Origin of the sequence: Devosia naphthalenivorans (genome assembly GCF_003056355.1) — a bacterium.
Lineage (GTDB): Bacteria > Pseudomonadota > Alphaproteobacteria > Rhizobiales > Devosiaceae > Devosia > Devosia naphthalenivorans.
Map to the genome: position 1 here is coordinate 1 of NZ_PYVW01000006.1, position 57,671 is coordinate 57,671.

The following is a 57,671-nucleotide window of genomic DNA, read 5'->3' on the forward strand; positions in this document are numbered from 1 at the left end:
TAGATGGACTCGGGGCTGATGATCGTGCAACCGTGCTGGCGCGCCAGCCGGCCGGCGATGATCTCGGGCGACCATCCCATCGCAAGGTAATCCCTGACCGTTATGGCCAGCGCCGGCTGGCGCGCCAACTTGTGGCGGGCATCCCAGCGCCGGCGCCGCGCCGCCAGACCATCCGCCCGCTCGCCATCATAGCTCCCGCGCCAATGCCTGGTGGGCCTGCCATTGCGCCCCAACTCACGGCTGATGGTTGAGGCCGAACGCCCCAGCATCTGGCCGATCGCCTGCATCGAGAGCCCCTTGCGCCGCCCAATGTCGATCTCAACCCCCTCCCGCAGGCTCAACTGCTCATACAAAGTTCCCATCGCACCAACACCATAGCAGGTGTTGCACTTGTGGCGTGAGTCGAGGGAATCCCACTTCACTTCAGCGCAAAAGTGAGTTTCCCGCTTTCGCGGGAATGACATCGTGGGTGGGAGATATTTGGCCGGGTCCCCTCTACTCTAAACCGGCTCGCTCGCCTTGTCGCGCGTGCGCCACGCCCCGTCCCGCCATTCCCGCACGGTGATGGTGATCCGCTCGGACGTAATGTCGATGATATTGAACGCGTTGGTCTCGCCACGCAGTCGCGTCGAGATTGCCGAAGATGCCTGCGCCACAAGGATGGGCGCCACCACCGACTTACTGACGCCGATCGGCTCGCCTTCGCGCGCCGCCTCGAGGCTCTCGTGCTTGCGCACATAGGACAGGTGGAAATGCCCTGACAACACCAGCCGCACACCAAGCTCGGCGAACCTGGCCAGCGCCTCGTCGGCCCGCTTGACGCGCTTGGTCTGCTGCATCATCGGCTCGGTCGGAAACAGCAGCGGATGGTGCGCCACGATCACGCGGACGGCACTCGGCGGAGCCTTGGCAAAGCGTTCGTCGAGGTCTTCCAATTGCCCGCGCGAGATCGTGCCGTGTCCCCAGTTCCACTCCAGCCGCGCCCGCCGCGCGGTCCGCATGCCCACCAGCACGACCCCATCGGCTTCGAGATAGGGCTCGAGGTCCTCGGCGATATATTTCTTGTAGAGCCCGTAGGGATCAAGGAAGCGCCGAAAGATGTTGACGGCCGGCACATCGTGATTGCCCGGCACGGCGAACACCGGCGCCGTCAATGTATCGAGGAACGCTCGCGCCTGTTCGAATTCCAGCTTGGTCCCAATCTGGGTGAAATCCCCGCTCGCGACGATCAGGTCCGGCGCTAGTGCATTGATATCAGCGGCGAAGCCTTCGGCAAGTTGCGGATCATGGTGCCCGAAATGCAGGTCCGAAATATGCACTATCTTCACGCTACTTGCTCTCCTGCCTTGGCTTGATCGATCGCTGGCGGCACCAGCACAGTAAGCGCCAACGGCCGAATGGCAAAACGCAGCGGCGTCTGCAGGGTTATCACCTCACCGTCAAACATCACCTTCACCGATGGCTTGCGGGTTTCGATGGTGACGGCCTTGATGGTCTCCACCTGGAGCGCCTCGTCATCCTGCCAGCGTCCCATCAGCATGCCGGTGGTCAGGCGGAGGAAATCGCCCAGCGTGAAATGGCTCAGCACGTAAAGCGTAAGCGTTCCGCGGTCCAGATTATGACGGGAAAAGAACTGCCCCATGCCCTCGTCATAGGCATTGCTTGCCACCGCCAGTGCCTGGACGCGTTCGACGCGGCGTGCACCTGCGTCGGTCTCGATGGCCACCGCCATGCGTTTGGCCCGCGCCAGCCGTCGGAAGAAATAGCGCAAGAAGCCAATCTTGGCCGCAGCATCATAGCGGCCCCGGATCTTCTCGCGCCCCGCCGCAACGCCGGGGATCAAGCCAATGACCACCTTGTGGAGGAAGATGCGGCCGTTGACCTCACCGACGTCGATGCGCCTTACCTCGCCGGTTTGCAGCGCCGCGACTGCGCTGGGCAGGTCCAGCGGCACATGCAAATCCTTGGCGAGCGCATTGACCGTTCCCAGCGGCAGGATCGCCAATTGCCGGTCCGTTCCGACCAGCGCCGCCGCCAGTGCCATGATGGTGCCGTCCCCGCCTGCAGCCACGATGGTCTGGGCCCCGCTATCCAGCGCCCGCTTGATGCGCGCATCCATGCCGGCCTCCGCATCGGCATCCACGATTGCCGTCATGCCATGGGTTTCGAACAGAGCCTGGAGTGACTCCGCGGTGATACCGGTTGCGTTGGCAGTGCCGGCATTGGCATTCAATATGACAAAGTAAGACGCATGGCTCATGCTGTTCGCATCCTGATCTACACCCCTGCTCTAGCGGAACGTGCACTGGCGTGAGACGTTGCGTGTCAAAGATGAGAATGGAAACGATGTTTGATCGCCTGCTGGCCAACAAGCACTACCGCCGCGTCCAGAGCTTTGTTTCTGGTGAAATCTGGCTCCTGGGGGCCATAGCAGGCGCAAGTGGGCTGCTCCTCGCTTTCCTCAGCATTGCCGACGAGGTGCTGGAGGGGGAGACGGAGGCCTTCGATAAAGCCATCCTGATGCTGTTTCGTGACCCTGCCAATGTGGACCGAGTCATCGGGCCCGAATGGGTACATGAAATGATCCGCGACATCACCGCGCTTGGCAGCTTCTCACTGCTCGGCCTCATCGTGATCGGGGTTTGCGCCTACCTCGTTATGGTACGCCTGAAGTCCGCCGCGCTGCTGCTGGTTATATCGGTCATCGGCGGCACGCTGCTCAGCACGTTCCTCAAAATGGGCTACAACCGCCCCCGCCCTGACCTGACGGCGATGTCCCAGCAGTTCACCGCAAGCTTCCCCAGCGGTCATGCCATGCTCTCGGCAGTCACCTTCCTGACCATCGGTGCGGTGCTTGCCCGTCTGGCCCCTACGCGCAACCTCAAGATTTTCAGCATCGGCAGCGCGGTGTTCCTCACCCTGATCGTGGGCTTCAGCCGGCTTTATATGGGCGTCCACTTTCCCAGCGACATCCTCGCCGGTTGGTGCCTCGGCGCCGCCTGGGCCATGCTATGCAGCGCCATAGCCTTCAAACTGCAAAAGACCGGCGCTGTGGAGGAGCCTGCCGAGCAGACAACTCAAGGCGAGTCGGTCGAGGCAAAATAACTCCCACCCACCGCGCTTCCCTCGGACTTGATCCGAGGGCCTTTGCCCACTTGTGCCGCGCTGAGAGTGACCCCCGGATCAAGTCCGGGGGAAGCGCAGTGGGTGGGTGAGATAATGGATATTCGAGCCGGACGCTCAGTCCTCCGGCGGCGCCTCGACCATGCCGAGCGCCGACATGTAAAGCTCAAGCAGGGCTTCCTGCTCCATGCGCTCATTGGCATCCTGCTTGCGGATGGCAACGATCTTGCGCAGGATCTTGGTGTCGAAGCCATTGCCCTTGGCTTCGGCATAGATTTCCTTGATATCTGCGGCGATGGCGGCCTTTTCTTCTTCCATGCGCTCGATGCGCTCGATGAATGCCCGCAACTGATCCTGGGCTACGCTGTCGTCGGCCATGGAATAAACGTCCTTCTTAAATCAAGCGCTGCTTGAACAGCACTAAAGGCTCCGGTTCAACCCCTTTGTGGGTCAATCCACATCCAGGTGTGATTGGGGTCCCCCATTTCCAACAAAATGCCCGTTTTGCCATTGACCTATGCGGCACCATGGGCTCAAACAGGCACGTTTTTTCCAATGATCTCCGGCATCCTTTTGCAAGCAATCCGCTTCGGACTGACCCTGATTTGTGCAGTCGGCGCCAGCGTCGTCTTTTTTGCCACGCCTGCGCGGGCTGATCTGCGCATCTGCAATGAAACGGCCAATCTGGTTTCGGTCTCGATGGGCTATCGCGCCGAGCGCGGCTGGATGAGCGAAGGCTGGTGGCAGGCCCCTCCCGGCGATTGCCGCGTGCTCTATCAGGGCGACCTGCAGCGGCGCTTTTATTACATCTATGCCGTAGACGATATCGGGGGCGGCGCCTGGGAAGGTTCGGTGTTCATGTGCACACGTGACGAAACCTTCACGATATTCGGGGTTGAGGATTGCCTCGCCCGGGGCTATGAGCGCACCGGCTTCTTTGAAATCGATACCCAGAACCGCACGGACTGGACACTGCAGCTGACCGAGGACAATGCCGGCCCTGCCGTGGTTGGTCCTGATGCCGGCGAGGATCTCGAAGATCCCACATTCCTTGTCGATCCAGACGACGTTTCATCCGATGCGCCGCAGGACGACATAACGACCCAAGGAACGGACACGCAATGAGACGCATGAGACGCGCCAAGATCCTCGCGACCCTCGGGCCCGCCAGCCACGAAGAAAAGATGATCGAGGAACTGGCCAAGGCTGGTGCGGACGTGTTCCGCATCAATATGAGCCATGCCAGCCACGAAGTGCTGCACCAGACCGTTGCGCGCATTCGGGCTGTGGAAAAGCGTCTCAATCATCCCCTGGGCATCCTGGTCGACCTGCAGGGCCCCAAGCTCCGCGTCTGGAAATTCGCCGGCGGTTCGGTGAACCTTGTTGCCGGGCAGAAATTCACGCTCGACAGCCAGAAGGACGACAACGGCAATGCCGAACGCGTCTATCTGCCCCATCCCGAGATCATCGAAAGCGTTTCGGTCGGTGATCGCCTGCTGCTTGACGATGGCAAGATCGCGCTCAAGGCCACCAAGGTGGGCAATGGCGCCATCGAGACCGAAGTCATCTATGGCGGCAAGCTGAGCGACAAGAAGGGTGTTTCCCTGCCCGATACGCTGCTGCCCACCGGCGCGCTGACCGAAAAAGACCATGCCGACCTGCTCGAAGGCCTCAAGGCCGAAGCGGACTGGATCGCCCTTTCGTTCGTGCAGCGTCCCGAGGACATCATCGACGTGCGCAAGATCGTCCAGGGTCGCGCCGGTGTCATGGCCAAGATCGAAAAGCCCCAGGCCATCGACCGGCTCGATGAAATCGTCAAGCTCAGCGACGCCATCATGGTGGCGCGTGGCGATCTTGGCGTAGAATTGCCGCTCGAAACCGTTCCGGGCCTGCAGAAGCGCATGATCCGCATGTGCCGCCGCTATGGCAAGCCGGTTGTCGTTGCAACGCAGATGCTGGAATCGATGATCACCTCGCCGGTCCCGACCCGCGCCGAAGTGTCGGACGTTTCCATCGCCGTCTTCGAGGGCGCTGACGCCATCATGCTCTCGGCCGAATCCGCATCGGGCCAGTACCCGGTCGAAGCCGTTGCCACCATGAACAAGGTTGCCATCGCCGTTGAAAGCGACGCCAACTATCGCAACATCATTCGCGCTGCCCAGACCGAACCCGAGGCAACCGCCGCCGACGCCATTTCGGCTGCCACACGCCAGGTTGCCGAAACGCTCGATCTGGCCGCCATCGTGACCTACACGGCCTCTGGCTCCACCGGCATCCGCGCTGCCCGCGAGCGGCCATCCAAGCCCATCATTGTGCTGTCCCCCAACATGCGCACCATCCGCCGCATGTCGGTGGTCTGGGGCGTTCACTGCGTGCAGACCGAAGACGCCGTCTCGCTCGAAGACATGGTCGATCGCGCCTGCGTCATCGCCTACCAGGAAGGCTTCGCCCGCCCTGGTGACCGCGTCGCCATCACCGCAGGCATCCCGCTGGGCACCCCCGGCGCCACCAATATGCTGCGCATCGCTTTCGTCCGCCAGGACGGCGCCGGCTCAAGCTGACGCGCCTCGCAAACCGCCAAAGAAAAGACCCGCTTCGGCGGGTCTTTTTGTATCTTCACCCGCGCGCTTCCAGCACGCTCTTGAGCGCCAGAAAGTCGGTGGTGATCCATTCCACCGCCGAGGCGAACTGCGCCTCATCCATGCCTTCGCGTGCGAAATAGGTGAACATCAGCTCCGTGCCTTGCTGGTTAGGCACCACGCGCAAGGGCGTGAACAGCAGTTCACCCCCCGGAATGAATATCGCATGGTCCAGCACGCCGTAGGGATTGGGTGGCGTGAAGCGAACATGCCGGTAGCCAAAGGACATCTCCCCTTCCCAATCGCCATTGGGCAGCGGCTTGAAGCTGCCCGGCTCCACGGCAGCCCATTGGGCATAGTTCCGGGGCTGCGCGAGGAAGGCATAGACCTCATCGCATGGCCGCTCGATGGAGACACTGATGATGTGGGATGGCCGCATGGAAGGTTCCCCGTCTCGCTGGGCATGGCGCAAAAGCAGAAAGCCCGCTTGCGCGGGCTTTCCAATGCATATCGATGGAAGCGGAGCTTAGCCCTGGCGGGCCTTGAAGCGCTTGTCGACCTTGTTGATGATGTATACCCGGCCGCGACGGCGGACGAGCTTGTTCGCGCGGTGGCGAGTCATCAGCGCCTTCAGCGAGTTGCGGATCTTCATCGGTGTTATCCTCAGGTCAAATAAAAGGGGCGCCTAGGCGCCCGAAACTTGAGCGCATACATAGGGAAATTGGCCGGGGCTGTCAACGCAGCAGAATAGAGGTTTTTACCACTTTTCCGCAGGCTTGCACCCGGGCAAATGGCAGCAAACCCGAAGCACGCTTTCAGGCGCCCAGCACAGCCTCTTCCGGCACTTCGATCTCCCGCCAGCGATGACACGCCACCAGCCTATTGTCCTCGATCGTCTCGAGCGGCGGCCGGTGTTCGGCGCAATAAGGCTTGGCAAACCGGCAGCGCGTACGGAATGTGCACCCCGAAGGCGGATTGATCGGCGAGGGTATTTCGCCCTTCAGCGCATCGATATTGCGTTGCCGAGCCAGCCGCGGATCGGGAATCGGCACCGCCGTCAGCAGCGCCCGCGTATAGGGATGGCGGGGCTTTTCGTAGATCTCGTCGCCCGTCGCCAGCTCCACGATACGGCCCAGATACAGCACCAGAATGCGGTCCGAAACGTGCCGCACGACGCTCAGATTGTGCGAAATGAAAATCAGCGTCAGCCCGAACTCGTCCTTGAGTTCGCTCAAAAGGTTCAGGATCTGCGCCTGGATCGACACGTCGAGCGCCGACACTGGCTCGTCGCAGACAATCAGCTTGGGTTCGGTAATCAGCGCCCGGGCAATCCCGATGCGCTGCGCCTGCCCGCCCGAAAACTCATGCGGATAGCGGTTGATCATTTCCGGCAGCAAACCCACCGCTTCCATGATCTTGAGCACGCGGGCCCGCCGCTCCTGCTTGTTGAGCTCGGGGCGCAAGGTGCGTAGCGGGTCGGCAATGATCTCGCCGACCGTCATGCGCGGATTGAGGGACGCCAGCGGGTCCTGGAAAATGATCTGCAGATCCGCGCGGCGCTGGCGCATTTCTTCGGCCGGCAGCTTGGTCAGATCCTGCCCCAGCCACAGCACCTGCCCCTCGTCCGGGGCGAGCAATTGCAGGATGCAGCGGCCGAGCGTGGATTTTCCACACCCGCTCTCGCCCACGATGCCAAGGGTTTCACCCTTGCGGATGGAGAAATTGATATTCTCCAGGGCCGTCAGCGTCAGCGGCCGGCTGAACAGGCCCGAGGATACCGAGAACGTTTTCTTGAGGTCGCGGATTTCAAGCAGGTTGATCGGGGTCTGGTCCATCATGCGACCTTTCCATAGGCCATGGGACCCTCATAGTGGCAGGCCTTCTCGCGGCCATTCCCCGTCGGTGCCAGCGGCGGACGTTCCACCAGGCAACGGTCGAACGCAAAGGCGCAGCGCGGGTTGAACGAACAGCCCTTGGGCAGGTGCTCAAGGCTTGGCGGCAGGCCCTGGATCGGGTCGAGCCGTTCGGCGCGCTTGGCGATATGGGGCGTCGAATGCAACAGTCCCAGCGTATAGGGATGTCGCGGATCGTAGAACAGATCGTCAGTCGTTCCCTTCTCCACCGCGCGCCCGCCATACATCACCATCATACGGTCGGCGACGCCCGCCACCACGCCCAGATCGTGGGTAATCAGCACCAGCGCCGTGCCAAAATCCTCGGTCAGCGTCTTGAACAGGTCCAGCATCTGCGCCTGCACCGTCACATCGAGCGCCGTGGTCGGCTCGTCCGCTATCAGGATCTTGGGCTGGCACAGCAGCGCCATGGCGATCATCACACGCTGCCGCATGCCGCCTGATAGTTCGTGCGGATAGGCATTGGCGCGCTTGGCGGGTTCGGGGATACCGACACGCTCCAGCATTTCGGTGGCTGATTTGACCGCCTGGCTCTGCTCGAAGCCGCGATGCTTGACCAGCACTTCGCTCAGCTGCGTCTTGATCTTGAGCGTGGGATTGAGGCTCGTCATCGGGTCCTGAAAAATCATCGCGATATCCTTGCCGCGATGCTTGTCCAGCTGCTTGGGTTCCATGCCGATGAGGTTGATGTCGCCCATCATGGCGCGCCCCTCGGCCCGGCCATTCTTGGCCAGAAGGCCCATGATGGCGAGAAACGCCTGGCTTTTACCCGAACCGGATTCCCCCACTACGGCGAGCGTCTCGCCCTGGGCCAGGGAAAAATTCATCTCCCGCACGGCATGCACCTCGCTCTGGTGCAATTCGAACGTGACGGACATGTCTTCCACTTGAAGGACTTGTTTCATTGTCAGCGATCCTTGGGGTCGAGAGCATCGCGCAGGCCGTCGCCGATATAGGTGAGGCAGAGCAGCAGGCTCACCAGCACGACCGCGGGTCCGATCAGCATCCAGGGCAGGGTTTCCGCCACTGGCGAGCCGAACGAGATCAGCGTGCCCAGCGATGTCTGCGGTTCCTGCACTCCCAGCCCCAGATAGGAAAGAAAACTCTCCGTGAGGATGATCTCGGGGACAGTGAGCGTGGCATAGATCACCACCGGCCCGGTCAGGTTCGGCACGATGTGGCGGATGATGATGGTCCAGGGCTTGGCGCCGCCGGCCTTGGCTGCCTCGACGAATTCGCGCTCCTTGATCGACAGCGTCTGCCCGCGCACGATTCGCGCCATGGTCAGCCATTCCAGGCACCCGATGCCGACAAACAGCAGCACCGGATTGCGCCCGAAGATCACCACCAGAATGATCACGAACAGGATATAGGGCAGCGCATACATGATATCGACGAAGCGCATCATGACCGCATCCACCTTGCCGCCGAAATAGCCGGCAACGGCGCCATAGATCACCCCGATGATCACCGAGACCAGCGTGGCGACGCCCGCCACGATCAGGCTCATCTGCGTGCCCTGCATGATGCGCGCCAGCATGTCGCGGCCATTCTGGTCGGTACCCACGAAATGGCCAGCGTCGAAATCGGGGCCCTTTCGAATATTGCTCCAGTCGATCTTGTCATAGGTCCAGGGCAGCAGATATGGCCCGATGAACGCGAAGAGGATGATGAAGCTGACCACGAACACCGACAGCACGGCCGCCTTGTTGCGCACGAGGCGCCGCACGGCGTCCTGCGTCAGCGAACGGCCCTTGGGAGCGTCCAGCGTTTCGAGCCTGTTGGCATACTCTGTGAGCAGCGCGTCCTTGCCAGTTATGCCGGCCATCAGCTGTACCTCACCTTGGGATCGAGCCAGGCATAGAGGATGTCGACCAGAAGGTTCACGGCCAGGATGATAAACATGTACAAAATCGTCGTTCCCAGCACGAGGCCGTAGTCGCGGTTGAGCGCCGCGCTGATGAAATATTTGCCGATCCCCGGCAGGGCAAACACCTGTTCCACCACCAGCGAGCCGGTCAAAAGGTACGACAGCCCCGGACCCAGATAACTCACCACCGGCAAAAGCGCGGGCTTGATGGCATGCCGCGCCAGGATCAATCGCTGGCCCAGCCCCTTGGATTTGGCGGTGCGCACGTAGTTGGTGCCCAGCACCTCGATCATCGAGCCGCGCATCAGGCGCGCCGTGCGTCCGGCATGGGGCAGCACGAGAACGGTGATCGGCAGCACCAGATGTGGAATGGACCCAGCCTGCCAGCCGCCGGCGGGAAACCAGTCTAGATAAACCCCGAACACCAGCTGCATGATGGCCGCCATCAGGAAGTTCGGCACCACCAGCCCGATCATCACCAGGAATACCAGCATATAGTCCGGCCATTTGTTCTGGTTGACCGCGCTGAGCGCTCCGGCGACCAGGCCGACGATCGTGCCGATGATGAAGGCGGAAAAGCCCAGCATCAGCGTGAACGGCAAGCCGATCCACAGCATCTCGGCCACGGTGAAGTCATTATAGACCATGGATGGTCCGAAATCGCCCTGCAGCAGCCGGCCTACATAGATGAAGTATTGCTGGATCAATGGCAGGTCGAGATTGTAGTGCGCACGCAGATTGGCGAGCGTCGTCGGCGGCAGCGCGCGTTCACCATCGAAGGGACCGCCGGGCGCCAGCCGCAGAATGAAAAAACAGGCAGTGACGGCAATCAGCGCTATCGGGATGGCCGAAAGCACGCGCCGCGTCACATATCCAACCATGGAATAGGACCTTTCACATCCACCGCGCCGCGCGTTCGCTGGCGTCTGGCGGATAAAATAGCGGCGCCGCCCCTCCCTGGGGCGACGCCGCGGGATTTAGATAGAACCTACTCGGACTTGGTCAGCCAACGGGTACGGTGAATGTCCGACGCGTTGCTGACGAAGCCGGTGATCTTTGGCGAAACCACGTTCTGGGCGATGTACCAGTAGATCGGGAAGGCGGCGGTTTCGTCCATGGCGATCTTTTCAGCCTGGCCGAGCAGCGCCGCACGGGCGGCGAGGTCCAGTTCGGTCGTGGCCTGGTCCATCAGGCCATCGAACTCTTCGTTCGAATAGCGGCCGTAATTATTGCCCCAGTTCATCGCGCCATCCTGCTCGATGCCAGTCCGCAGCAGGTCGAGGGTGTTGGATGGATCCGAATAATCGAGCAGCCAGCCGGCACGGCCGATGTCGAAGTCGCCGGCCCGCAGCGAGTCGTAGTGCACGGCGGTTTCGGAGTTGAACAACTCGGTCCTGACGCCGATCTGCTCCCACATCGAGGAGATCGCAACGGCAACACGTTGGTGGTTGTCGTTGGTATTGTACTTCAGCTGCACGGCGAGCGGGGATGACGAGGTGTAGCCCAGGCCCTCCATGATCGCCTTGGCTTCCGCTACGCGCTCTTCATAGGACAGGCCGATCCACTCGGGCTGGTAAGGCTCGACGCCTTCATAGTTTGCCGTACCTTCCGGCACCCAGCCATAGGCCGGCAATTCGCCCGTGCCCAGCACGTCGGGGCCGATCACGTCGCGATTGATCGCCATTGACAGCGCCTTGCGAAGCTCTGGATTGTCGAAGGGCTCTTTTTCCTGGTTGATCACGTAGTAGTAGATGCCCAGGAACGGAGCGAAATAATCCTGCCCCGGCAGGTTGGTCCTGATCCACTCGGCTTGGTCGGCCGGAATGTCGACGAGAATGTCGTATTCACCGGCGCGATAGCGCGACAGGGCGGCGGCCAGATCGTCCTGGACGAAGTAGTTCACTTCGTCGATCTGCACGTTCGCGGCGTCCCAATAAGTCTCGGACTTGACCGATTTGATGTAGCTGCCGGGCGTCCATTCGGTGGGCGTATAGGGGCCGTTCGAGACGATGTTCTCGATCTTGGTCCAGTCATTGCCCACCTCGTCGATCACGTGCTTTGGCACGGGATAGGCGGTGTAATGGGTCAGCGCCTGCAGGAAGAACGGGGTAGGACCTTCGAGGGTAATTTCAACCGTCTTGTCGTCGATCGCCTTGACACCGAGTTCGTTGAAGTCGGTCACGGTACCGTCAGCAATTTCCGAGCCGTTCTTTATCGGGAACTGCAGGTAGGCATAGTCGGATGCGGTCTTTGGATCAAACAGGCGCTGGAAGGCGAAGACGAAGTCTTCTGCCGTTACCGGCTCGCCATCGGACCACTGGACGCCCTCACGCAGCTTGAAGGTATAGATCAGGCCATCGTCGGAGATGGTGTAGCTTTCGGCCTGTCCCGGAATGGCTTCGGCATTGGCGTCTTCGGTCATCAGACCTTCGATATAATCGCCGATGATGCGGTTTTCCCAGTCGCCCGACGCCTGGTGCGGGTCAATCGAGCCGGGCTCCGAGCCGTTCATCATGTTGAGCGTCACGGCGGAAGCCGCGCTGCTCATCAGCAGCGCCATCGCGCCAGCGGTCGCTACCGCAGTCAGGGTTTGCGTGAATTTCATGCTCGTCCCATCTCCTTGTGGAAATCCTGAAGTCGTTTATCCCGCAATCATGCTGCTGCGGTGCTCAATGCCCTTGTGGCCCGCGAGTTTTAGGCCCGCCGGTCAAGATCGATGGACGGTATTACGGCTTTCCGTCCACTGACAAGCAAAACATTGACCTAAACGTCAAGCTGCGCGCAGTTGTTAACACGCCGGTAACCAGCACGGACCGCGAAGCAGACCTCATGGTGAGCCTGTCGAACCATGGGGCCGTGGCAGCATGACTCCACCCGCCCACCTCGTCCTCCGACAAGCTCAGGATGAGGTCTCGAGGCAAAGCTGCGCTGCTAGCCGCCCAACAATCCCGAGCGCTGCACGAAATAGATCGCCACCGCAATCGCCACCAGAACCGTAAACGGCACCCATGTCGGCGTTGGGCCGCGCGGCTTCTTCACCGGTGGTTCGGGCTTTTTCTCGATGCGGCGGAATTTGACGACATTATCGCTCATGAGGCGCTTTCTACCAGAGCTGCAACGCCTTGCCCACCAGCCGTGCATACCGAAATCAGCGCCCGCTTGCCCGGCTCGCTTGCCAGCAACTTCGCCGTGATCCCCAGAATACGCGCACCTGTCGCCGCAAACGGATGCCCATAGGCAATGCTGGATCCCTTGACGTTGATCCTGGCCGGATCGATCGTCCCCAACACCTGCTCGCGCCCCAGCACATCCCGGCAGTAGGCCGGATCGTTCCAGGCCTTGAGCGTGCACAGCACCTGCGCCGCAAACGCTTCGTGCAGTTCGAAGAAGTCGATATCGTCGAACCCGATCCCGTGCCGCGCCAGCATTTCGCTGACCGCAATGGTCGGCGCCATCAGCAGCCCCTCGCCATGGGCAAAGTCATTGCCCGCAACACGCCCCGTCGTCAGATAGGCCAGGATCGGCAGGCCCCGCGCCCGCGCCCATTCCTCGCTTGCCAGCAACACCGCCGAAGCGCCATCGGTCAGCGGCGTCGAATTGCCCGCTGTCAGTGTCCCCTGCCCGCTCGACTTGTCGAACGCCGGCTTGAGCGTCGACATTTTGTCGAGGTTCGTGTCCGCCCGCACATTGTTGTCCCGCACCAATCCGGCGCAGGGCACCAGCAGGTCGTCGTGGAAACCCTCGTCATAGGCCTTGGCGGCGTTGCGATGACTTGCAACCGCCAGTTCGTCCTGCGCCTTGCGAGAGATACCCCATTCGCGCGCCATCAATTCGCAGTGCTGCCCCATGGATAGCCCCGTGCGGGGCTCGTTCACCGATGGCGCCACCGGGGTCAGCTCGCCGAGCGAAAACCCCTTGAACACCCCCAGCTTCTCGCCGGCTGAGCGCGCGCGGCTGAGATCAATCAAGCGATGCTGGAACTTGTTGCCGAACACAATTGGGCTGTCGCTGATGCTGTCCGAACCCGCCGCAATCCCGCTATCGATCTCGCCCGAGGCGATCTTGGCGCCCAGCGTCAGCGCCGCCTGCAGGCTCGTGCCGCAGGCGATCTGCATATTGGTCCCCGGCGTTCGTGGCGACAACCCGGCGTCCAGGCTCGCCTCGCGCACTAAATTGAAATCGCGCGAATGGGCAATCACCGCCCCGCCCATCACCTCGTCGATCTTCTGGCCTTTCAGGCCAAACTTATCCACTAGCCCCGCGAGCACGGTTCCCAACATGGAAAGATTGGTCTCATCGGCATAGGCCGAATTGCCGCGCGCGAAGGGAATGCGCGCCGCACCGACAATGGCCACCTTGCGAAGTTCAGTCATGTTGGACTCTCGCCGTTGGGAGCAGGTATTGTGAAGGATGGCTCAGTCGACACCCTCCCCCTTGCGGGGAGGGATCAAGGGTGGGGGTTGGTTGGCCTCGATACCGTGGCTCCGTCCCCCCCTCCCAACCTCCCCCGTTCAGGGGGAGGTGCCGCCCAGTGGTTGTGACTGGATCGGAGCACATCATCACGCTCTTCCATCCTGCCGCGCCTTGAGCGGCCCGCCCAAGAATGGCGCAAACCCTGTGCCCAAGATCACCCCGATATCCGCCATCCGCTCATTGGCAACCACACCCTCGGCCAGCACAACTTCAGTCATATCCACCAGTGGCTTCACCAGCTCCTTGCCCAGGCTGGCCAGATCATCCCGTTCCGGCGGCTCGCCCTTCTGCGCCTTGCCATCCACCCATTTGTAGAAGCCCTCGCCGGTCTTTCGCCCCAGCTTGCCCTCGCGCACCAGCGTCGCGAACCGGCTTTCGATCGGCACCTGATGGCCAAGCTCGGTCGCCACCGACTGCCCCACATCCAGCCCCACGGTGTCCATCAGCTCGATGGGCCCCATAGGCATACCGAAGGCCACGGCAGCTGCGTCGATCAGTTCCTTGCTTTCGCCCGCCTCCACCCGCTGCACGGCGCCCAACATGTAGGGCATCAGCACGCGGTTGACGAGGAAGCCCGGCGCCGACTTCACCACCACGGGCGACTTGCCGATCGCCAGCGCAAAGGCCGCTCCCTTGCCGATCTCATCGTCGGTGTTGAACTTTGACCGGATCACTTCCACCAGTGGCAATTGCGCCACCGGATTGAAGAAATGCAGCCCGATCAGCCGCTCGGGTTGCTTGAGATGATCGGCAATCCGCTCAAGCTCGATGGACGAGGTATTGGTCGCGAGGATCGCCCCGGCCTTGAGCTTGTCTTCCAGCCCACCAAAAATCGATTGCTTGACCTCGAGCTTTTCCACCACGGCCTCGATGATGACATCGGCCCGCGGCACGCCCTTGCCGGTCGGGTCGGCCTCGAGCCGCAGCATCGCCGCGTCCACTTCGCGCTTCTTACGCAGACGCTTCTTGAACAGCTTCTTGGCCCGATCCAGCGCCGGATTGATGCGCTCCATGTCGAGGTCCTGCAGCGTCACCGCCATGCCGCGCAATGCGCACCACGCCGCAATATCGCCGCCCATCACGCCAGCGCCGATCACATGCACCCGCCGGAACGTCGCGCCCTTGTTGCCCTGCTTCTTGAGGCTTTCCTGGGCAAAAAACACGCGGCGCAGATTGGTCGCAGTGTCGCTCCCCATCAGCGGCACGAAACTTTCGATCTCGCCCCGGCTCATCGCCCGCCAGTCATTTCCGTGCTTTTCAAACAGGTCGATCAGCGCATAAGGGGCCGGATAGTGCTCCTTGCGCACTTTTTTCTTGGTCTGTTCCCGCATCTTGTTGGCGACGTATTCGCGCAAAAGCCCGGTCCCCAGCACTTTCTTTGTAAGCGGCGCACCAGCCGATCGGCGGTGCTGCAACACCGCCTTGCGCCCTTCCCAGCGCAGCATGTCGCGATGGCGCACCAGCTTGTCGACGAGGTTCATGCCACGCGCCGCACCAGCCCGCAGCATCTTGCCGGTCAGCATGATCTGCATGGCATCCACCGGCCCCGCCTGCCGGATCGAGCGGCCCGTGCCGCCAAACCCGGGGAAAATCCCCAGATTAACTTCCGGAAAGCCGATCCGCGTCCGCTCGTCATTGACGGCGATCCGATAGTGACACGCCAGCGCGAGCTCCAGCCCGCCACCAAGGCAGAACCCGTGAATACCCGCCACGACGGGAATTTTCAGCGCCTCGATGCGCGAGAACAGCGTGTGCGTGCGCTCCAGCGCCTGCGGCAGCACCGAGAAATCGCTCATCGCGTCGAATTCGGAAATATCGGCACCGGCAATGAACCCGCTCGCCTTGCCGCTGAGCAGGATCACACCTTCAAGCTCGCGCGTTTCGGCCAGCTCTTCGAACCGCCCCACCAGCGCTTCGAGCTCCATGATAGCTTCCCGGCTCAGCGTATTGACCGACGCGCCGGGCGTATCGATCGTCAGCCAGCCAAGCTTCTCGATATCGAGGTGAAAGCTCCAATGCTTGGACTGCGGCATCTGCGGCTGGATCATAGTCTCTCCTCTTCTGCTCCCCTCCCCCTTGAGGGGAGGGCGTCGACTGGTAGCGCAGCCCTACTCCGCCGCCAGCTTCGCCTCGCCGCCAACTGCCAATTCATCCTCCGCAAAATCATCCACCTTCACTGCCCGCTCCGTCGCTTCATCGGCTGCCCGCATGATCCCCGCTTCATTCTCATTGAGCACGCCCGCCTCGACCGCATCGGCAATCGCGTCCCGGTCAAGCCGCCGCTCGATAACGCCCTTGCGCGAAGCCTTGACGAACCTTGCTTCGATTTCCTCGGCCTCGGTCACCTTGACCAGCGCGTCTTCCAGAACGCCGGTGACGTCATCGGGGTCCAACGAAACATAAACGCCGGTGGTCAGCCTGTCCCGGAACGCGCCGGGGCGCAACACCGCGCGCACGAAACGGTAATTCACCCGGTCACTGGAACGCTTGGCGTGCCGCCCCAGGGGGAAGCACAAGAACCGCATGGCATTGGCGAAGAACGGGTTCGGGAAATTGTCGAACACTTCGCCAAAGCTGCTTTCCAGCGCGGCAACACGATCCGCAAGGATGGCGTCAACCAGTTCCTTGTCCTCGGCGATCCGCCCCTCGTCCTCGAAGCGCCGCAATACGGCCGACATCATGTAGAGATCGCTCAAGATGTCGGCCATGCGGCCCGATAGCTTCTGCTTGCGTTTGAGCGCCCCGCCCAGCACCACCGTAGTCCAGTCCGCCACCAGGGCAAAATCCTGCGAATAGCGGTGCAGTTTCTGGTACCAATGTGCCATCGGCCCGTTGTTTGGCGCAGCGACAAACGCGCCATTGCTGATGCCATGCAGGAAGCTTGCCGCAATATTGCGCAACATGAACTTGGTATGCCCGCCAAACGCTACGTCGAACTGGTCCAGCCCCTCACGCTGGTTCTTGTTCTGCGCCGCCTGCACTTCCTTGAGCAGATAGGGGTGCGCCCGCAGCACGCCCTGCGCAAACGTCATCAGCGTTCGCGTCAGGATATTGGCGCCCTCCACCGTGATCGCCACCGGCAGCGCCATGTAAGCTCCGAACAGGTAATTGCCCGGTCCGTCCTGGATCGCGCGCCCGCCATGGATATCGAACGCGTCGTCCATGCTGTCGCGCATCGCTTCAGTCGTGGTGTACTTCAGCAGCCCAGCGATCACCGCCGGCCGCTGCCCCTCGTCAACCATGGACGCCGTCAGCCGCCGCGCCGCTTCGAACGTGTATGCGCGCTTGACCATCTCGCCCAAGGGCTCGGCCACGCCCTCCATGATGCCGACCGGAATCCCGAACTGCCGCCGCACCCGGGCATAAGCCGAAGTCGTGCGCAGCGCCTGCTTGATCGAAATGGAACCGATCGCCGGCAGCGAAATGGCGCGGCCAGTCGACAGGCACTCCATCAGCATGCGCCAGCCCTGCCCGGCATAGGCAGGTCCGCCGATCAGAAAATCCATCGGGATGAACACGTCGCGCCCACGGACCGGTCCGTTCATGAACGCCTGCCGAGCCGGGTAATGCCGCCGCCCGATCTCGACACCCGGATGATCTCGCGGCACCAGCGCGAGCGTGATCCCGATATCGGTGCCGCGACCAAGCAGATTGTCCGGATCCTTGAGCAGGAACGCCAGGCCCACCAGCGTCGCGATCGGCGCCAGCGTGATATAGCGCTTGTCAAAGCTCAGCCGGACGCCCAGCACCTCTTCGCCGTTGTGCATGCCGCGCGTCACCACACCTATATCGCGCATCGCGCCAGCATCGGACCCTGAATGCACCCCCGTCAGCGCAAAGCACGGCACTTCCAGTCCCCGTGCGAGGCGGGCCAGATATTTGTCCTTCTGTTCCGACGTGCCGTATTTTTCCAGCAGCTCGCCCGGCCCCAGCGAATTGGGCACCATCACCGTAATCCCCGTCGCCACCGAGCGGCTGGCGATCTTGGAAACGATCATGGACTGCGCCTGCGCTGAAAAGCCAAGGCCGCCATGTTCCTTGCCGATCAGCATGCCAAGGAAGCCTTCGTCCTTGAGATACTGCCAGAGTTCGGGGCTGAGATCGGCGCGATTGTGCCGAATATCCCAGTCATCGATCATCGCGCAGGCTGTTTCGGTCTGCTTGTCGAGGAAAGCCTGCTCCTCCAGTGTCAGCGTCAGCGGGCGGATTGCTTCGAGCTTGCTCCAGTCCGGACGCCCCGAAAACAGCTCCGCATCCCACCCTACCGTTCCGGCATCGAGCGCTTCCTGTTCGGTCCTGCTGACGCGTGGCAGGATGGATTTGACCGCTCCATAGACCGGCCGCATCAGCACCGGCTTGCGCACCGCCTCGATGCTGAGCAGCAGGAGGATCGCGCCCGGCAGCAGCGCCATGATCCATCCAAAAGCATCGGTGGCAATGGCGAAACCGGCCTCGTTCGTCCCCATCCGCGACAAGGCGCCAATCACCAGCACCACCGTGCCCCACTCGCGCAAGGAGGATTCCCGCATCGCCAGCACGGCAAAGGCCACCAGCGCGATAATCAGCAAAGCAAGCGTCAAGGTATGCCCTCCAAATCGCCCCGCCCGAAGCGGAACGTAATCCTGCAACAGAACTGGCCAACCGCCAAATCGTTCAGCCGGTCACGCAGCCCTTAAGTCAAAACTAGTCTAACGCGCTTTACGTAAACGTCAACCAACCACCCCTTACGTTCACTACCAAGAACGCAATTAACTCCCTCCCCCTTGCGAGGAGGGATCAAGGGTGGGGGGTCGATCCCTCCCTCAAAGTCAGTGAATGCTCCCCAATTCCACGGCACCCGTTTGACGCTAACGTAAAGCCATGGGATAATTCCCCAAGGGCAAAGCCCATGCGCATCAATGCCGCCGGAGGAACACAAATGGAAACAACGATCGAGACTGCGCCCCTGCGCCCTTGGATCGCCAGCTACCCCGACGGCATCAAATGGGATGTGGAGCTCGATATCCGGCCGGTCCACGAACAGGTGCTGGCCGCCTGCGCCAGAAACCCCTTCGCGCCCGCCCTGGATTTCCTGGGCGGCACCACCAGCTTCGGCGACCTTGCCAAAAAGATTATCGCCTTTGCCGGCGCCCTGCAGCAGCAGTTCGGTGTTACCAAAGGTACGCGCGTTGCTCTGATGCTACCCAACACGCCTTTTTACCCCATTGCCTATTACGGCGTGCTACGGGCCGGAGGCGTCGTGGTCGCCTGCAATCCGCTCTATACCGTCCATGAGCTCAGCCACATCATCGAGAACGCCGGCGCCGATGTGCTGGTGACCCTCGATCTGCAGCAGATCTTTGAAAAGGCCGAAAAACTGGTCCAGGCCGGGCACGTCAAATCGCTCGTCGTCTGCCACTTCCCGGACGCCCTGCCGTTTCCCAAGAGCCTGCTTTTCTCTCTCGCCAAGCGCAAGGATCTGGCCCACCCCAAGCGCTCGCCAATCGCCGACCGCATCACCTTTTTCCACGACATGATCGCCCGCAACGAAACGCCGGGCGCTGTGGTGATCGATTCCCGCAACGACATTGCCGTCCAGCAATATACCGGCGGCACCACCGGCATTCCCAAGGGCGCACTGCTCACCCACGCCAATATCTCGGCCAATATGAGCCAGATCGACAAATGGGGCCTGGGGCTGTTCTATCCGCCCAGCAAGGTCGTGGCCGTGCTTCCCTTCTTTCATATCTTCGCGATGACTGTCTGCATGAACGTGCCGCTCTGCAACGGCACCCAGGTGGTCATGCTGCCCCGCTTCGAGCTCAAGGCGCTGCTCAACCTGCTTGCCCGGACCCGCGCCAATATTCTTCCCGCCGTTCCCACCCTGCTAAACGCCATCGCCCGCGCCAGCACAGCCACGCCCGAAAAGCTGGCGGGCCTTGAAGTCGCCATCTCCGGCGGCGCCGCTCTGCCCGACGAAGTGCGCGCTTCCTTCGCCAAAAAGTCCAAGGCACTACTAGCCGAAGGCTATGGTCTCACCGAAGCCTCCCCCGTTGTCTGCTGCGCCGCCCTGCGCGTGCCGTCAAAACCCATGTCCATCGGCATGCCCCTGCCTGGCACCGATATCCGTTTCGTCGACATTGATACGGGCCAACCCGTTGGTATCGGGCGGGATGGCGAGTTGCAGGTCAAGGGCGCCCAGGTCATGTCGGGCTACGCTAACAACACCGAGGAAAGCGAAAAAGCCTTCATGGACGGCTGGCTGCGCACTGGGGATGTCGGCCACATGGATGACGATGGCTACGTCTTCCTCGTCGACCGCATCAAGGACCTCATCATCTGCTCGGGCTTCAACGTTTATCCCCGCACCATCGAGGAAGCGCTGATGACTCACGAGGCGGTCGAGGAAACCAACGTGATCGGCGTCTCCGACCAATACCGCGGCGAGGCGCCGGTTGCGTTCGTCAAGCTCAAGCCGGGCCAGACTGTTTCCGAACACGATCTCAAGCACTATCTGGCCGAACGCCTCAACAAGATCGAGATGCCCAAGGAAATCATCTTCAAGGACGCCCTTCCCAAGACGCTCATCGGCAAGCTCAGCAAAAAGGAGCTGCGCGAGGAGTACGCCCAAACGCGGGGCGACCATCCATGACCCGTCCCGAAACCGACAATCGCGATCTCTTCGCTATCGCCGATCTCGCCAAGGAGTTCGGCATTTCCACGCGTGCCATCCGCTTCTACGAGGCCAAGGGCCTGCTCTCGCCCGAACGCGTCGGCGCCACCCGCATCTTCCGCCGCCGTGACCGCGCCCGGCTGATCCTGATCCTGCGCGGCAAGCGCCTGGGCTTTTCCCTGCGCGATATTTCCGATTACCTCAGCCTCTACGACGCCAATCGAAGCGAGCAGGTGAACCTGCTGATCGACAAGGTCGACGAACGCCTCGCCTCGCTGGAAGGCCAGCTGTTGGACCTCCAAACTACCATCGCCGAGCTACGCGAAATCCGAAAACTCGCTGACCACGGCCTGGAAAAGGCAAGCTAGCCCTTTCCTGCTCCCCAAACGTCACCCTCGGGCTCGACCCGAGGGCTCTATACTTCCTACCGCCCACCCCGCGGCTTGACGTTCTTCGTCATCAAATCCGGCTTCTTGGGTTTTACCCAACCCTTGGGCGGCTGACGCACCGGCACCTGCGTTCCCAGCCCCATAGCCCCCGGCGGCGGCTGTCCAACCGTGACGCTATCGGGGTCACCCTCCCCCGGCACTTCCCCCTTGAGCCGCGCGATCTCGTTGCGCAACGCCCCCGCTTTCTCGAAGTCCATAGCCTCCGCCGCCGCTTGCATCTGCTCGGTCAGCGCCACCAGCTTCTCATGAATACTGCGCGACGACATCGCTCTGAACTCCTCCCATCCACGACGTTATCCCGGCGCAGGCCGGGATCCATCCTGAGATTTCTAAACGCACTCGACACACTAGGAGGCAGCCACAAAAACCGCCATATCCTCCAGCGTCCCCGCCTCGCTCGCCGGTTTGTCCCACCGGATCCGATTAATCCGCGGAAACCGCAACGCTACCCCCGACTTATGCCGCGCACTCTCCTGCGCCGAGTCGAACGCCACCTCGAACACCAGTTCCTTCTTCACCTCGCGCACCGGCCCAAATGCCTGGATCGTGTTCGCCCTTATCCACTTGTCGAGCATTTTCAGCTCCTCATCGGTAAATCCGAAATAGGCTTTCCCAATCGGCACGATCTCGTTCCCCTTCCACACGCCAAAGGTGTAGTCCGAATAAAACGAGCTTCGCTTGCCATGCCCGCGCTGGGCATACATCAGCACCGCATCCACCACATTGGGGTCGCGTTTCCACTTGAACCAATATCCCTTGAGCCGCCCCGGCACATAAGGGGAGGTGCGAAGCTTCAGCATCACGCCTTCATGGCCGTGGCTTTCCGCCCCCTCGCGCCGCTGCTGGGCCAAATCCTCCCAACCGCCGAACGGCAGGATGGGTGAAATATCCAGCCGTGTCTGTGGATTGGCCGCGAGCCACGCCTCCAGCCGCTTGCGCCGCTCCGTCCATGGCAGCGTGCGGATGTCCTCGCGCCCATCAAACAGCATGTCGTAAACCCGGATAAAGGCCGGGCTGTCCTTGAGGTGCTTGGTCGAAGCGACCTTCTTGTTCAGCCGCTGCTGCAAATCGTTGAAGCTGGCGGCCTCGAAATTCTTGCCCACCAGCAATTCCCCATCGAGCACGGCTTGGCCGTGCACATTCTCCACGATATCGGGAAACGCATTGGCGATATCATCGCCCGTCCGCGAGAACAGCGACGCCGTGCCCTCGCCCAGCACCAGTTGCACGCGAATGCCGTCCCACTTCCACTCGGCCGAGAAATCCTTCGGGTCAAGCTTGCCCAGATCCTTCTCCTCGTTGATTGGATTGCTCAGCATCAGCGGATGAAACCGCGCCGCGTGATCGATATCGGGCCGCTCCGCCTTGCCATCGAGCCAGGCAAAGAGATCCAGATACGGCACACGCAAGCCGTGCCACACCTCCTCGATCTCCTGCAGATCCTTGCCGCTCATCTCCGCCAGCGCCGTCTTGGCCAGCCGAGCCGAAACCCCGATTCGCAGCGCCCCCGTCGCTAGCTTCACCAGCGCCCAGCGCTCATTGATCTCCGCCCGCGTCAGCAGCGCCGCAATCAGCTTGGGCAGATCGCTTTTTGACGTGGTGTTGAACAGCTCGATCAAATCCGTCAGCGACGGCAGATCGCCCGTTTCCCCATGATGCGGCCAGATCAACGCGATCGTCTCGCCCAGATCCCCCACATAATCATAGCTCATGGCAAACAGCGTCTCGTCCACCTCGCGCAGCACTGTTTCCCGCAACAGCGCCGGCTTGACGTTGCGAAAGGTCAGCGCCCCCGTCAGCACCGCCAGCGCATAGCCCCGGTCCGGGTCCGGCGTCTCGCGAAAATACTGCGTCAGCGCCGCGAGCTTGCGGTTGCGCGATGGCGTCAGTGCCAGCAGTTCCAGCAATTGGGCAAAGCGCTTCATTCCACGCCCTCCCCGCCATCGTCCTCGAAACCCTGGATATTGAGCGGCTCCGCATCCAATCCTTGCGTGCGACACCAATAAACCAGCGCATCCTCGCGCCCATGCGTCACCCACACGGTTTCGGCCTTGGTGTCGCCGATGGTCTGCAGCAATTCGCCCCAGTCGCAATGGTCCGAAATCACCAGCGGCAATTCCACCAGCGCCTGCCGCGCCCGCTGCTTGACGCTCATCCAGCCCGACGCCTGGCACACCACCGGATCGGGAAACCGCCGGCTCCACCGGTCGCGGATCGCCGAAGGCGGCGCGATGACGATCTGCCCCGCCATCTCAGCCTTCACCATTCCGGTCGCCGGCCGCAGATCTCCCAGATCCACACCAAGCTCCTGATACAACTCGCACAGCCGGATCATCGCCCCATGCAGATAGATCGGCCGCTCCCACCCCGCATCGCGCAACAGCCCGATCACCCGCTGCGCCTTGCCCAGCGCATAAGCGCCCACCAGATGCGAGCGCTCCGGATTATCCGCCGCCGATTTCAGCAACCGCCGGATTTCCAGCTGCGGATGGGGATGCTGGAACACCGGCAACCCAAACGTTGCCTCGGTCACCAGCAGATCACATTCCACCAGCTCGAATGGCTGCGACGTCCGGTCCGCCAACCGCTTGTAATCCCCCGACACCACCACCCGCTGCCCGCGATGCTCAATCAGCACCTGCGCCGACCCTAGCACATGGCCAGCCGGAAAAAACGTTATGGTCACATCATCAATGGGCAGCGGCACCCCAAATCCCAGCGCCTGGAATTGCCCCGCACAATCCTCCCCATACCGCGTCTTCATGATCGCGATGGTGTCCGGCGTCGCCAGCACCGCCCCATGCCCGCTCCGAGCATGATCCGCATGCCCATGCGTAATAATCGCCCGCTCCCGCGGCACGCTCGGATCAATGAAGGCGTCTATCGCCTTGATATGCAGGTGCCGGTCGAGGATTTGAGCTGTCATGAAGCGGTAACGCTGGCGCTTGGAAACTGGTTCAGAGTCTCAGCAGCCCTCATGGTGAGCTTGTCGAACCACGAGGGCGTGCCCACATCGTGCCACAACCTCGTCCTTCGACAAGCTCAGGATGAGGTCTACTGAAATGCTCCCTCACATCACCCGCGTCACATCCAGCAACCCTGGCCGCTTGTCGTTCGCTGACGTGATCGCCGTTTCTCCCCCAAGCACCACCACATGCCCATGCCGCGCAATGGCATCCACCGCCTCGGCGAGCCGCTTGAAGTCCGCCTGCGTCGTTCCCAAGATCTCGTCCCGCCGCTGCTGGCGAATTGCGTCGGTCGTACCCGTTAGATACCGCCACATGGACGAATACCCCTTGGCATCCGGGAACTCATAACCATCCACGTCCCCGATCACCCCGATGATGGAGCGCGTCAGATCGTTATCGCCGATGGGCGCATGCAGCGCCTTGCTGGCCCCGTCATAGGCGTCGATAGTCTTGAGCAGATTGGGGTCGCGATACGACAGGAACGAGAAATTCCCGCTCGTCAGGTCGAACCGCGACGAGCCGCCATAGGCCCCACCCTGCACGCGCACCTTGTCCCAGAGATAGGTCGTGTTGAGGAACTTGATGGCCACATTTGCCGCCCCGGTCAGCTCAAACCCGAGCTGGCGCAGATTGGCGCCCTTGCCCACATAGTTGACCTGCGCCGGGATGATCAGCCCTTCCGAACGCGGCCGGTAATCAATGCTCCAGTCCGCAGCCGGGAAATCGCCATTGGGCAAATGCCCGAGGAATTTCTCGATCTCCGGCCGAGCCCGCTCCCACAGCGAACCATCCACGGTGACATTGATCACCATCCGCCCGCGGTTGAAAAGCGTATCGCGAATGCGCACCAGCGCCGCCTCGACCCCAGCCCAATCGCTATCCACCCGCTCCACCAAGCCGCGTAGAAACTGCAGATAGCTGACTCCGCCCAACTGCTCGGCGATCCAGCTGGCTTCCGTCAGGCCTGATTTCAGCCGCGTGTCGACAATGGAATTGCCCGCCGGGACCATGCGCGCCTCGAACCCGGCCTTTTCTTCCAGCGCCATCTGGCGGAAGCGCGCCTTGTTATCGAGCCGCGCATCGAGCAGCACATCGCCCATGATATCGAGCATTTCGCCGAACTTGTCCGGCACGGCCTTGCCCGAGAGGAAGAACCACGCAGCGCTCCCATCGCTCCCCTGCCGCGCCGAAAGCCCGCGGTGCTGCGCAATGCCACCCGTCGAGCGGCCGATCCGCTGCGTCAACGAAACGAAGTCTTCCTTGCTGGTCCCGGTCTGCAGCAGCGCCCGCCCGAACAGCGGCAGGTACGGCAGCAGGTCCTTGTCGAGCACATGCAGGTCGAACCCGAAATCAAGGTACAAAATCCCCAGCGTCGGCAGGTCATGGTAGAACAGCCGCACATCGCCCAGCGTGCCCAGGTCCATCGGCACCTTGCGGATTTCCCGCGGCAGATCGGCAAGTGTCAGCGTTGGAATCTTGGCGAGGTCCGCCGGATCGTCGACGGTTTCCTGCAGCGCCTTGAGCTTTTCGGTGTCCGCTACGGTCTGCCGCAACGCCCCCTCGTCCAGCCCCTTGCGCACCCCCGCCAATATTTCTGCCTCGCGGGCGGCCTCGCGCGCGCCCTGCTCGGGGTCGGCGCTCAGCACCACGCTGGTGCGGTGCGTGTTATCCAAAAGCAGCCGGCGGATTTCGCTCTCGAAATGCTTGGCGGCCGCCTTCTCCTTGAGTGCCGTCAGCGAGCCCTCGAAGGCCAGCGGCGCGATCGGATCGCCCCCATGCAGCCAGGTTCCCAAGGCATTGAACATATAGCTCATGCCCCGCGGGAAAGACCCGGTATTGTTCTCGCGCAGCGAAAATTCGAAGGTGTTCGCTGCCGCTTCCAACTGCTCGGGCGCAAAGCCGGTCTTGGCGATCTCTTCAAGTGTCGAGAGGATCAACGCCTCGACCTTTTCGGCATCGGCTGCATCGATCCCCTTCATGCCAAAGCTGGCCATCGGTTGACGCAGGCCTGAGCCAATCCCGCCGCCGGTCATGCCTTCGCCCAACCCGGACTCGGTCAAAGCCTTTCGCAGCGGCGCCGCCGGATTGCCTACCAGCAGATAGCTCAGCATGCCATGGCTCAGCGCTTCGGTTCGGTCAGCCGGCGGATCGAGCATCCAGTTGAGCTGCACCATGCCGTGGCGCGGCTTGCCCTTTTCCTTGGTACCGGCATAGGTCGCAACGATTTTGCGCGGCGCATTGAAGCGCGGCTGCAACTCCACTTCGGCGTCCACGGGCGCCGCCTCGAACTGCGAGAAATAGGCATCGAGGATCGCCAGCCGTTCGCCCGCTTCATCATCGCCCGAAAAGAACGCCCGCGTATTGGAGGGATGATAGAACTTCTCGTGGAAGCGCTTGAATTGGCTGTAGGTCAGGTCCGGAATGGCCTTGGGATCGCCGCCGGACGACTTGCCATAGGTCACATCGGGGTAGAGCGAACGCTGCGACAGGTCGCGCATCACCGCGTCGGGCGATGAAAACACGCCCTTCATCTCGTTGAACACCACGCCCTTATAGACCAGCGCCGCCTCGACATCCTCGAGCTCGTAGTGCCAACCCTCTTGCCGGAACGTGTCTTCCGTGATCAGCGGAAAGAACACCGCGTCGAGATACACATCGACGAGATTGTAAAAATCCTTGAGGTTCTGCGACGCCACTGGATAGGCTGTCTTGTCCGGAAAGGTCATGGCGTTGAGGAACGTGTTGAGCGATCCTTTGATCAGCTCCACGAAGGGCTTCTTGACCGGATATTTGCGGCTGCCGCAGAGCACCGAATGCTCAAGGATATGTGCCACGCCCGTCGAGTCATCCGGCGGCGTCTTGAAGGTGATTCCAAACACCTTGTTCTCATCGTCATTGACGAGGCTGAGCACCTCCGCCCCGGTCTTCTTGTGCCGGAACAGCAGCGCCTGCGAATTGGCCTCCGCAATATGTTCGTCGCGGAGCAGTTCGAAGGCGTCATGATAAGGCATGGGATACTCGGAAGGGTTCTTGTGGTTCCTGCCAACGTAGGCACCTCAACCTCGATCCGCTAGGGGGCAACACGTCAGCGTAGGCCGGTCGACTACGGAGCCATCAGTCATCCACCCTCCCCCTTGCGGGGAGGGAGAGCGAGACAGGACTTAGCACTTGCTAAGTCCGTGATCGAGCCGGGTGGGGGTGCGAGAGCCCCAATGTCCGGGCTCACCCACCCCCACCCTTGATCCCTCCCCGCAAGGGGGAGGGTGCCGACTGATAGATCCAGAATTAAACCCCGCCCCGGATCTCAGGCTTCACATCCTTCTCGTACCACTCGCTGAGCTTGCCCATCAGCGCCGGGAATAGGCTCTTCTGCTCGCTCGCCGCCACATTGTCGGCGAGCTGCTCCGGCTTGCTGACGCCCGCAATCACCGTCGAAACCTGCGGATGATCCAAAATCCAGCGCAGCGCGAACTGGCTCATCGGCATGGCTTCTGGCGACAATCCCTTGAGTTCGGCCACCAGTTCCACGCCCCGCTCGAACGGAATGCCGGAGAACGTCTCGCCCACCGAAAAGGCCTGCCCGTCGCGGTTGAAGTTGCGGTGATCGTTGGCGTCGAAGCGCGTTTCCTTGTCGAACTTCCCGCTCAAAAGCCCACTCGCCAGCGGCAGCCGCACAATGATGCCAACATCCTTTTCCGCCGCCTTGGGCAGCAATTCCTTGGCCGCATCCTGGCGCAACAGGTTGAAGATGATCTGCAGGGTCGAACAGCCCGGCTGGTCGAGGCAGATCAGCCCCTCCTCGATGGTCTCGACACTCGCGCCCCAATGCCTGACCAGCCCTTCAGCCCTAAGCTCGTCCATCCAGCCAAAGATCGCACCGTCGCGCAAAACCGCCGTCGGCACGCAATGGAGCTGCGCCAGATCAAGGCTAGCGGCGCCCAGCCGCTCGGCCGACCCTGCCAAGCTCTCGCGAATGCCCTCCTTGGTGTATTTGTCGGGAAACAATTCCCCCGAGCGACCCAGCTTGGTCGCGATCTTCACCCCAGCTGGTTTCTGGTGCGCCCCGATCCGCCGCTCGCTCTGCCCGCCGCCATAAACATCAGCCGTATCCCAGAACGTCACGCCCGCGGCGTCCGCCGCCGCAAGAATCTCTTCCGCCGTCTGGTCATTCACCGGCCCGAACGCCTCGCCCAATTGCCAGCAGCCCAACCCGATTTCGGAGACTTCATACCCGGTCTTGCCCAAGCGACGCGTCTTCATTGGTAATCCTCTTCCAAAACGGTGCAAATTCCACGCATCGCTTATTCGAAATAATCGGGGAAGTCGTTGATCGTCTGCGTCAACAATATTTCGGCCCGTCCCAGATGCGCCCGCATCGCTGCCTCGGCACCCGCCACGTCGCCATTGGCAATTTTTGCCGCGATGATCTTGTGCTCCCCGATCGCCACCTGCGCCGACGAAACGCCCAGTGTCATAAACCGCACCCGGTCCAGCTGCATCTTATGATCGTCGATCAGCTGCCAAGCATATTCCACCCCGGCCAGCCGCGCGAGCGTGCGGTGAAACAGTTCATCGAGCTGGTGAAAGCGCCGGCTATCCGCCGCCGACGACGCCCGCTCCTGGTCGGCAATCAACTCATCCAGGATCGCAGCCGCATCCGCCCCCGGATTGCCCGCCACCCGCCGCACCACTTCCACCTCGATGGATTCGCGAATGAACCGCGACTGGCGCACCCCTTCGGGTGAAATCTTCTTGACCACCGTCGCGCGCTTGGGCCGGATCAGCAGCAATCCCTGCTGCGCCAGCCGGATAAACGCCTCGCGCACCGGCTGCCGCGACACCCCATAGCGCGCCGCAATATCGCTTTCCGAGATCACGTCACCGGGCTTGAGGGCCATACTGACGATCTCGTCCCGCAACGCCCCCACCACGCGCAGCGACATGGTCTCCTCGGGGATATCGAGCACGCTGGTCATAGGTTTGATTGCATCTCCAATTTCGCCTCGCCCATTGGGCCCTCACACCCACTGCACGTCACCCTCTGGCTTGACCCGAGGACTCTACACTCACTGAGTTCCTAGAGTACAACCCCCTTGGGTCAAGCCCAAGGGTGACTATTGGCCCGTCATTGGCGCACCCCGCCTGCCTCATCAAAACACACAAAGAAACCATACCCTTCCTCAATCTTGTATGGTAGATGCCTGACAAGCGCCACCCTCTGGCGCACGATTTGTCGACATTGGAGAAATACGGAATGGCCAAGACCTACGCGCTCGTCGGGACCGGGGGTCGTGCACGAATGTTCTATCAGGCCATCCTTGGCCCCCACCGCGAACATTCTCGGCTTGTCGCCCTCTGCGACACCAACCAGGTTCGCATGGACTACACCAACAGCGTGATCGAACGTGAATTCTCGGGTCAGCCCGTACCCACCTTCAAGGCTGCCGACTTCGCCGACATGATAAAGCAGCACAAGCCCGATATTGTCATCGTCACCTCGATCGACCGCACGCACCATCACTACATCATCGCCGCCCTCGAAGCCGGCTGCGACGTCATCACCGAAAAGCCGATGACCACCGACCCCGAGAAGTGCCAGGAGATTCTCGACGCCGTCGAGCGCACCGGGCGCAATGTGCGCGTCACCTTCAATTATCGCTATGCCCCGCACAATTCAGCCCTACGCGAACTGATCGCCGAAGGCGCCATCGGCACGCCGACTTCGGTGCATTTCGAATGGCTACTCGATACCCGTCACGGCGCCGATTACTTCCGCCGCTGGCACCGCGACAAGCGCAATTCGGGTGGCCTGATGGTCCACAAATCCACCCACCATTTCGACCTGGTCAATTTCTGGCTCGGCTCCCAGCCGGACACCGTCTTTGCCATGGGCGACCTGAAATTCTACGGCCGCGCCAATGCCGAAGAACGCGGCGTGTTCACGCCCTATACCCGCACCACCGGCATCGAAGCCGCCAAGGATGACAAATTCGCCATCGACCTCACGGCAAACCCGGTCCAGAAGGGCCTCTACTGGGACGCCGAAAAGGAAGACGGTTACCAGCGCGACCAGAACGTCTTTGGCGACGGCATCTCCATCGAAGACACCATGAACGTCATGGTCCGCTACCGCAACAAGGCGATCATGACCTATTCGCTTTACGCCTACGCCCCCTGGGAAGGCTTCAACGTCGCCATCAACGGCACGGGCGGGCGCCTTGAGCTGATGGTTCGAGAAACCTCCTATATTAATGCCGGCTCCACCTCGACCGCCGAGGGCGCCGCCGAAGGCATCAACCTCTACCACTTCCCCCTCCACGGCGAAGCGCGCGTCGTTCCCGTCAAGCAGGGTGAAGGCGGCCATGGCGGCGGCGACAAGATCATGCTCGAAGAAATCTTCGGCAACGCCACTCCCAAGCCCGGCTACGGCGCCAACCACCGCGATGGCGCCCTCTCCATCCTCACCGGCATCGCCGCCAACCAGTCGTTCGACACCGGCCTGCCGGTCAATGTGAACACGTTGGTGAAGTTCTAGGGGCGCAATCCCTCAGTCGACTCCTCCCCCCGCCAGGGGGAGGATCAAGGTGGGGGTTAAAAGCCCCGATATCCGGGCTCTCGCACCCCCACCCAACCTCCCCCTGGAGGGGGAGGAGCCAAAATCCCAACACCCCGAACTACCACCCGCCCCACCCTCCCCCTCGCGGGGAGGGTAGCGCCGCTAGGCCGCAAGGCCGTAGCAAAGCTAGGGTGGGGGCGCCCACCCCCACATCCTGTGCAAGATCAATGAGACCTTCCCCGAATCGGGGACAGTTCGTGTTATCCCTCGCCAAAGTTTTGCGTGTGTGCGTGCCACTGGGACGTGACACCCGTTCGGGAGACACGATGAAGGTAGCAATCGACATGGGCGTGAGTACGGGCCACGCGCCCGCGACGCTCGATCTCGAGGAGCTGCTGGCCACGCGCCTCCTGGTGCAGGGCAATTCTGGCTCCGGCAAGTCCCATTTGCTGCGGCGATTGCTCGAACAATCCGCTCCCTGGGTGCAGCAGTGCATCATCGATCCCGAGGGCGATTTCACCACGCTATCCGAGCGCTTCGGCCATCAGGTGATCGACGCCACGCGCACCGAAGCCGAATTGACGCGCATTGCTGGCCGCGTCCGCCAGCACCGCGTTTCGGTCGTGCTCAACCTTGAAGGGCTCGACGTCGAGCAGCAGATGCGCGCCGCCGCGGCATTCCTCGGCGGCATGTTCGATGCGGACCGCGATTTCTGGTATCCCGTTCTGGTTGTCGTCGACGAAGCCCAGCTCTTTGCCCCGTCCGCCGCCGGCGAAGTCAGCGACGAAGCGCGCAAGCTATCCCTCGGCGCTATGACCAACCTCATGTGCCGCGGCCGCAAGCGCGGTCTTGCCGGCGTCATCGCCACCCAGCGCCTCGCCAAACTCGCCAAGAACGTTGCCGCCGAAGCCTCCAATTTCCTGATGGGCCGCACTTTCCTCGATATCGACATGGCCCGCGCCGCCGATCTGCTGGGCATGGAAAAGCGTCAGGCCGAGCAGTTCCGTGATCTTGCCCGTGGCCATTTCGTTGCCCTTGGGCCCGCGATTTCCCGCCGCCCGCTGCCGGTCACCATCGGCGCGGTGGAAACCTCCGCCCGCTCCACCAGCCCCAAGCTCACGCCGCTGCCCGAAGCGCCGGTCGATGCGGCCGAGCTGATCTTTACCGCCTCCCCCGAGGAAGCGACGCGCCCCGTTGTGCGCCGTCCGGCCCCGCCGCCGCCACCGTCCACCAATGAATTGCTGGCTCAGCTGTCGCGCCCCCGCGCTGACGCTGAACCCGTTCCGCAGACGCTGTTCCCCGAGATCGACGAAGCCGAGCGCGATTCGCAGATCGACGCGATTCTGGTGGAAATCTTGGGCGATCCCGACGCGAGCTTCCGCACCGTCGCTGTCCTCTACCAGGATTTCCTGGTCCGCTGCCGCATCCGCCGCGTTCCCGGCGAGCCGCCGGCGCTACCGGTCTTCAAGCGCAAGCTCGCCGTTGCACGTGTCGCGCCCGACGCCGATATCGCCCAATCCGACGGGTGGCAGCAGGCTCTCAGCCTCTCTGAAACACTAACCGAAGACGTTCAGGGCGTGTTTCTGGTCCTCGCCCAGGCGGCGCTCACCGGCGCCCCCTGCCCGTCCGACGCTACTCTAGCACGCCTCTACGGCACCCACTCCGCCAGCCGCGCCCGCCGCCTCCTCACCTGGTTCGAAGAACGGGGCCTCCTTGTCGTCCGCCTCGACTTCCGCAACAACCGCGTCGTCGCCTTCCCGGACCTCTCCGCCGAAACCGCCCCCGGCGACCCCAACGGGCCGGACGCCATGGTGGAAGAACGCGGCGCGGCCGAGTAGATTACCGCACTGCCTCCTCAATCCTCCTCGACAAACACTTCCTTCCGCTTCTGGCGAATACCCGGCAGCACCGCGATAATCACCGCCAGCAGCGCCAGGCCCAGCAGCGTCGCTGAAATCGGCCGCTCCAGAAACACCATCGGATCGCCACGCGAAATGATCATTGCGCGCCGCAAATGCTCTTCCAGCAGCGGCCCCAGCACGAACCCCAGCAGCAGCGGCGCCGGCTCGCACCCAAAGCGGATCAGCACGTAGCCGACAACCCCGAAAAACCCGATCGCATAGACATCGTAGATGTTCTGGTTGATCGAAAAACACCCGATGCAGGCAAACAGCACGATCGCCGGAAACAGCGCCCGATAGGGTATGGACAGCATCTTCACCCACAGCCCGATCAGCGGCAGGTTCAGCAGCACCAGCAACACATTACCGATCCACATCGAGGCGATGATGCCCCAGAACAGCGCCGGCTGGTCGTTGATGACGTTCGGCCCAGGCGTAATGCCCTGGAGGATGAACGCCCCCACCATGAGCGCCATCACCGGGTGTGCCGGAATCCCCAGCGTCAGCAGCGGAATGAACGAGGTTTGCGCCGCGGCATTATTGGCCGATTCCGGCCCCGCCACGCCCTCGATGGCCCCGCGGCCGAATTCCTCGGGCGTCTTGGAGAGCCGCTTTTCCGCCGAATAGGACGCGAACGAGGACAGGATATGCCCCCCACCCGGCAATACGCCCAGTAGTGACCCCAGCACCGTCCCGCGCAGGACCGGCGCGATGATGCGCTTGAAGTCCGTCATGCTGAGCCACAGCCCCTTGACGGACTTGACCATCACGTCGCGGCTCTTCTCGTCTTCCAGATTGCGCAGGATTTCGGCCACGCCGAACACACCCACGGCCACGGACACGAAGTTCAGCCCCGAATAAAGCTCGCGAATCCCGAAGGTGAAGCGCGGCTGGCCGGTATAGATATCCTGCCCCACCATGCCCAGCAGCAGCCCCAGCACGATCATGCCCAAGGCCTTGAGAATGGACCCATGCGCCAGTGCGATCGAGACCAGCAGGCCCAGCACGATCAGCGCAAAATATTCCGGCGCCCCGAAATTGAGCGCCGCTCTTGCTAGCGGTGGCGCAAAAAACGCCAGCAGCAGCGTTGCCACCGTTCCAGCAAAGAACGATCCCAGGGCCGCCGTGGCCAGTGCCTGCCCGGCGCGACCTTGTTTGGCCATCTGATAGCCATCGATCGCCGTCACCGCCGAGGAGCTTTCCCCCGGCAGATTGATCAGGATGGCCGTGGTCGAGCCGCCATATTGCGCGCCGTAGTAGATGCCGGCGAGCATGATCAGCGCGCCGGCCGGCGACAGCGAAAAGGTGATCGGCAGGAGCATGGCGATGGTCGCCGTGGGTCCGATGCCCGGCAGGCATCCCACCAGCGTGCCCAGCAGTACGCCGATGAAGCAGTAAAGGATATTGATGGGGTCGAGCGCGACCGAAAAGCCCAGGCCAAGCGAAGCAATGATGTCCATGATGGGCTCCTACATCCCCAGCCAGGGGCCAAACCACGGCACTGTCATGCCGAGCCCAACAACAAAAATGGCAGTGCACAGCACCGTCAGAGTCACCGCCAGCAGCAGTGCGAATACCGGCGAGTTCAACCGGCTGGCCATGGCGGCGGCAAAGCTGGACACCAGCACCACCGGCACGAAGCCCAGCCCACGAATGGTCGCGCCGAAAAAGATGATGACCCCGATAATCAGCACCATGGCCCGCCATGGCGGGCTGAGGGGCCGTTCGGTATCCGGCTTCTTCCAGCCGTTTGCCGCGACCCCAAGGCCCAGCGCCGCGAGCACGCAGCCCAGCAGCAACGGCATGAAGCCGGGGCCCATGCGGAAGGCCGTGCCGACCTCGTAGTTCAGCGCCTCAAGCGCGAAATAGGCCCCTGCCGCGACGAACATAGCGCCGGACACCAGGTCCTTGGTCGAAAAATTGGAAACCGCCACAGCCGCCCCTTTTAGATGATTGAGCTACTCCAGTAGCCCTCATGGTGAGCCTGTCGAACCACGAGGGCGTGGCTTGATCGTGCCACGACCTCGCCCTTCGACAGGCTCAGGGTGAGGTCTGCTGAGACCCCACCACACGCATTTGTCTTAGTCCGCGTAGACCCCCGCGGCTTCGATCACGCCCTTCCAGAGCTCGATCTGGCTGGTCAGCGTTTCGGTCAACGCTGCCGGAGTTGCTTCCTCGGCGGTCACAGGCACCGTGCCAAGCTCCGCAAAGCGGCTGATCACCGTCTCATTGGCCAGCGCCACCTGCAACGCAGCTTCCAGCCGCTCGATGATCGCGGCGTCGGTCCCGGCCGGCGCATAAAGCCCGTGCCACACGCCGATTTCCAGTTCCAGCCCGCCCTCGGCCGTGGTGGCCAGATCGGGCAGATTGCCCAGCCGCTCAGGCGAGGTCACGCCATAGGCCTTCACTTCCCCGGCCTGGATCTGGCTGGTCGTGTTGGTGGTCTGATCGCAGATCAGATCGACCTGCCCGCCAATGATGTCGGTCATGGCAGGGCCTGAACCCTGATAGGGCACGGTGGTCATCTGCGCGTCCACCGCGTTCATGAACAGCATGCCGCACAACTGGCTGGCAGAGCCGATGCCGGCATGGGCGTAGGTGATGTCTTCGCCATTCGCCTTCACATAGTCGAGCAGCTCGGCCATCGTATTGGGCTCGAAATCCTTGCGCGCCACCAGCGTCATCGGCACCGAGGTGATCAGCCCGATCGGGGCAAAATCGGTGGTCGGATCATAGGGCAGGCTGCGGTAAAGCGTCGGCGCCGTCGACATGCCGATATGGTGCAGCAGCAGCGTATAGCCGTCATTTTGCGCCACGGCGACCTGACCGGCGCCCAGCGTACCACCTGCGCCGCCCACGTTCTGCACGACGACCTGCTGGCCCAGATCCTGGCTCATGACCTCGGCGACAAGGCGCGCCACGGTGTCGGTCGGTCCGCCCGCCGAGAACGGCACGACGACGGTGATCGGCTTGGTCGGATAATCCTGCGCAAAGGCCGATCCGGCAAAAGCCATGCTCGCCAGCAGTGCGCCTGCCGCTAGGGTGATTGCAGTCTTCTTCATTGTTGTTCCTCCCGGATAATCTTGAAACCGGCTCGCGCCGGCCACAGAAGCCCTTTGCAAAGCGCGTGCCAACTCAAAACTGCAGGGCAGATATGCAAAACCCACGCGGCATGTTAACAGTTTCGGCAAAATCTTGCCATTCTGCTGATTGCTTTCGGCAGTTTCTTGCCAAGGACCTTCTGTCTGAATCCAAATCCGATCATCCGCGACCTGTTCTCCCGCCGCCAGCTCACTTGGTCCGGCGCCGCTTTGGTATTCGTGCTGCTGGTCGGCTGGGCCGCCTTCGAGATCGCGCTCGCCGGCGCCATAGCCAGTGCGGGCCAGCAGGCGGACCGGCGCCTGATCCTGTTCGATCGTACGCTGGAAGCCATCATCGAGCGCTTCCATTACCTCCCCTCCAGCATCGCACTTGCCGCTGATATCCGCACCCTGCTCGCCAACCCCGGCGATCCTCAGCTAGGCGAAAACGCCAACGGCTTCCTCTCCCGCCTCAACGACACCGCCGGCGCGGGCGAACTCTTCATCATGGATTTGGAGGGCCACGTCGTCGCTGCCAGCAATTGGTGGGCCTATGACAGTTTCGTCGGAGAAAACCTGAGCTACCGCCCCTATTTCGAAGAGGCCATGCGCGACGGCGATGCCAAATTCTACGCCGTGGGCACCGTCACCGGCGTCGCCGGCTATTTCCTCACCCGCCGCATCGACGGCCCCGACGGCGTCCTCGGCGTCGCCGTCACCAAGATCAATCTGGGCGAGATCGAAGCCAATTGGTGGCGCTCGGGCGAACTCATCGGCATTGTCGACGTCAACAACGTCACCATCCTTTCGACCCGCCCCGACTGGCGCTACCGCCCGCTATCGCCGCTACCAGCTGCCGACATCGCCCGCATCCCGGACGAACGCCGCTACGGCACCGCCCCTTTCCAGACCACGCCCGTTGCTGCCGATATCTGGCCCTCCCGCGGCACCAGCCTCGCCTATATCGCCGGCGATGACCCCGAGACCTCGGGCCTGTTCCTGTTCGACGAATTGCGCCTGCCCATTCATCAGTGGCGCCTCGTCTCCTTCACTCCCACCGGCCCCATCTTCCGCGATGCCTGGACGGCCGCTGCTGCCACGGCTCTGGGCGCCGCCGCCTTCCTGCTCATCATCGCCCTGCTGATCCAGCGTCAGCGCAGCGTCAGCCAGCGCCTCGCCGAGCATGATCGGCTGGAGCAGCGCGTTGCCGAACGCACCGAAGATCTGCACATCACCAACGAAGCCCTGCGCGCCGAAATCGCCGAGCGCATCCGCGCCGAAGCCGCCGAACGCGACGCCCAGCAAAGCCTGGTGCAGGCGGCAAAGCTTGCAAGCCTGGGCCAAGCCTTGGCCGGCGTCGCCCATGAGGTCAGCCAACCCGTCGCCGCCCTCACCACCCATCTGGCCAGCGCCAAGCTCATCGCCGCGCGCAGCAACGACGCCGATATCGCCGGAATTCTCCTCACCATGGACAAGGTGGTCGATCGCCTTGCCGCCCTCACCGGTCACCTCAAGAGCTTTGCCCGCAAGCAACCCAGCGCCCACGCCCAGGCCGAACTCTCGGCCGTCATCGCCAATGCCCTCGACCTGGTCGATCACAAGCTCAAAGCCCTGGGCATCGATATCGATTACCGCCGTCACCCCGGCGCCCTACTGGTACCCGCCAATCCGATCCACCTCGAACAGGTGCTCATCAACCTCTTCGCCAATGCGGCCGACGCCATGGAAAAAAGCCCCGTGCGCCTGCTCTCGATCGCCCTCACCCCGATGGGCGACCGCGTCGAGCTCAGCGTCGCCGACACCGGCACCGGCATCGCCCCGGTCGATCTCAACAATGTCTTTGACCCCTTCTATTCCACCAAGCAAGCCGGCCGCGGTCTGGGCCTGGGCCTCTCTATCTCCTATGGCCTCGTCCGCGACATGGGCGGCACCATCAAAGCGCAAAGCCGCCCAGGCCAAGGCGCCACCTTCACGGTGAGGCTGCCTTTGGTAGCAGGTGCCGCCGCCACTGCTCCCTCTCGCCCCAAGGCCTACTCTCAATGACCTACACCCGATCCCCAATGCCCCAGTCGTCACCCTCCCCCTCGCGGGGAGGGATCAAGGGTGGGGGAAGACTGGCCCAAATGTCGGGGATCTCACCAATAGCCCCCACCCCATTCCTTCCCACATCCGAGCCTGAACCATGACCACTCCCACCGTCCTGATCGTCGACGACGAAGAAATGGTACGCACCGCGCTTGAACAATGGCTGCGCCTTTCCGGCTTCACCACTCATGTCGCCAATGATACTGCCCAGGCCCTGGCCATGCTCGACGATGCCCACCCCCATGTGATCCTGACCGACGTGCGCATGCCCGGCCTCTCCGGACTCGATCTGCTCCGCAATGTGCGCGAACGCACTGTCGCCAGCGAAGTCATCCTCATCACCGGCCATGGCGACGTGCCCATGGCGGTCGACGCCATGCGCGCCGGCGCCTTCGATTTCCTGCAAAAGCCCTACGTGCCCGACCAGTTGGTCAAAACCCTGCGCCGCGCCGCCGAGCAGGCCGCGCTCAAGCGTGAAATTGCAGATCTTCGCCGCAAGCTCGATGGTGGCGAATGCGAGCTCGCCACTCGCCTCGTCGGCGCCTCTCCCACCATGGAAAGCCTGCGCCACGCCGTGCGCGAGCTCGCCCCTGTGCCCACCGACATCATCATTTTCGGCGAAACCGGCACCGGCAAGGAAGTCATCGCCCGGTGCCTTCATGATTTCTCCCCGCGCGCCAACAAGCCCTTCGTCGCCGTCAATTGCGCCGCCATCCCGGCCGAACTGATTGAGTCCGAACTGTTCGGCCACGAAGCGGGCGCCTTCACCTCGGCGCGTGACAAGCGCATCGGCAAGTTCGAATTCGCCAATGGTGGCACGCTGCTGCTCGACGAGATCGAATCCATGCCGCTCCTCGCGCAGGCCAAGGTGCTGCGCGTCATCCAGGAGCGCACCGTCGAGCGCGTCGGCTCCAACCGCCAGATCCCGCTCGATCTGCGCATCATCGCCGCGTCCAAGGCAGATCTCGCCGCCGAAAGCGAGGCCGGACGCTTCCGCGCCGATCTCTATTACCGGCTCAACATGGCCACCCTTCATCTGGCGCCCCTGCGCGAGCGCGGCGATGACTGCGTCCTGCTGTTCCACCATTTCCTAGGACAGGCCGCGCAACGCTTCAACAAGCCTGCGCCCACCCTTCACCCCGCCGATATCAATGCGCTCCTTGTCCATGCTTGGCCCGGCAACGTGCGCGAACTCAAGGCCGCAGCCGATCGCTTCGCATTGGGCCTCGACACCACCGGCCGCTCGCTCGACGCGATCCTGGGCACCAAGCCGCAACCGCAGACCTCCTCCGCCAGCCTTGCCGACCGCGTCGCCGCTTATGAGCGCCAGATCATCGAAACCGAACTGGCTCGCCACAACGACTCCATCGCCGCCGTCGTCGACGCCCTCCAGGTCCCCCGCCGCACTCTAAGCGAAAAAATGACACGCCTCGGCGTCAGGCGCTAGCCAGCCCAGATAACTTGCGGCTCGAAAGCCGCAGTCGACACCCTCCCCCTTCGCGGGGAGGGATCAAGGGTGGGGGGTAGGCTGGCCCCGATGGTGGTGCTTCCGCAGCTCTCGCTAACGCTCCCGACCGATTCTTCGGCGCAGCGCTACCCCTCCAACTCCGCTCGAAACGCATACCGCCCGACCGCCCCCGGTCCCAAGACCTCGCCATAAGGCCGCTCCTCCAGCGCATCGCCGCCGCCCACCACGGCCGCCGTCCCATGCCACGGTTCAAGGCACACAAAACGCCCGCCTCCCTTGGACCACAAGGCAAAGTTCGGCAAATTCTCCCAACTGAAACGAACCGCCTTCTCCCCCGTCCCATAACGCAGCCCAGCGCCGGCGCCGGCCGGGAAAATCATCGCATCCTGCTCGAACATCTCATGACTCAGCGTCAGCGCCCCATCCCTGAACGGCGAAGGCAATTCCTCCGGCTCCACCAGCCCACCCGACAGCCGCACCAGCGCCGGCTCCGCCCCATTGTCCAGCACCACAGTGTGCTCCTGCCCCTCGCAGCCCGGCAGCGGCCAGCGGAACGCCGGATGGAACCCGATCCCGAACGGCATCGGTCGGTGATCGAGATTGCGCACCTCCGCCGTAACACGCACCGCCCGCCCCTCCAGCCGGTGCTCGATCACCAGCCCGAACTCGAACGGATAAGCCGCCCGGCTCACCGCACTGGCAACCAGCTCGAACCGGCAAAAATCGCTACCGCTGGACAGCAGCGCAAATTCGCTCCGCCGGGCAAAGCCGTGCTGCCCCATCGGATAGCGCTGCCCATCGATGCTCACATGATCGTCGGGCGCCTTGCCCACAATGGGAAACAACACTGGCGAACGCCCACCCCAGAACACCGGATCTCCGTTCCACAACCAGCCCTGCCCATCGCTGGTCCTGATCGACTGCATCTCAGAGCCCATGGACGACACCTCGACGCTCAGATGCTCATTCGCAATTTTCACGACCGCCATGGATCAGCTCCTTGTATGTCTACCGGTTCTCACCATCTCGCCAGTTTCGTCGCCCTCCGTCAAACCGCCCTCCCACTCAACCTCCAGCCGCCGCATCAATCCTCGGGCGTCCCCCGGCGCCATTAGCTTGTCCGTGTTGTCAAAAAACACGAAAACATCCCGCAACTTTCCATCATCGGTCGGTCCGATAACGAAGTTCCCGTCGGTCGCGCGACCCGCCGCCCAGTTGCACACTCGTTCCGCCCAAATGTCGAGTTCGGCTTCCGTATAACCGGAATTGTAAAGTTCCACCGAGCCATGCAGCCGGCAGTAAACAAAGTCCGCCGTCACATCCATCAGCAGCGGCCAGTCCACCGTATCGGCACAAACCAGCGCCACCTGGTACTGCCGCAGCAGGCCGATGAATTCCGGATCGCGAAAACTCTCGTGCCGGATTTCCATGGCATGCCGCATCGGCCGCACCACGCCATCGCCAAGATCCGGCGGCGCCTTCAGCCGCCCATCATGCCGCCGCGCCAGCACCGCAGCCTCGACGGTATCCCGCGGCAGCAGCCGAAAAAACGCTTCGATCCGCTCTTTGTTGAACCGGAACCGCTCGGGAAACTGCCACAAGATGGGCCCAAGCTTCTCACCCATGGCCAGCGGCCCCGAGGCAAAAAAGTTGGCCAGCGGCACTTCCGGCTGCTTGAGCCTGAGCATATGGGTCAAATAGCGCGGACCCTTCACCGCAAACACAAACCCCTCGGGCACCGTCCCCGCCCACTGCTCGAAAGCCTTAGGCGTCTGCATGCCGTAAAACGTGCCATTGATCTCAAGCGCGTTGAACTGCGAAGCCGCGAAGCTCAGCTCCCGCTTCTGCACCAGTCCCTCAGGATAAAAATTCCCCCGCCAGGGCCGATACGTCCACCCCGACACCCCGATCCTGACCTCGCCCCGCCCAACCACGCTGCACACATCCCTTGTTTTGGGGCCACAACGGCTAGGCAACCGTCCGCGTTGCAGCCACCCCCTTGCCCCACCGCCCCCAATCCGCCAAACACCAGCCCATGCCCTTGCCGCTCCTCCCCATCGACGAAGCCCTGCCCGCGCTCCTTGCCGCCCTCGCGGTCGGCACCGCCGCCGTGCTCGTTGCTCCGCCCGGCGCCGGCAAGACCACGCGCGTCCCCCTCGCCCTCCTCGATGCCCCCTGGCGCAAAGACCAGCGCATCATCATGCTCGAACCCCGCCGCCTCGCCGCCCGCGCCGCCGCCGCCCAGATGGCGCGGCATTTGGGCGAAGATGTCGGCCAGACCATCGGCTATCGCGTGCGCATGGACAGCAAGATCTCCGTCCGCACCCGCGTCGAAATCGTCACCGAAGGCGTGTTCACGCGCATGTTGCTCGACGATCCCGAGCTGACCGGCATTGCCGCAATACTGTTCGATGAGTTCCACGAACGCAGCCTGGATGGCGATCTGGGCCTGGCCCTGGCGCTCGATGCCACTGCCCTACGGCCCGATTTGCGCATTCTGGTCATGTCCGCCACCATCGACGGCGCCCGCGTCGCTCGCCTGCTCGACGACGCTCCGGTGATCGAAAGCCAGGGCCGTACATACCCGGTTCAAACCCTGCACAGGGAACCCAACCCCTTGCAGCGCCTGGAGGATCAAGTCACCACCGCCGTGCTCGACGCCATGCGCGAGCACGAGGGCTCGGCCCTGGTATTCCTGCCCGGCCAGGGTGAAATCACCCACGTCGCCGAACGCCTCGCTGGCCGCGTGCCCCGCAATACCGACATCGCGCCCCTCTATGGCCAGCTCTCCCCCGCCGAGCAGGACCGCGCCATTCGCCCCGCCGAGCCGGGTCGCCGCAAGGTAGTGCTGGCGACCTCCATTGCCGAAACCTCGCTCACCATTGAGGGTGTCCGCATCGTTGTGGATTCGGGCTTCCGCCGGGTTCCCGTTTATGAGCCGGGCACGGGGCTCACTACGCTGCAGACCCGCCGCGTTTCGCGTGCCGGCGCCGATCAGCGCCGGGGTCGTGCCGGCCGCACCAGTCCTGGCGTTGCTATCCGCCTTTGGAACGAGGGGCAGACGGCAGCGCTGGAAGGTTTTGACGCTCCGGAAATTCTTGCCGCAGACCTTGCCGGCTTTGCGCTAGACCTCGCGACCTGGGGCGTTACCGACCCGAAAGCCCTGCGTTTCCTTGATCCTCCGCCTGCTCCGGCCTGGGCGGAGGCTATCGCGCTCCTGCAATCACTCGATGCGCTTGAGGCTGATGGCCGGCTCACGGAGCAGGGCAAAGCCTTGTCCCGCCTGCCGCTTCACCCCCGCCTGGCCCACATGATTGTGGCGGCCGGGGACGACACCCAGACGGCTGCCGAACTCGCCGCGCTTATCGGCGAACGAGGCTTGGGGGGCGACAGCACCGACCTGGCCCAGCGCCTTGACCGGTTCCGCCTCGACCGAAGCAAACGCGCGCAGGACGCGCGAAATCTTGCAAAGCGCTGGCAGCATGCTCGCAAAGTGCTTCCATTTAGCTCCGGGCTTGGTACCCATCTTGCTCGCGCCTATCCCGACCGCGTCGCGCAGGCCGCCGGCCCGCGCGGAAAATTCCGCCTCGCTAATGGGCGACAGGCATCGCTCGATGAAACCGACCCGCTCGCGCGCCAGCAGTTCCTCGTCGTCTCAGACATGACCGGCACCGCAGCCAACAGCCGTATCCGCGCTGCTGCAGCAATTTCCCGCGAAGAAATCGAGGAGCTGTTCGCTTCCCGCATCACGCAGACCGAGACGCTCAGTTTCGATTCCGCTTCGGCCAGCATCCGCGCCCGCCGCACCCGCCAGCTGGATGCCCTGCGCCTGACCGAAGAACCCATTCCCGTCACCGACATGGAAGCCGCCGCGCAATTGCTCGCCCAGGCGGCCGCCCGCGCGGGACTGGACCTGCTGCCCTGGAGCCGCGAGCAGAAGGCCTGGCGGGCCCGCGCCAATTTCCTGCGCGGCACGCTGGGCGATGACTGGCCCGACCTGCACGCGGACGTACTGGCGTCCACGGTCGAGCAATGGCTCGCTCCCGCCCTGTTCGGTCTCACCAAACTTTCCGAAATCACCGGCGAGCATTTGCGCACCGCGCTGGATCTCATGCTGCCCTATGCCAAGCGCCAGGAGATCGAGGCGCTCCTGCCCAGCCATTTCACCGCGCCCACCGGCAATGCGGTGCCCATCGACTACTCAGCCGAAAATGGCCCCGCTATCGAAATCCGGGTGCAGGAGCTGTTTGGGCTGACGCGCCACCCCACCATCGCCCAGGGCCGCATTCGCCTGTTGCTGGTCTTGCTTTCGCCGGCCCATCGGCCGATCCAGACCACGCGCGACCTCGTCGGCTTCTGGAACGGCTCCTGGGCCGACGTCGCCAAGGAGCTCAAGGGCCGCTACCCCCGCCACCCCTGGCCGGACGATCCCGCGAAGGCTGCGCCGACAGCGAGGGCCAAGCCGCGCGGGACATAGCGCCACGCCCTCCTCCTTCGACAGGCTCAGGATGAGGTCTGCTGGAAACTCTCAACAGACCTCATGGTGAGACTGTCGAACCCACGAGGTCGTGGCACCCAGCCACAAAAAAGCCCCGGATCGCTCCGGGGCTCTCGAATTATTCAGCAGGCGCAAAATTCAGTGCCACGCCATTGATGCAATAGCGCAGTCCCGTGGGAGGGGGACCGTCGGGGAATACGTGGCCCAGATGGCTGCCGCAGGTGGCGCAATGGCATTCCGTCCGCACCATGCCGTAGGCGCGGTCTTCGGTGGTCTCGATGGCGCCCGGCAGCGGGTCGTTGAAGCTGGGCCAGCCAGTGCCGCTTTCAAACTTCAGCGTCGATTCAAACAGCGGAGTGTCACATCCCGCACATGAAAACGTGCCAGAGCGGTGCTCGTGCAACAGCGCGCATGAGCCGGGGCGTTCCGTCCCATGGTTGCGCATCACCTGGTATTGCTCGGGCGTCAGCCGGTCCCGCCACTCGGCATCGGTGCGCGTCACGGCGAAAGTATGAGCGTCCATGGGGTTCTCCCGCTTTTTCCAGAAACTGAACATGGGCTAGATATAGTGCGTCAACCGAGCCGCCGCGAGCCCTGTCGCAATCAACCCAAGGTGAAACCCGTGTCGATCATTGCCTCGCTCGAGCAGCTCGAAGCGCTCTATACCCCGGCCCCCGCGCCCGCGGCGGCCCGCAAGGTGGCCCATAGCATGACGCCGGAGTACCGGCGCTTCGTGGAAGCCAGCCCCTTTGCGGCTCTGGCGACCATCGGTCCAGACGGGATCGATTGCTCGCCGCGCGGGGACGAAGCGGGGTTCGTGCGCATCCATGATGACAGCACCCTGATGATGCCCGACCGGCGCGGCAATAACCGCATCGATTCGCTGCGCAACATCGTGCGCGACCCGCGCTGCGCTTTCCTCTTCCTGCTGCCGGGCTCCGGCACCACTTTCCGCGCCAATGGCCGGGCTCACCTCAGCATCGAGCCCGCCCTGCTCGAGAGCTTTGCGGTGGAAGGCAAGCCGCCCCGTTCGGTCATCGTCATGAAGATCGACGAGCTGTATTTCCAATGCGCCCGGGCGATTATCCGCTCTGATCTGTGGAACCCCGAACGCCACATCGATCCGGCCACCTTGCCAACGCCTGGCGAAATCCTTGCCGCCATGACCGACCGGGAAGTGGGCGGCAAGGCCTATGACGAGGCTTGGCCCGAGCGCGCCCGGCAGACCATGTGGTGATGGCCGGAAGATTGCATATGACAACCCAGGGCAGCTCATGGTGAGCTTCGGCCGGGGAAGTTGATGGGGGACGAGAAGATGACGCTTCGCATCGTGGTGATGAGCGATCTGCATGTCGTGCCGGAGGGGCAGATGTCGCTGACGCTCGATACGGGCAAGCGGCTCGAACAGGCGGTCGATGCGGTGATCGCCCGCTATGGCGACGCCGATATGTGCATCCTCGCTGGCGATCTGTCCGATTTGGGCGATGCTGCCGCTTATGAGCGCCTCAAGACCATCATCGCGCGCATGCCCATTCCGGTGCACATCACCCTGGGCAACCACGATGACCGCAATGTTTTCCTGTCCGTCTTCGGCGAGCATCATGCTGCCGAGACCGGCAAGATCGACAAAATCATCGACATCAAGGGCTATCGCATCATCCTGCTCGATTCTGCCGAGCCCGGCCGCGTCGATGGCGTGATCGAGGAGCGCCAGATCGCCTGGCTCCGCACCCGCCTCGCCGAGGCCATCGACCGTCCGGTGGTCGTGGTTCTCCACCACAACGCCAATGCGCTGCATATCGAATCCGACAACATCCGCATCCTTGAGCCCCAGGCTTTCATCGCCGCCCTCAAGACCCACCCCGACATTCGCCAAATCATCGCCGGCCATGTCCACCTGACCTCCACCGCCATCTGGCACGGGCTGCCCTTCACCACGCTGTCAGGCGGGCATTATTCTGTCAGTGTGGATCAGCCCAGTGTGCCGATGCGCTGGCTCAGCGGTCCCGGGCAGATGGCGGTGGTTATCGGCACGCCGGAGAGCACCACAGTGCTGTTTGATGATTTCATCGATGGTAATGCGGAAATTTTTCGGTAGGGCAGAGTAGCCGGAGTCACAGCATCTCCGATTGCTTCCCACCGCAATCGCCATTCCAGCCAATGCAGGAACCTCTGTTTCCTTGCAACCATCGCCAACGGAGGCTCCCGCTTTCGCGGGAATGACCCGGTGGGAAAAGCGAACGAAGTAACACTTCCCGATTGGGGGAGTTTGTCAGTCAGCAGCGCACGGTTTTCTCAGTCGGGCTTTCTCGTCAGGCCGAGTCGAAATGGTGGTCGGCGAGAACCGGAGCGGAGCGTACTTTGGTACGTGAGCACCGGAAGCGCAGACGATCTCCGTTTGCAGGCCGGCATCACGAGAAAGAAGAATGGTGGGAGTAACAAGGATTGAACTTGTGACCCTTCGCGTGTGAAGCGAATGCTCTCCCGCTGAGCTATACTCCCGTCGCCTGAAGGCGAAAGTCTTAGAGAGATGGTGGGCGTAACAAGGATCGAACTTGTGACCCCCTCGATGTCAACGAGGTGCTCTCCCGCTGAGCTATACGCCCATCTCTCCGGGAAGGAACCGCCGCAAGGCCGTTCCAGTGGCGCGGATAGACCATAAAACCCCCGGATGGGTCAAGAGGCTTCCGCGCGGGTGGCGCGGACAATTTGCGCCTGTGGAATACGTCGGTGATTTGCTGGGGGATATGTCCTCGCCCACCACGTCATTCCCGCGAAAGCGGGAACCTCACTTTGGTGCCCAGGAAAGGCAGATCCCCGCTTTCGCGGGGATGACGTGGTGGTTGATTCTCCCAGCAGCCCTACGCCGCCAGCAGCCGCTCGACCTCGTTCACCAGGTCCTTCAGATGGAACGGCTTGCTCAGCACCGAGGCTTCCTTGGGTGCGTCGCTGTCGGGGTTCAGCGCCACGGCGGCAAAGCCGGTGATGAACATCACCTTCAGGTCCGGATCGAGTTCCGTGGCGCGCCGCGCCAGTTCGATCCCGTCCATTTCGGGCATCACGATATCGCTGAGCAGCAAGGAGAACGGCTCTTCGCGCAGGCGTTCATAGGCGCTGAGGCCATTATCGAACGAAACCACCTCGTAGCCCGCGTTCTTGAGGGCACGCGTCAGGAACTGGCGCATGTCGTTATCGTCTTCCGCGAGCAGAATTCGCTTCATCAACCTCTCCGGCCTTCTGGCTAAGTGAGTCGCAATTTACCTTGTGATGTTTAAGGCAAGTTTGCCTATTCGCAAATGCCGGCGATTTCTCCGCTCGCGAGATTGCGACAATCTGGACAAGCCTTGCGTAAACGGCGACAGTGAAAGGGCAAATCAGTTCTGGCGCCGCGGCAGGGGCGCCCCATATGGAGGCAGCGTGCGGTCCGACTATTGGGATCAGCCAGCATTTGAAACCATTCGGCCCCGCCGACTGGTCTCGCCATTGGTGTTCAACTCAGCCCATTCCGGCCGCATCTATCCTGAGCGGTTCCTGGCAATGACAAGGCTTGACCACCTTTCGATCCGACAATCGGAAGATGCCTGGATCGACGAGATTTTTGCCCGCGCTCCCCATCTGGGCGCACCCCTGCTAAGGGCGCACTTCCCCCGCGCCTATCTCGATGTCAATCGCGAGCCTTGGGAACTCGACCCCGCCATGTTCGTCGAGCCGCTGTCGGACCGGTTCAACACCACTTCGCCGCGTGTTGCCGCTGGCCTGGGCACGCTGGCCCGCGTCGTGGCCGAAAACAAACCCATCTACCGCGAACGCCTGACGCTGGACGACGCGCGCATGCGCATCGAGGGGATTTACCATCCCTATCATGCGGCGCTGCAAAAGCTGCTCGGCGAAGCCATGGCCGCGTTCGGGGTGGCCCTGCTGATCGATTGCCACTCCATGCCGCGCATCACCCGCACCGGCGACAAGGCCGCGCCCGATATCGTGCTGGGCGATCGCTACGGCACCACCTGCGCCCCCGCGCTGATCGACCTGGTTGAAACCATCTTTGCCAGCGCCGGCCTGCGCGTCGCCCGCAACCGCCCTTATGCCGGGGGCTTTGCCACCCGCTCCTACGGCCGCCCGCAACATGGCGTGCACGCCCTGCAGATCGAAATCAGCCGTCATCTCTATATGAACGAAGTAACGCTGGCTAAAAACGACGGCTTCGCCGCCGTGGTGGGCATCATCGATCGGCTGATTTTTGCGCTGATCGGGCTGGATCTGCCCTCACTGGTGGCGGGGCAGGCTATTCCGGAGAAGCTGGCGGCAGAGTAGCCACGAGGTCTACTGGGTAATTCCCTTGCGCGCCCGCCATTCCCCACGACCACAACATCATGCTACCAGCGCACCACCCCGACCTGCCCGGACGCCGCTGCATGACCGTCGATCTCGCCACAGTCGAAGCTACCCTCCTTGCCGCATCAGAGGCCGCCGCAGCCCATACGCTGCCGCTCTTTCGCACCAATCTGGGGGTCGACAACAAGCTCGCCGCTGGCTTTGACCCCGTCACCGAGGCCGACCGCGGCGCCGAAACGGTGATCCGCGCCATTATCGCCAAAGCCTTCCCCGACCACGCCATCATCGGCGAGGAATGGGGCAGTTCGGGCAGCAGCGACTACACCTGGATCATCGACCCGGTGGACGGCACCCGCGCCTTCATTTCCGGCGCTCCCGTCTGGGGCACGCTGATCGGTTTTGCCCATAACGGGGTCGCCATCGCGGGCCTGATGAGCCAGCCCTTTATCGGAGAAACCTTCCTCGCCGTTCCCGGCCGCGCCAGCTATGAGCGCAATGGGCAAACCCAACCCCTGCGCACCAGCGGCGAGACCGACCTCTCTGCCGCCAAGGTTTTTACCACCACGCCCGCATTGTTCCGGACGCCGGAATTGCTAGCCAAATGGACGGCCATCGAGACAGCAACGCGCCTGCAGCGCTTCGGCATGGATTGCTACGGCTATGCCCTGCTCGCCGCTGGCCAGGCGGATCTGGTCATCGAGCCGTTCCTCAACACTTACGACATTGCGGCGCTGGTTCCTATCATCCGCCAGGCCGGCGGCGCTATCGCTTGCTGGGACGGGAGTGAACCCACCGGCGGCGGCAATGTGGTGGCGGCCGCGACGCCGGAACTGCTGGAGAAGGCGCTGGAACTGGTCAACGCGAGCTGATTTGGGTCCGTACCGGCTTCTCAACTGTCGTCCGGTCATTCCCCTGTCACAGGGTCATTCCCGCGAAAGCGGGAACCTCCGTTTGATATCTATGAGCGAGTAAACAGGGGTTCCCGCTTTCGCGGGAATGACTCCGTGGGTGGAACCACCCCCCCCAGTAGACCCCGGCTCTAGCTCTGCTCGGTGATGAACGCGTCTAACGCTGCCAGTACCTGGCCGCGGATCATGTCGTTTTCCATGAACAATTCGTGTCGCGCGCCGGCGATCACCGCGTGGCGGCCGGTGCGCATTTGCAGGCCCAGATGCTCGATGGCGGAGGTCGAGACCACCTCGTCGCGGGCCGCGGCCAGCATCAGCAGGGGAATGCGCACGCGGGCGGGGAATTCATCGCGCCCCGCTTCCGCCATCGCCCCCATCGCGGCCGCGGCCCATCGGATGGTGGGCGCCCCTACTTCCAGCGACGGCTGGGCCCGGAGCAGGTCGACGCTGCGCATGTAGCGGTTGAGATCGCTGGTCAGCGGATTGCCGGGAAAGTTCGCCTTGGACTGCGGCCGGTCGGCGCCACGGCTGACGGGAAGCCGGCCAAGCCCAAAAAAGCTCAGCGCCTCGCAGACCCTGGCCATCCCCTGCATGCTCAAAGGCTGTCCGTCCAACGCGAGCATCGGGGCGGAGAGGAACACCCGATCGAACATCAACCGGTCGTTGATCGCGGCGAACAGCGAGGCCAATCCGCCCATGGAATGGCCGACGAGGTAGTATGGCGGCGGGCAATCGGGCAGCAGGATTTCGCCGTGGAAACTCCTGAGGTCGCACCAGTAATCCTCGAAACGGTCGACATAGCCGAGCTTGCCGGGGATCAGCCGGTCCGAGCCGCCCTGCCCGCGCCAGTCGAAGGTTGCGACGGAAAAACCGCGGCGGCGGAAATCCTCGATGGTTTCGAAGTATTTTTCGATGAACTCGGTGCGCCCTTGCACGAGGCATATGGTGCCCCGGTGCTTGCCCTCCGATTTAGGCCACAGCGCATAGCGCAATTGCACCTTGTCCTGGGTCCGGAAAAACCCGACCCGCGCGCCCTGGGGAACCGGATTGGACGCGATGTTGACCAGCTTGGGTCCGTTGGGGTCGACGACGGCGTTCATGAACGGGTCCGGGAAAGAATGCGCCTCCGTCTTAAAGCAGAGATCGTGAAAAAAGAAAGCCAGCATCCCGGTGGGGATACTGGCTCTTCTTTCACGGTCCATGCGGGGGGCGGGTGATGGACCGCTTGGGGCGTGATGAGGTGTCCCTCAGCACATGCCCTGTTATGCGCCACCCACTCTGAACTCGAACGAACCAAGCCGTTCATAATCGGTTCATCTTGGTGGCGGCGCCGTGGCCAGTTCCCTTTGATCGGCACCCCTCTTGAACCCCAAAACAGGCCCCCTATATCTGCTTTGTTCGCCGGTTTTTCCGGGAACCCCGACCTCGAAATCTGCCGCTTGCCTATCGCTGGGAGCGCCTATCGAGACCACCGGGACATCCACGTTGCTTTGAGAAAGAATGTGACCATGCAGACCATTGATTTTTCCCCATTCTATCGTTCCACCGTCGGCTTCGACCGTGTTTTCAACCGTCTGGACACGCTCGTCGGGCAGGAAGCCAAGACCTATCCTCCCTACAATATCGAGCGCACCGGCGATGATGCCTACCGCATCTCCATCGCCGTAGCCGGTTTTGGCAATGGCGATATCGCCATCGAAACCAAGGAAAACAACCTCGTCGTCAAGGGTGCCAAGCCCGAAGCCCAGGGTGACAAGGCCCGTGAATTCCTCCATCGCGGCATTGCCGAACGCGCCTTCGAGCTGCGTTTCCAGCTGGCCGACTATGTCGAGGTTCAGGGGGCAACCCTTGAGAACGGCCTGCTGCATCTGGAACTGAAGCGCGAATTGCCCGAAAGCAAGAAGCCGCGCACCATCCAGATCAACGCCGGCGCTCAGCCGACCATCGAGGACCAGTCGGTCAACTAATCCGACCGGCTCGTCGCAAGACGCCAGGGGCGCAGTCCGCAAGGGCTGCGCCTTTTTGCTCACCAAAGGAACTGTGGGCGGCCGGCCGCTGTTGACTGATCGAACACAAGCGTCAAAGGAAATCGCATGACCACCCCCTCCATCGCCCTTCCCGGCAACAATGCCAAATCGACAGTGATCGACATTCTCAATGCGCGCCTGGCCGATGCCATCGATCTCTCGTTGATCATCAAGCAGGCGCACTGGAACCTCAAAGGTCCCCAGTTCATCGCCGTGCATGAAATGCTCGATCTCTTCCGCACGGCGGTCGATCTGCATGTGGACACCATTGCGGAGCGCGTTGCCCAGCTGGACGGGATTGCTCTGGGGACCAGCCAGGTCGTTGCCAAGGCCAGCAAGCTCAAGGCCTATCCTACCGATATCCGCAAGGTGCCTGATCACCTGGCGGCTTTGGCCGAACGCTATGCCGTGCTGGCCAACCAGGTCCGCGAGGACATCGATGCCACCGAGGAGGCCGGCGACGCCGATGCGGCCGATATCCTCACCGCTTTCTCGCGCGAGCTCGACAAGAACCTCTGGTTCATCAAGTCCCACCTCGAATAGCCAAATCGGTCCCACTGTGGCAGGACGGGCGCCCCGCCCCCTGCCGCAGGAGAATCCCACTTGCAGATCATCGGCCATGCCATTGTTTCCGTCGACGGCAAGATCGCAACCGCCGACGGGAGTGTCCCTCCCGCCCTGCGCAATAATGTGGACTGGCAGCGCTTCCAGGAGCAACTGAATGCCGCCGATCTGGTGGTGCTGGGGCGGCAAGGCCACGAACGTTTCAGCAATCCGGGCCGCCGGCGTCTCGTCGCCACGCGCAGCGTGCCGACCCTGATGCAAGACCCCCACGACAAAAAGGCCACTTTCTGGAATCCCGCGGGGGTATCTTTCAACGCTGCCACGGCCTCGCTGGGACTTTCACAAGGCACGATTGCAGTTGCCGGCGTGTTCGACCTGTTCTGTGAACTGTTCACCCGATTCGATCTTGCAGAAAGCCAGACGCTGTTGATCCGCGACGGATTGCCATGCTTTACCTCCGGCCATCCGCGCCTCGTGCTTGCCAATGCCGGACTTACACCTGGAAACTGGGAAATGCTTGATCCAGAAGGTCCCGTGACCCTTACGGATTGGCGGCGTCTCTAGCGGCTTTCCTATACTTTCCTATACAAAAGTTGGAAGTCTCCTATAGGAGATTATCAAATCCGCTTGCTCACAGTTTGGAATTATGCAAATGTGGACCTGTTAGGGCAGTGCTTCTGTCCTATCTGACGCGTCGCCCCGCTCTCCGCGGTCAGTGCGCACGCTGGTTCGGCTGGCCCGCTATGCCATTAGCGGAAACGAACAGGCGGGACTAAGATAGTCCGAATACGAGCGGCCATTTGGATGCAGCGCCGCCACCCTGGAATGGACATTCGTGCTCTCCGAGCCGTACACAGTACGACCCGCAGACTAGACGTGTCCCCACTTGCTGGCGGCGACGCCACGATATCATCCAGCCCCCAAAGGGCCTCAGATTAAGGGATTTGCACCATGGTTATCAGCCCCACGGGATCGAACCAAACCCCAACACGGCAGCTCGCCGTCGGCCCTGCACAGGGACGGCCGGCGGCACAAGGACTGTACGACCCCAAAAACGAACACGATGCCTGTGGCATCGGCATGATTGCCAATATCAAGAACCAGCCCAGCCACGAAGTGGTCGAAAAGGGTCTGGAAATCCTCGAAAACCTCGAGCATCGCGGTGCCGTGGGCGCCGACCCGCTAATGGGCGACGGTGCCGGCATACTGGTGCAGACCCCACATGCCTTCTTCCAGAAGGTAATGCCCTTTTCCCTGCCCGGAAAGCACCACTACGCCGTGGTCATGCTGTTCTATCCGAACATTGCCGCGCTGCGTGACAAGTGCGCCGAGGCCGTGCGCGGCTGCATCGCCCGCGAAGGCCTGCAGCTGCTGGGCGAGCGCATCGTGCCCACCGACAATTCCCCCCTCAGCGAAGGCGTCATCGCTACCCAGCCGATCATCGAGCAGATGGTCATCGCGCGCCCCGAAGGGCTGACGCTGGACGAGTTCGAGCGCAAGCTGCTGATCGTGCGCAAGGTCATTTCCAACACGGTCTATGCCGCCGTGCCCGAGAGCGACAGCGACAACGGCTTCTATGTCGTCTCCATGTCTGCCCGCACCCTGGTCTACAAGGGCATGTTCCTCGCCGCCCAGCTCAAGGCGTTCTACCCCGACCTGTCGGACGAAAGCTTCGAATCGGCGATTGCGCTGGTGCATCAGCGTTTCTCCACCAACACCTTCCCCTCCTGGAAGCTGGCGCACCCCTATCGCATGACCACCCACAATGGTGAGATCAACACCATTCGCGGCAACGTCAACTGGATGGCCGCCCGCCAGGCTTCGGTGCATTCGCGCTATTTCGGCGATGACATCGCCAAGCTCTGGCCGATTTCCTATGAGGGCCAGTCCGACACGGCATGCTTCGACAACGCGCTCGAATTCCTGGTGCGTGGCGGCTATCCGCTGCCGCACGCAGCCATGATGCTGATCCCCGAAGCCTGGGCCGGCAATCCGCTGATGGATGAAAAGCGCCGCGCCTTCTATCAGTACCACGCCTCCCTGATGGAGCCTTGGGACGGTCCGGCCGCCATGTCGCTCAGCGATGGCCGCTATGTGGTGGCGACGCTTGACCGCAATGGCCTGCGCCCCGCCCGCTACCTTGTCACCAAGGAAGGCCACGTCGTCCTCGCCTCCGAATCGGGCGTTTTGACCATTCCGGACGAAGACATTGTCGAGCGCTGGCGCCTGCAGCCGGGCCGCATGCTGCTGATCGACCTTGAACAGGGCCGCATCATCTCCGACGACGAGATCAAGTCGACGCTGGCGACCGCCAACCCTTATGCCGATTGGCTGGCCCGCACGCAGATCGTGCTGGAAGACCTGCCTGCCGTGCCGCCCAAGGCGCCTGAGCCCACCGAAGCCCTGCTCGACCGGCTACAGGCCTTTGCCTATACGCAGGAAGACATCAAGCTGTTGATGGCGCCAATGGCCACTACGGGGCAGGAAGCCGTTGGCTCGATGGGCACGGATACGCCCATCTCCGCGCTCTCCAACAATTCCAAGCTCCTCTACACCTATTTCAAGCAGAACTTCGCCCAGGTCACCAACCCGCCCATCGACCCGATCCGCGAGGAATCGGTGATGAGCTTGGTGTCCTTTATCGGGCCGCGGCCGAACCTGTTCGACCTGGAAGGCCTCTCCAAGGTCAAGCGCCTCGAAGTGCGCCAGCCCATTCTCACCAATGAGGATCTGGAGAAGATCCGCGCCATCGGCGATATCGAGACCAACCAGTTCAAGACCAAGACGCTGGACATTACATATCCGGCCGACATGGGCGCCTCCGGCATGGAAGCGGCTATCGACGCGCTGTGCGCGGCTGCCGAAGACGCCGTGCGGGGCGAATACAACATCATCATCCTGTCCGACCGGCGCATCGCCGCCGACCGGCTGGATATTCCGACCCTGCTGGCACTCGCGGCCGTGCACCATCATTTGATCCGCAAGGGCCTGCGCACGTCGACCGGCCTTGTGGTTGAAACCGGCGAAGCCCGCGAAATCCACCACTTCGCCATGCTGGCCGGCTATGGCGCCGAAGCCATCAACCCATATCTCGCCTTTGAAGCACTGCAGGCGCTGCATGCCGAGGGCAATTATCCCGAGGAAGTCTCGGCCGATGAAGTGGTTTACCGCTACATCAAGAGCGTGGGTAAGGGCCTGCTCAAGGTCATGTCCAAGATGGGCATTTCGACCTACCAGTCCTATTGCGGCGCGCAGATCTTCGATGCGGTCGGCCTCAACTCCGAATTCGTGCGCAAGTACTTCTTTGGCACCGCCACCTCCATCGAGGGCGTTGGCCTCAGGGAAGTGTCGCAGGAAACCGTGCGCCGGCATGCGCTGGCTTTCGGCGACGACGCCGTGCTGCGCAAGGCGCTGGATGTCGGCGGCGAATATGCCTACCGCATCCGGGGCGAAAAGCATGCCTGGAGCCCCGACGTGGTGGCCGATTTGCAGCATGCCGTCCGCACGATGGACGAGGCGCCGGAAACCGCGCAAGAGCGCTACAACAGCTTTGCCCAGCGCGTGAACTCGGGCGAAAACGGCTATCTGGCCATTCGCAATCTGTTCGACATCAAGCCGCTTGGTGCGGCGGTGCCCCTCGATGAAGTCGAGCCCGCCGTTGATCTGGTCAAGCGCTTCGTCACCGGCGCGATGAGCTTCGGCTCCATTTCGCGCGAAGCCCATACGACGCTGGCCCAGGCGATGAACCGCATTGGCGGCAAGTCCAATACCGGCGAAGGCGGCGAGGAGCCCGACCGCTACAAGCCCCTGCCCGATGGCTCGCGCAATCCAATGCGCTCGGCCATCAAGCAGATCGCTTCAGGCCGCTTCGGCGTCACCACCGAATATCTGGTCAATGCCGACCAGCTCCAGATCAAGGTCGCGCAGGGTGCCAAGCCCGGCGAAGGTGGGCAATTGCCCGGCCACAAGGTGGACTGGATCGTCGCCAAGACGCGCCACTCGACGCCGGGCGTGGGGCTGATTTCGCCTCCGCCCCACCACGACATCTATTCCATCGAGGATCTCGCCCAGCTCATTTACGATCTCAAGAACGTCAATGAAGCGGCCGATATCTCGGTCAAGCTGGTGTCCGAGGTTGGCGTCGGCACGGTTGCGGCCGGCGTCGCCAAGGCGCGTGCCGACCACATCACCGTGTCGGGCTATGACGGCGGCACGGGTGCGTCGCCGCTGACTTCGCTCAAGCATGCGGGCGGGCCTTGGGAAATCGGGCTGGCCGAAACCCACCAGACGCTGGTGCTCAACCGCTTGCGGAGCCGCGTGGTGTTGCAGGTCGATGGCGGTCTCAAGACCGGCCGTGACGTGCTGATCGGGGCGCTATTGGGTGCCGATGAATTCGGTTTCTCGACCGCGCCATTGATCGCGGCGGGCTGCATCATGATGCGCAAGTGCCATCTCAACACCTGCCCGGTTGGCGTCGCCACCCAGGACCCGGTGCTGCGCAAGCGCTTCAAGGGTACGCCCGAGCATGTCATCAACTACTTCTTCTTCATCGCCGAGGAATTGCGCGGCCTGATGGCCGAAATGGGTGCCCGCACCCTGCAGGACCTCATCGGCCGCGCCGATCTGCTCGACCAGAAGAAGCTGGCCGACTACTGGAAGAGCGAGGGCGTCGATCTCTCCAAGCTGTTCCACAAGCCCGAGCCGATTGGCGGCGACACGCTCTACAATTCCGAGCGGCAGGACCATCACCTCGAAGCCGTTCTCGATCGCAAGCTGATCGAACTGGCCGAACCTGCGCTGGCGCGTGGCGAAGCCGTGCAGATCGAATTGCCGATCAAGAGCCGAGGCCGTTCCGCCGGCGCCATGCTGTCGGGCGCTCTCGCCAAAAAGTATGGCCATGAAGGGCTGCCCGAGGACACCATCTCGATCAAGCTGACCGGGACGGCTGGCCAGGCCTTTGGCGCTTTCCTCGCTCATGGCATCTCCATCGACATGGTGGGCGACGCCAACGACTATGTCGGCAAGGGCCTGTCGGGTGGCCGCATCGTGGTGCGTCCGTCCGACAAGGCGGGCTTTGATCCGTCCAGGTCGATCATCGTCGGCAATACGGTGCTCTATGGCGCCATTGCCGGGGAGTGCTATTTCCGCGGCGTGGCCGGCGAACGCTTCGCTGTCCGCAATTCGGGCGCCGTCGCCGTTGTCGAAGGCACGGGCGATCACGGTTGCGAATACATGACCGGTGGCGTTGTCGTCGTCATCGGACTGACCGGCCGCAACTTTGCAGCCGGCATGTCGGGCGGCGTGGCCTATGTGCTCGACGAAGACGAAACCTTCCGCGAGCGCTGCAACCTTGCCATGGTCGATCTCGAACCGGTGGCCGAGGAAGAGCAGCTCATGCAGAAGCTCCACCACCATGGTGGAGACCTCGAATGGCATGGCCGCGTCGATATTTCGGGCGACATGACCAAGCATGACGACGAGCGCCTGCACCAGCTGATCTCCAACCATCTGCACTATACCGGTTCGGACCGCGCCAAATACATCCTCGATCACTGGGTCGAGATGCGGCCCAAATTCGTCAAGGTCATGCCGGTGGAATACCGCCGCGCCATCCAGGAGATGGAGAAGAAGCGGGCGAGCGGTTCAGTGATGGCGGCAGAGTAAGGAGAGAGCAAATGGGTAAAGTTACAGGCTTTCTCGAGATCGAGCGTGAAGAACCCCGCTATGAGCCCGCTTCCGATCGCATCCGCCATTTCGGCGAGTTCACCATTCCGATGTCTGAAGGGCGCATCGTCGACCAGGCGGCGCGCTGCATGGATTGCGGCATTCCGTTCTGCCATGGCGATACGGGCTGCCCGGTCAACAACCAGATCCCGGACTGGAACGACCTCGTTTACAACAACGATTGGGAAGAGGCGGCGCGGAATCTCCATTCCACCAACAACTTCCCCGAGTTCACCGGCCGCATCTGCCCCGCTCCATGCGAGGAAGCCTGCACGCTGAATTTGGAAGACGTTCCGGTCGCCATCAAGACTATCGAACAGGCCATCGCCGACCGCGCCATCCGCAACGGCTGGACCAAGCCGCAGATCAACCCCAACAAGACCGGCAAGCGTGTTGCCGTTATTGGTTCGGGTCCCGCTGGCATGGCCGCCGCCCAGCAATTGGCGCGGGCTGGCCATGACGTGCATGTCTATGAGCGCGAACCCAAGGCCGGCGGG

Annotated in this window: 48 protein-coding genes and 2 tRNA genes (1 of these 50 running past the window's edge); 19 read left to right on the forward strand and 31 right to left on the reverse strand. The window is 62.5% G+C overall.

Annotated features, from left to right (window positions below; all coding sequences use genetic code 11):
• The 3 genes from C8264_RS09765 to C8264_RS09775 form a co-directional block, all read right to left on the reverse strand.
• Positions 1 to 362 (reverse strand): helix-turn-helix domain-containing protein (locus C8264_RS09765; protein ID WP_162783554.1); only part of this gene is annotated, 362 nt, incomplete at its 3' end.
• Between the two features lie 138 nt (positions 363 to 500).
• On the reverse strand, positions 501 to 1,328 hold the full coding sequence (locus C8264_RS09770) for a metallophosphoesterase family protein (RefSeq protein WP_108460809.1): 828 nt from the start codon (positions 1,326 to 1,328) through the stop codon (positions 501 to 503).
• Positions 1,325 to 2,260 (reverse strand): diacylglycerol/lipid kinase family protein, encoded by a 936-nt coding sequence (locus tag C8264_RS09775; protein WP_108460810.1) that lies wholly within the window; start codon positions 2,258 to 2,260, stop codon positions 1,325 to 1,327. Before C8264_RS09775 ends, C8264_RS09770 begins: the two co-directional genes overlap by 4 nt.
• A gap of 77 nt (positions 2,261 to 2,337) precedes the next feature.
• Between C8264_RS09775 and C8264_RS09780 the strand changes: the two genes are divergently transcribed.
• Positions 2,338 to 3,105, forward strand: coding sequence for a phosphatase PAP2 family protein (locus C8264_RS09780; RefSeq protein WP_205245657.1), 768 nt, complete (start codon positions 2,338 to 2,340; stop codon positions 3,103 to 3,105).
• Positions 3,106 to 3,240: 135 nt separating this feature from the next.
• Here C8264_RS09780 and C8264_RS09785 read toward each other — a convergent pair whose 3' ends face one another.
• Positions 3,241 to 3,501: a DUF2312 domain-containing protein gene (locus C8264_RS09785; protein ID WP_108460811.1), complete on the reverse strand. Its 261-nt coding sequence runs from the start codon at positions 3,499 to 3,501 to the stop codon at positions 3,241 to 3,243.
• 177 nt (positions 3,502 to 3,678) lie between these two features.
• Between C8264_RS09785 and C8264_RS09790 the strand changes: the two genes are divergently transcribed.
• Both C8264_RS09790 and pyk read left to right on the forward strand, forming a co-directional pair.
• Positions 3,679 to 4,248, forward strand: a complete 570-nt coding sequence (locus C8264_RS09790) for a DUF1036 domain-containing protein (protein ID WP_108460812.1) — start codon at positions 3,679 to 3,681, stop codon at positions 4,246 to 4,248.
• Positions 4,245 to 5,684 carry a pyruvate kinase gene (gene pyk / locus C8264_RS09795; RefSeq protein ID WP_108460813.1) on the forward strand — a complete coding sequence of 480 codons (1,440 nt, stop codon included), beginning with the start codon at positions 4,245 to 4,247 and terminating at the stop codon, positions 5,682 to 5,684. Before C8264_RS09790 ends, pyk begins: the two co-directional genes overlap by 4 nt.
• A gap of 55 nt (positions 5,685 to 5,739) precedes the next feature.
• Here pyk and C8264_RS09800 read toward each other — a convergent pair whose 3' ends face one another.
• From C8264_RS09800 to C8264_RS09845, 11 genes are all read right to left on the reverse strand, one after another.
• Positions 5,740 to 6,141 (reverse strand): polyketide cyclase, encoded by a 402-nt coding sequence (locus C8264_RS09800; protein WP_108460814.1) that lies wholly within the window; start codon positions 6,139 to 6,141, stop codon positions 5,740 to 5,742.
• An 87-nt stretch (positions 6,142 to 6,228) separates the two neighbouring features.
• Entirely contained in the window at positions 6,229 to 6,354 is a 126-nt protein-coding gene (gene ykgO / locus C8264_RS09805) for a type B 50S ribosomal protein L36 (protein WP_046105532.1), read from the reverse strand.
• Between the two features lie 163 nt (positions 6,355 to 6,517).
• A complete protein-coding gene (locus C8264_RS09810; protein WP_108460815.1) occupies positions 6,518 to 7,540 on the reverse strand; it encodes an ABC transporter ATP-binding protein in 1,023 nt (340 codons plus the stop codon).
• Complete coding sequence (locus C8264_RS09815) at positions 7,537 to 8,520, reverse strand: ABC transporter ATP-binding protein (protein ID WP_108460816.1); 984 nt, start codon at positions 8,518 to 8,520, stop codon at positions 7,537 to 7,539. Before C8264_RS09815 ends, C8264_RS09810 begins: the two co-directional genes overlap by 4 nt.
• 2 nt (positions 8,521 to 8,522) lie before the next feature.
• Positions 8,523 to 9,443: an ABC transporter permease gene (locus C8264_RS09820; RefSeq protein WP_108460817.1), complete on the reverse strand. Its 921-nt coding sequence runs from the start codon at positions 9,441 to 9,443 to the stop codon at positions 8,523 to 8,525.
• Positions 9,443 to 10,366, reverse strand: a complete 924-nt coding sequence (locus C8264_RS09825; protein WP_108460818.1) for an ABC transporter permease — start codon at positions 10,364 to 10,366, stop codon at positions 9,443 to 9,445. Before C8264_RS09825 ends, C8264_RS09820 begins: the two co-directional genes overlap by 1 nt.
• Before the next feature lie 107 nt (positions 10,367 to 10,473).
• Positions 10,474 to 12,090 (reverse strand): peptide ABC transporter substrate-binding protein, encoded by a 1,617-nt coding sequence (locus C8264_RS09830; protein WP_108460819.1) that lies wholly within the window; start codon positions 12,088 to 12,090, stop codon positions 10,474 to 10,476.
• Positions 12,091 to 12,416: 326 nt separating this feature from the next.
• Positions 12,417 to 12,578 (reverse strand): hypothetical protein, encoded by a 162-nt coding sequence (locus C8264_RS22135; RefSeq protein ID WP_162783555.1) that lies wholly within the window; start codon positions 12,576 to 12,578, stop codon positions 12,417 to 12,419.
• Positions 12,575 to 13,858 carry an acetyl-CoA C-acetyltransferase gene (locus C8264_RS09835; RefSeq protein ID WP_108460820.1) on the reverse strand — a complete coding sequence of 428 codons (1,284 nt, stop codon included), beginning with the start codon at positions 13,856 to 13,858 and terminating at the stop codon, positions 12,575 to 12,577. Before C8264_RS09835 ends, C8264_RS22135 begins: the two co-directional genes overlap by 4 nt.
• Positions 13,859 to 14,044: 186 nt before the next feature.
• Positions 14,045 to 16,006 carry a 3-hydroxyacyl-CoA dehydrogenase NAD-binding domain-containing protein gene (locus C8264_RS09840; protein WP_108460821.1) on the reverse strand — a complete coding sequence of 654 codons (1,962 nt, stop codon included), beginning with the start codon at positions 16,004 to 16,006 and terminating at the stop codon, positions 14,045 to 14,047.
• A gap of 60 nt (positions 16,007 to 16,066) precedes the next feature.
• Positions 16,067 to 18,538 (reverse strand): acyl-CoA dehydrogenase, encoded by a 2,472-nt coding sequence (locus tag C8264_RS09845; protein WP_108460822.1) that lies wholly within the window; start codon positions 18,536 to 18,538, stop codon positions 16,067 to 16,069.
• A 338-nt stretch (positions 18,539 to 18,876) separates the two neighbouring features.
• Between C8264_RS09845 and C8264_RS09850 the strand changes: the two genes are divergently transcribed.
• Entirely contained in the window at positions 18,877 to 20,589 is a 1,713-nt protein-coding gene (locus tag C8264_RS09850) for a long-chain-fatty-acid--CoA ligase (RefSeq protein WP_162783556.1), read from the forward strand.
• The gene (locus tag C8264_RS09855; RefSeq protein ID WP_108460824.1) at positions 20,586 to 20,978 is read left to right on the forward strand and encodes a MerR family transcriptional regulator; all 393 of its coding nucleotides are present in this window, start codon (positions 20,586 to 20,588) and stop codon (positions 20,976 to 20,978) included. The genes C8264_RS09850 and C8264_RS09855 overlap by 4 nt, the downstream gene beginning before the upstream one ends.
• A 56-nt stretch (positions 20,979 to 21,034) precedes the next feature.
• Here the strand turns inward: C8264_RS09855 and C8264_RS09860 are convergent, their stop codons facing one another.
• From C8264_RS09860 to C8264_RS09885, 6 genes are all read right to left on the reverse strand, one after another.
• Positions 21,035 to 21,325, reverse strand: coding sequence for a UvrB/UvrC motif-containing protein (locus C8264_RS09860; RefSeq protein WP_108460825.1), 291 nt, complete (start codon positions 21,323 to 21,325; stop codon positions 21,035 to 21,037).
• A gap of 81 nt (positions 21,326 to 21,406) precedes the next feature.
• Entirely contained in the window at positions 21,407 to 22,984 is a 1,578-nt protein-coding gene (locus tag C8264_RS09865) for a cisplatin damage response ATP-dependent DNA ligase (protein WP_108460826.1), read from the reverse strand.
• Complete coding sequence (locus tag C8264_RS09870) at positions 22,981 to 23,985, reverse strand: ligase-associated DNA damage response exonuclease (protein WP_108460827.1); 1,005 nt, start codon at positions 23,983 to 23,985, stop codon at positions 22,981 to 22,983. Before C8264_RS09870 ends, C8264_RS09865 begins: the two co-directional genes overlap by 4 nt.
• A 144-nt stretch (positions 23,986 to 24,129) precedes the next feature.
• Entirely contained in the window at positions 24,130 to 27,039 is a 2,910-nt protein-coding gene (locus tag C8264_RS09875; RefSeq protein ID WP_108460828.1) for an insulinase family protein, read from the reverse strand.
• Between the two features lie 274 nt (positions 27,040 to 27,313).
• Positions 27,314 to 28,288: an aldo/keto reductase gene (locus C8264_RS09880; RefSeq protein ID WP_108460829.1), complete on the reverse strand. Its 975-nt coding sequence runs from the start codon at positions 28,286 to 28,288 to the stop codon at positions 27,314 to 27,316.
• Positions 28,289 to 28,329: 41 nt separating this feature from the next.
• A complete protein-coding gene (locus C8264_RS09885) occupies positions 28,330 to 29,004 on the reverse strand; it encodes a GntR family transcriptional regulator (protein WP_108460830.1) in 675 nt (224 codons plus the stop codon).
• A 278-nt stretch (positions 29,005 to 29,282) separates the two neighbouring features.
• Between C8264_RS09885 and C8264_RS09890 the strand changes: the two genes are divergently transcribed.
• Positions 29,283 to 30,563: a Gfo/Idh/MocA family protein gene (locus C8264_RS09890; RefSeq protein ID WP_108460831.1), complete on the forward strand. Its 1,281-nt coding sequence runs from the start codon at positions 29,283 to 29,285 to the stop codon at positions 30,561 to 30,563.
• A 347-nt stretch (positions 30,564 to 30,910) separates the two neighbouring features.
• Positions 30,911 to 32,422, forward strand: a complete 1,512-nt coding sequence (locus C8264_RS09895; protein ID WP_108460832.1) for a helicase HerA domain-containing protein — start codon at positions 30,911 to 30,913, stop codon at positions 32,420 to 32,422.
• 17 nt (positions 32,423 to 32,439) lie between these two features.
• Here the strand turns inward: C8264_RS09895 and C8264_RS09900 are convergent, their stop codons facing one another.
• From C8264_RS09900 to C8264_RS09910, 3 genes are all read right to left on the reverse strand, one after another.
• Entirely contained in the window at positions 32,440 to 33,945 is a 1,506-nt protein-coding gene (locus tag C8264_RS09900; protein ID WP_108460833.1) for a tripartite tricarboxylate transporter permease, read from the reverse strand.
• Between the two features lie 9 nt (positions 33,946 to 33,954).
• On the reverse strand, positions 33,955 to 34,419 hold the full coding sequence (locus tag C8264_RS09905; protein ID WP_108460834.1) for a tripartite tricarboxylate transporter TctB family protein: 465 nt from the start codon (positions 34,417 to 34,419) through the stop codon (positions 33,955 to 33,957).
• A gap of 147 nt (positions 34,420 to 34,566) precedes the next feature.
• Entirely contained in the window at positions 34,567 to 35,547 is a 981-nt protein-coding gene (locus C8264_RS09910) for a tripartite tricarboxylate transporter substrate-binding protein (RefSeq protein WP_108460835.1), read from the reverse strand.
• 165 nt (positions 35,548 to 35,712) lie between these two features.
• Here C8264_RS09910 and C8264_RS09915 point away from each other — a divergent pair, with 165 nt between their 5' ends.
• Together C8264_RS09915 and C8264_RS09920 are read left to right on the forward strand one after the other, a co-directional pair.
• Entirely contained in the window at positions 35,713 to 37,608 is a 1,896-nt protein-coding gene (locus tag C8264_RS09915; protein WP_108460836.1) for an ATP-binding protein, read from the forward strand.
• A gap of 139 nt (positions 37,609 to 37,747) precedes the next feature.
• A complete protein-coding gene (locus tag C8264_RS09920) occupies positions 37,748 to 39,097 on the forward strand; it encodes a sigma-54-dependent transcriptional regulator (protein ID WP_108460837.1) in 1,350 nt (449 codons plus the stop codon).
• A 146-nt stretch (positions 39,098 to 39,243) separates the two neighbouring features.
• On the opposite strand, the gene C8264_RS09925 is transcribed toward C8264_RS09920, so the two are convergent.
• Both C8264_RS09925 and C8264_RS09930 read right to left on the reverse strand, forming a co-directional pair.
• Positions 39,244 to 40,107 carry an aldose 1-epimerase family protein gene (locus tag C8264_RS09925; RefSeq protein ID WP_108460838.1) on the reverse strand — a complete coding sequence of 288 codons (864 nt, stop codon included), beginning with the start codon at positions 40,105 to 40,107 and terminating at the stop codon, positions 39,244 to 39,246.
• A 3-nt stretch (positions 40,108 to 40,110) separates the two neighbouring features.
• Complete coding sequence (locus C8264_RS09930; RefSeq protein WP_108460839.1) at positions 40,111 to 41,052, reverse strand: DUF72 domain-containing protein; 942 nt, start codon at positions 41,050 to 41,052, stop codon at positions 40,111 to 40,113.
• 101 nt (positions 41,053 to 41,153) lie between these two features.
• Here C8264_RS09930 and hrpB point away from each other — a divergent pair, with 101 nt between their 5' ends.
• Positions 41,154 to 43,595 carry an ATP-dependent helicase HrpB gene (hrpB, locus tag C8264_RS09935; protein WP_108460840.1) on the forward strand — a complete coding sequence of 814 codons (2,442 nt, stop codon included), beginning with the start codon at positions 41,154 to 41,156 and terminating at the stop codon, positions 43,593 to 43,595.
• A 139-nt stretch (positions 43,596 to 43,734) separates the two neighbouring features.
• On the opposite strand, the gene msrB is transcribed toward hrpB, so the two are convergent.
• Positions 43,735 to 44,139, reverse strand: coding sequence for a peptide-methionine (R)-S-oxide reductase MsrB (msrB, locus tag C8264_RS09940; RefSeq protein WP_108460841.1), 405 nt, complete (start codon positions 44,137 to 44,139; stop codon positions 43,735 to 43,737).
• 99 nt (positions 44,140 to 44,238) lie between these two features.
• Between msrB and C8264_RS09945 the strand changes: the two genes are divergently transcribed.
• Together C8264_RS09945 and C8264_RS09950 are read left to right on the forward strand one after the other, a co-directional pair.
• Positions 44,239 to 44,853, forward strand: a complete 615-nt coding sequence (locus tag C8264_RS09945; protein WP_108460842.1) for a pyridoxamine 5'-phosphate oxidase family protein — start codon at positions 44,239 to 44,241, stop codon at positions 44,851 to 44,853.
• A 78-nt stretch (positions 44,854 to 44,931) separates the two neighbouring features.
• Entirely contained in the window at positions 44,932 to 45,714 is a 783-nt protein-coding gene (locus C8264_RS09950; RefSeq protein WP_162783557.1) for a metallophosphoesterase, read from the forward strand.
• Positions 45,715 to 46,043: 329 nt separating this feature from the next.
• Here C8264_RS09950 and C8264_RS09955 read toward each other — a convergent pair.
• The 3 genes from C8264_RS09955 to cpdR all read right to left on the reverse strand — a co-directional run bounded on the left by C8264_RS09955 (position 46,044) and on the right by cpdR (position 46,837).
• A tRNA-Val gene (locus C8264_RS09955) sits at positions 46,044 to 46,118 on the reverse strand.
• A gap of 29 nt (positions 46,119 to 46,147) precedes the next feature.
• Positions 46,148 to 46,222 (reverse strand) — tRNA-Val (locus C8264_RS09960).
• Positions 46,223 to 46,477: 255 nt separating this feature from the next.
• A complete protein-coding gene (cpdR, locus tag C8264_RS09965) occupies positions 46,478 to 46,837 on the reverse strand; it encodes a cell cycle two-component system response regulator CpdR (protein ID WP_108460844.1) in 360 nt (119 codons plus the stop codon).
• A 196-nt stretch (positions 46,838 to 47,033) separates the two neighbouring features.
• Between cpdR and C8264_RS09970 the strand changes: the two genes are divergently transcribed.
• Positions 47,034 to 47,930, forward strand: coding sequence for an N-formylglutamate amidohydrolase (locus C8264_RS09970; RefSeq protein ID WP_245893046.1), 897 nt, complete (start codon positions 47,034 to 47,036; stop codon positions 47,928 to 47,930).
• A gap of 101 nt (positions 47,931 to 48,031) precedes the next feature.
• Complete coding sequence (hisN, locus tag C8264_RS09975) at positions 48,032 to 48,820, forward strand: histidinol-phosphatase (protein ID WP_108460846.1); 789 nt, start codon at positions 48,032 to 48,034, stop codon at positions 48,818 to 48,820.
• 170 nt (positions 48,821 to 48,990) lie between these two features.
• Here the strand turns inward: hisN and C8264_RS09980 are convergent, their stop codons facing one another.
• Complete coding sequence (locus C8264_RS09980; protein ID WP_162783558.1) at positions 48,991 to 49,959, reverse strand: alpha/beta fold hydrolase; 969 nt, start codon at positions 49,957 to 49,959, stop codon at positions 48,991 to 48,993.
• A gap of 408 nt (positions 49,960 to 50,367) precedes the next feature.
• Here C8264_RS09980 and C8264_RS09985 point away from each other — a divergent pair, with 408 nt between their 5' ends.
• The 5 genes from C8264_RS09985 to C8264_RS10005 all read left to right on the forward strand — a co-directional run.
• Entirely contained in the window at positions 50,368 to 50,826 is a 459-nt protein-coding gene (locus tag C8264_RS09985) for an Hsp20 family protein (protein ID WP_108460952.1), read from the forward strand.
• Positions 50,827 to 50,952: 126 nt separating this feature from the next.
• A complete protein-coding gene (gene dps / locus C8264_RS09990) occupies positions 50,953 to 51,429 on the forward strand; it encodes a DNA starvation/stationary phase protection protein Dps (protein ID WP_108460848.1) in 477 nt (158 codons plus the stop codon).
• A gap of 60 nt (positions 51,430 to 51,489) precedes the next feature.
• Entirely contained in the window at positions 51,490 to 52,014 is a 525-nt protein-coding gene (locus C8264_RS09995) for a dihydrofolate reductase family protein (protein WP_108460849.1), read from the forward strand.
• Between the two features lie 387 nt (positions 52,015 to 52,401).
• Entirely contained in the window at positions 52,402 to 57,114 is a 4,713-nt protein-coding gene (gene gltB, locus C8264_RS10000; RefSeq protein ID WP_108460850.1) for a glutamate synthase large subunit, read from the forward strand.
• An 11-nt stretch (positions 57,115 to 57,125) separates the two neighbouring features.
• Positions 57,126 to 57,671 carry the 5' end (the start) of a glutamate synthase subunit beta gene (locus tag C8264_RS10005; protein WP_108460851.1) on the forward strand. The gene runs 882 nt beyond the window's last position, so the window shows 546 of its 1,428 coding nt (coding positions 1-546); its start codon is at positions 57,126 to 57,128; the stop codon falls past the right edge of the window.

Excerpts from the sequence above, each read along its gene's own strand:
- C8264_RS09775 (WP_108460810.1), bottom strand. The coding sequence starts at position 2,260 with ATGAGCCATGCGTCTTACTTTGTCATATTGAATGCCAATGCCGGCACT.
- C8264_RS09780 (WP_205245657.1), top strand. The coding sequence starts at position 2,338 with ATGGAAACGATGTTTGATCGCCTGCTGGCCAACAAGCACTACCGCCGC.
- C8264_RS09785 (WP_108460811.1), bottom strand. The coding sequence starts at position 3,501 with ATGGCCGACGACAGCGTAGCCCAGGATCAGTTGCGGGCATTCATCGAG.
- C8264_RS09790 (WP_108460812.1), top strand. The coding sequence starts at position 3,679 with ATGATCTCCGGCATCCTTTTGCAAGCAATCCGCTTCGGACTGACCCTG.
- pyk (WP_108460813.1), top strand. The coding sequence starts at position 4,245 with ATGAGACGCATGAGACGCGCCAAGATCCTCGCGACCCTCGGGCCCGCC.
- C8264_RS09800 (WP_108460814.1), bottom strand. The coding sequence starts at position 6,141 with ATGCGGCCATCCCACATCATCAGTGTCTCCATCGAGCGGCCATGCGAT.
- ykgO (WP_046105532.1), bottom strand. The coding sequence starts at position 6,354 with ATGAAGATCCGCAACTCGCTGAAGGCGCTGATGACTCGCCACCGCGCG.
- C8264_RS09810 (WP_108460815.1), bottom strand. The coding sequence starts at position 7,540 with ATGATGGACCAGACCCCGATCAACCTGCTTGAAATCCGCGACCTCAAG.
- C8264_RS09815 (WP_108460816.1), bottom strand. The coding sequence starts at position 8,520 with ATGAAACAAGTCCTTCAAGTGGAAGACATGTCCGTCACGTTCGAATTG.
- C8264_RS09820 (WP_108460817.1), bottom strand. The coding sequence starts at position 9,443 with ATGGCCGGCATAACTGGCAAGGACGCGCTGCTCACAGAGTATGCCAAC.
- C8264_RS09825 (WP_108460818.1), bottom strand. The coding sequence starts at position 10,366 with ATGGTTGGATATGTGACGCGGCGCGTGCTTTCGGCCATCCCGATAGCG.
- C8264_RS09830 (WP_108460819.1), bottom strand. The coding sequence starts at position 12,090 with ATGAAATTCACGCAAACCCTGACTGCGGTAGCGACCGCTGGCGCGATG.
- C8264_RS22135 (WP_162783555.1), bottom strand. The coding sequence starts at position 12,578 with ATGAGCGATAATGTCGTCAAATTCCGCCGCATCGAGAAAAAGCCCGAA.
- C8264_RS09835 (WP_108460820.1), bottom strand. The coding sequence starts at position 13,858 with ATGACTGAACTTCGCAAGGTGGCCATTGTCGGTGCGGCGCGCATTCCC.
- C8264_RS09840 (WP_108460821.1), bottom strand. The coding sequence starts at position 16,006 with ATGATCCAGCCGCAGATGCCGCAGTCCAAGCATTGGAGCTTTCACCTC.
- C8264_RS09850 (WP_162783556.1), top strand. The coding sequence starts at position 18,877 with ATGGAAACAACGATCGAGACTGCGCCCCTGCGCCCTTGGATCGCCAGC.
- C8264_RS09855 (WP_108460824.1), top strand. The coding sequence starts at position 20,586 with ATGACCCGTCCCGAAACCGACAATCGCGATCTCTTCGCTATCGCCGAT.
- C8264_RS09860 (WP_108460825.1), bottom strand. The coding sequence starts at position 21,325 with ATGTCGTCGCGCAGTATTCATGAGAAGCTGGTGGCGCTGACCGAGCAG.
- C8264_RS09865 (WP_108460826.1), bottom strand. The coding sequence starts at position 22,984 with ATGAAGCGCTTTGCCCAATTGCTGGAACTGCTGGCACTGACGCCATCG.
- C8264_RS09870 (WP_108460827.1), bottom strand. The coding sequence starts at position 23,985 with ATGACAGCTCAAATCCTCGACCGGCACCTGCATATCAAGGCGATAGAC.
- C8264_RS09875 (WP_108460828.1), bottom strand. The coding sequence starts at position 27,039 with ATGCCTTATCATGACGCCTTCGAACTGCTCCGCGACGAACATATTGCG.
- C8264_RS09880 (WP_108460829.1), bottom strand. The coding sequence starts at position 28,288 with ATGAAGACGCGTCGCTTGGGCAAGACCGGGTATGAAGTCTCCGAAATC.
- C8264_RS09885 (WP_108460830.1), bottom strand. The coding sequence starts at position 29,004 with ATGACCAGCGTGCTCGATATCCCCGAGGAGACCATGTCGCTGCGCGTG.
- C8264_RS09890 (WP_108460831.1), top strand. The coding sequence starts at position 29,283 with ATGGCCAAGACCTACGCGCTCGTCGGGACCGGGGGTCGTGCACGAATG.
- C8264_RS09895 (WP_108460832.1), top strand. The coding sequence starts at position 30,911 with ATGAAGGTAGCAATCGACATGGGCGTGAGTACGGGCCACGCGCCCGCG.
- C8264_RS09900 (WP_108460833.1), bottom strand. The coding sequence starts at position 33,945 with ATGGACATCATTGCTTCGCTTGGCCTGGGCTTTTCGGTCGCGCTCGAC.
- C8264_RS09910 (WP_108460835.1), bottom strand. The coding sequence starts at position 35,547 with ATGAAGAAGACTGCAATCACCCTAGCGGCAGGCGCACTGCTGGCGAGC.
- C8264_RS09920 (WP_108460837.1), top strand. The coding sequence starts at position 37,748 with ATGACCACTCCCACCGTCCTGATCGTCGACGACGAAGAAATGGTACGC.
- C8264_RS09925 (WP_108460838.1), bottom strand. The coding sequence starts at position 40,107 with ATGGCGGTCGTGAAAATTGCGAATGAGCATCTGAGCGTCGAGGTGTCG.
- hrpB (WP_108460840.1), top strand. The coding sequence starts at position 41,154 with ATGCCCTTGCCGCTCCTCCCCATCGACGAAGCCCTGCCCGCGCTCCTT.
- msrB (WP_108460841.1), bottom strand. The coding sequence starts at position 44,139 with ATGGACGCTCATACTTTCGCCGTGACGCGCACCGATGCCGAGTGGCGG.
- C8264_RS09950 (WP_162783557.1), top strand. The coding sequence starts at position 44,932 with ATGACGCTTCGCATCGTGGTGATGAGCGATCTGCATGTCGTGCCGGAG.
- cpdR (WP_108460844.1), bottom strand. The coding sequence starts at position 46,837 with ATGAAGCGAATTCTGCTCGCGGAAGACGATAACGACATGCGCCAGTTC.
- hisN (WP_108460846.1), top strand. The coding sequence starts at position 48,032 with ATGACCGTCGATCTCGCCACAGTCGAAGCTACCCTCCTTGCCGCATCA.
- C8264_RS09980 (WP_162783558.1), bottom strand. The coding sequence starts at position 49,959 with ATGAACGCCGTCGTCGACCCCAACGGACCCAAGCTGGTCAACATCGCG.
- C8264_RS09985 (WP_108460952.1), top strand. The coding sequence starts at position 50,368 with ATGCAGACCATTGATTTTTCCCCATTCTATCGTTCCACCGTCGGCTTC.
- dps (WP_108460848.1), top strand. The coding sequence starts at position 50,953 with ATGACCACCCCCTCCATCGCCCTTCCCGGCAACAATGCCAAATCGACA.
- gltB (WP_108460850.1), top strand. The coding sequence starts at position 52,402 with ATGGTTATCAGCCCCACGGGATCGAACCAAACCCCAACACGGCAGCTC.